The organism is Nostoc sp., from assembly GCF_036917455.1.
Lineage (GTDB): Bacteria > Cyanobacteriota > Cyanobacteriia > Cyanobacteriales > Nostocaceae > Nostoc.
This window is the reverse complement of record NZ_JBALDK010000138.1, coordinates 1-54,155: the sequence shown is the minus strand read 5'-3', so window position 1 is coordinate 54,155 and position 54,155 is coordinate 1. Positions and strand designations below refer to the sequence as shown.

The 54,155-nt window shown below is 41.2% G+C and carries 44 protein-coding genes and 2 pseudogenes; 25 read left to right on the top strand and 21 right to left on the bottom strand.

Annotated features, from left to right (window positions below; translation table 11 throughout):
* Positions 1-303 (bottom strand): hypothetical protein (locus V7K42_RS14245; protein ID WP_442938567.1); only part of this gene is annotated, 303 nt, incomplete at its 3' end.
* A gap of 286 nt (positions 304-589) precedes the next feature.
* Here V7K42_RS14245 and V7K42_RS14240 point away from each other — a divergent pair.
* Complete coding sequence (locus tag V7K42_RS14240; protein WP_334917152.1) at positions 590-1,765, top strand: AI-2E family transporter; 1,176 nt, start codon at positions 590-592, stop codon at positions 1,763-1,765.
* Positions 1,766-2,164: 399 nt separating this feature from the next.
* On the opposite strand, the gene V7K42_RS14235 is transcribed toward V7K42_RS14240, so the two are convergent.
* The 3 genes from V7K42_RS14235 to V7K42_RS14225 all read right to left on the bottom strand — a co-directional run bounded on the left by V7K42_RS14235 (position 2,165) and on the right by V7K42_RS14225 (position 7,387).
* Complete coding sequence (locus V7K42_RS14235; protein ID WP_334917150.1) at positions 2,165-3,676, bottom strand: beta strand repeat-containing protein; 1,512 nt, start codon at positions 3,674-3,676, stop codon at positions 2,165-2,167.
* Positions 3,677-4,025: 349 nt separating this feature from the next.
* Complete coding sequence (locus V7K42_RS14230) at positions 4,026-5,357, bottom strand: serpin family protein (RefSeq protein ID WP_334917148.1); 1,332 nt, start codon at positions 5,355-5,357, stop codon at positions 4,026-4,028.
* A gap of 434 nt (positions 5,358-5,791) precedes the next feature.
* Positions 5,792-7,387 carry a S8 family serine peptidase gene (locus V7K42_RS14225; protein WP_334917146.1) on the bottom strand — a complete coding sequence of 532 codons (1,596 nt, stop codon included), beginning with the start codon at positions 7,385-7,387 and terminating at the stop codon, positions 5,792-5,794.
* A gap of 185 nt (positions 7,388-7,572) precedes the next feature.
* On the opposite strand from V7K42_RS14225, the gene rpe reads away from it, so the two are divergent.
* The gene (gene rpe / locus V7K42_RS14220) at positions 7,573-8,280 is read left to right on the top strand and encodes a ribulose-phosphate 3-epimerase (RefSeq protein WP_094328670.1); all 708 of its coding nucleotides are present in this window, start codon (positions 7,573-7,575) and stop codon (positions 8,278-8,280) included.
* 786 nt (positions 8,281-9,066) lie between these two features.
* Here the strand turns inward: rpe and V7K42_RS14215 are convergent.
* Together V7K42_RS14215 and V7K42_RS14210 are read right to left on the bottom strand one after the other, a co-directional pair.
* Positions 9,067-9,489 carry a HetP family heterocyst commitment protein gene (locus tag V7K42_RS14215; protein WP_334917156.1) on the bottom strand — a complete coding sequence of 141 codons (423 nt, stop codon included), beginning with the start codon at positions 9,487-9,489 and terminating at the stop codon, positions 9,067-9,069.
* Between the two features lie 1,882 nt (positions 9,490-11,371).
* The gene (locus tag V7K42_RS14210) at positions 11,372-13,786 is read right to left on the bottom strand and encodes a GH116 family glycosyl hydrolase (protein ID WP_334917144.1); all 2,415 of its coding nucleotides are present in this window, start codon (positions 13,784-13,786) and stop codon (positions 11,372-11,374) included.
* A 184-nt stretch (positions 13,787-13,970) separates the two neighbouring features.
* On the opposite strand from V7K42_RS14210, the gene V7K42_RS14205 reads away from it, so the two are divergent.
* Together V7K42_RS14205 and V7K42_RS14200 are read left to right on the top strand one after the other, a co-directional pair.
* Complete coding sequence (locus V7K42_RS14205; protein WP_334917142.1) at positions 13,971-14,444, top strand: hypothetical protein; 474 nt, start codon at positions 13,971-13,973, stop codon at positions 14,442-14,444.
* 58 nt (positions 14,445-14,502) lie between these two features.
* A complete protein-coding gene (locus tag V7K42_RS14200) occupies positions 14,503-14,628 on the top strand; it encodes a hypothetical protein (RefSeq protein WP_334917140.1) in 126 nt (41 codons plus the stop codon).
* 132 nt (positions 14,629-14,760) lie between these two features.
* On the opposite strand, the gene V7K42_RS14195 is transcribed toward V7K42_RS14200, so the two are convergent.
* The gene (locus V7K42_RS14195; protein WP_334917138.1) at positions 14,761-15,096 is read right to left on the bottom strand and encodes a CU044_2847 family protein; all 336 of its coding nucleotides are present in this window, start codon (positions 15,094-15,096) and stop codon (positions 14,761-14,763) included.
* A gap of 69 nt (positions 15,097-15,165) precedes the next feature.
* Between V7K42_RS14195 and V7K42_RS14190 the strand changes: the two genes are divergently transcribed.
* Positions 15,166-19,359, top strand: coding sequence for an nSTAND1 domain-containing NTPase (locus V7K42_RS14190; RefSeq protein WP_334917136.1), 4,194 nt, complete (start codon positions 15,166-15,168; stop codon positions 19,357-19,359).
* A gap of 364 nt (positions 19,360-19,723) precedes the next feature.
* Here the strand turns inward: V7K42_RS14190 and V7K42_RS14185 are convergent, their stop codons facing one another.
* A complete protein-coding gene (locus V7K42_RS14185; RefSeq protein ID WP_334917134.1) occupies positions 19,724-19,972 on the bottom strand; it encodes a Txe/YoeB family addiction module toxin in 249 nt (82 codons plus the stop codon).
* A 53-nt stretch (positions 19,973-20,025) separates the two neighbouring features.
* Positions 20,026-20,271 (bottom strand): type II toxin-antitoxin system Phd/YefM family antitoxin, encoded by a 246-nt coding sequence (locus V7K42_RS14180; RefSeq protein ID WP_334917132.1) that lies wholly within the window; start codon positions 20,269-20,271, stop codon positions 20,026-20,028.
* A 332-nt stretch (positions 20,272-20,603) separates the two neighbouring features.
* Between V7K42_RS14180 and V7K42_RS14175 the strand changes: the two genes are divergently transcribed.
* The 3 genes from V7K42_RS14175 to V7K42_RS14165 all read left to right on the top strand — a co-directional run bounded on the left by V7K42_RS14175 (position 20,604) and on the right by V7K42_RS14165 (position 24,083).
* Positions 20,604-20,759, top strand: a complete 156-nt coding sequence (locus V7K42_RS14175) for a hypothetical protein (protein WP_334917130.1) — start codon at positions 20,604-20,606, stop codon at positions 20,757-20,759.
* A gap of 20 nt (positions 20,760-20,779) precedes the next feature.
* Positions 20,780-23,791, top strand: coding sequence for a UPF0182 family protein (locus V7K42_RS14170; RefSeq protein ID WP_334917128.1), 3,012 nt, complete (start codon positions 20,780-20,782; stop codon positions 23,789-23,791).
* 109 nt (positions 23,792-23,900) lie between these two features.
* A complete protein-coding gene (locus tag V7K42_RS14165) occupies positions 23,901-24,083 on the top strand; it encodes a hypothetical protein (protein WP_094328683.1) in 183 nt (60 codons plus the stop codon).
* Positions 24,084-24,140: 57 nt separating this feature from the next.
* On the opposite strand, the gene V7K42_RS14160 is transcribed toward V7K42_RS14165, so the two are convergent.
* The 7 genes and pseudogenes from V7K42_RS14160 to V7K42_RS14130 form a co-directional block, all read right to left on the bottom strand.
* Positions 24,141-24,437, bottom strand: coding sequence for a hypothetical protein (locus tag V7K42_RS14160; RefSeq protein ID WP_334917126.1), 297 nt, complete (start codon positions 24,435-24,437; stop codon positions 24,141-24,143).
* Positions 24,418-24,618 carry a hypothetical protein gene (locus tag V7K42_RS14155; protein ID WP_334917124.1) on the bottom strand — a complete coding sequence of 67 codons (201 nt, stop codon included), beginning with the start codon at positions 24,616-24,618 and terminating at the stop codon, positions 24,418-24,420. Before V7K42_RS14155 ends, V7K42_RS14160 begins: the two co-directional genes overlap by 20 nt.
* 103 nt (positions 24,619-24,721) lie before the next feature.
* The gene (locus tag V7K42_RS14150) at positions 24,722-25,024 is read right to left on the bottom strand and encodes a hypothetical protein (protein WP_094328685.1); all 303 of its coding nucleotides are present in this window, start codon (positions 25,022-25,024) and stop codon (positions 24,722-24,724) included.
* Positions 25,025-25,278: 254 nt separating this feature from the next.
* Positions 25,279-26,682 carry a glycoside hydrolase 100 family protein gene (locus V7K42_RS14145; protein ID WP_334917122.1) on the bottom strand — a complete coding sequence of 468 codons (1,404 nt, stop codon included), beginning with the start codon at positions 26,680-26,682 and terminating at the stop codon, positions 25,279-25,281.
* A 94-nt stretch (positions 26,683-26,776) separates the two neighbouring features.
* Positions 26,777-26,968, bottom strand: a pseudogene (locus V7K42_RS14140) (sugar dehydrogenase); the annotation flags it as partial.
* 535 nt (positions 26,969-27,503) lie between these two features.
* On the bottom strand, positions 27,504-27,662 hold the full coding sequence (locus V7K42_RS14135) for a YqaE/Pmp3 family membrane protein (RefSeq protein WP_334917120.1): 159 nt from the start codon (positions 27,660-27,662) through the stop codon (positions 27,504-27,506).
* A 141-nt stretch (positions 27,663-27,803) separates the two neighbouring features.
* Complete coding sequence (locus tag V7K42_RS14130; RefSeq protein WP_012410518.1) at positions 27,804-28,151, bottom strand: translation initiation factor; 348 nt, start codon at positions 28,149-28,151, stop codon at positions 27,804-27,806.
* 222 nt (positions 28,152-28,373) lie between these two features.
* On the opposite strand from V7K42_RS14130, the gene trpB reads away from it, so the two are divergent.
* The 6 genes from trpB (at position 28,374) to V7K42_RS14100 (ending at position 33,532) form a co-directional block, all read left to right on the top strand.
* A complete protein-coding gene (trpB, locus tag V7K42_RS14125) occupies positions 28,374-29,603 on the top strand; it encodes a tryptophan synthase subunit beta (RefSeq protein ID WP_334917118.1) in 1,230 nt (409 codons plus the stop codon).
* 34 nt (positions 29,604-29,637) lie between these two features.
* Complete coding sequence (locus V7K42_RS14120) at positions 29,638-30,786, top strand: class I SAM-dependent methyltransferase (protein ID WP_334917116.1); 1,149 nt, start codon at positions 29,638-29,640, stop codon at positions 30,784-30,786.
* 88 nt (positions 30,787-30,874) lie between these two features.
* Entirely contained in the window at positions 30,875-31,159 is a 285-nt protein-coding gene (locus V7K42_RS14115; RefSeq protein ID WP_334917114.1) for a hypothetical protein, read from the top strand.
* A gap of 231 nt (positions 31,160-31,390) precedes the next feature.
* Positions 31,391-31,918 (top strand): CAP domain-containing protein, encoded by a 528-nt coding sequence (locus V7K42_RS14110; RefSeq protein ID WP_334917112.1) that lies wholly within the window; start codon positions 31,391-31,393, stop codon positions 31,916-31,918.
* A 346-nt stretch (positions 31,919-32,264) separates the two neighbouring features.
* Complete coding sequence (locus V7K42_RS14105) at positions 32,265-32,813, top strand: CAP domain-containing protein (protein WP_334917110.1); 549 nt, start codon at positions 32,265-32,267, stop codon at positions 32,811-32,813.
* An 89-nt stretch (positions 32,814-32,902) separates the two neighbouring features.
* A complete protein-coding gene (locus V7K42_RS14100; RefSeq protein WP_334917108.1) occupies positions 32,903-33,532 on the top strand; it encodes a ribonuclease H-like domain-containing protein in 630 nt (209 codons plus the stop codon).
* A gap of 519 nt (positions 33,533-34,051) precedes the next feature.
* Here V7K42_RS14100 and V7K42_RS14095 read toward each other — a convergent pair.
* A pseudogene (locus V7K42_RS14095) lies at positions 34,052-34,498 on the bottom strand (rhodanese-like domain-containing protein); the annotation flags it as partial.
* Between the two features lie 1,146 nt (positions 34,499-35,644).
* On the opposite strand from V7K42_RS14095, the gene V7K42_RS14090 reads away from it, so the two are divergent.
* Positions 35,645-36,364: a response regulator transcription factor gene (locus V7K42_RS14090; protein ID WP_334917154.1), complete on the top strand. Its 720-nt coding sequence runs from the start codon at positions 35,645-35,647 to the stop codon at positions 36,362-36,364.
* Positions 36,365-36,482: 118 nt separating this feature from the next.
* Here the strand turns inward: V7K42_RS14090 and pdxA are convergent, their stop codons facing one another.
* Positions 36,483-37,589: a 4-hydroxythreonine-4-phosphate dehydrogenase PdxA gene (gene pdxA, locus V7K42_RS14085; RefSeq protein WP_334917106.1), complete on the bottom strand. Its 1,107-nt coding sequence runs from the start codon at positions 37,587-37,589 to the stop codon at positions 36,483-36,485.
* Positions 37,590-37,797: 208 nt separating this feature from the next.
* Here pdxA and petM point away from each other — a divergent pair, with 208 nt between their 5' ends.
* Positions 37,798-37,902, top strand: coding sequence for a cytochrome b6-f complex subunit PetM (petM, locus tag V7K42_RS14080; protein ID WP_094344256.1), 105 nt, complete (start codon positions 37,798-37,800; stop codon positions 37,900-37,902).
* A gap of 19 nt (positions 37,903-37,921) precedes the next feature.
* Here petM and V7K42_RS14075 read toward each other — a convergent pair whose 3' ends face one another.
* Complete coding sequence (locus tag V7K42_RS14075) at positions 37,922-38,116, bottom strand: hypothetical protein (RefSeq protein ID WP_334917104.1); 195 nt, start codon at positions 38,114-38,116, stop codon at positions 37,922-37,924.
* 54 nt (positions 38,117-38,170) lie between these two features.
* Here V7K42_RS14075 and V7K42_RS14070 point away from each other — a divergent pair, with 54 nt between their 5' ends.
* The 5 genes from V7K42_RS14070 to V7K42_RS14050 all read left to right on the top strand — a co-directional run bounded on the left by V7K42_RS14070 (position 38,171) and on the right by V7K42_RS14050 (position 42,714).
* Entirely contained in the window at positions 38,171-39,169 is a 999-nt protein-coding gene (locus V7K42_RS14070) for an SDR family oxidoreductase (RefSeq protein WP_334917102.1), read from the top strand.
* A 130-nt stretch (positions 39,170-39,299) separates the two neighbouring features.
* Positions 39,300-40,217 (top strand): NAD(+) kinase, encoded by a 918-nt coding sequence (locus tag V7K42_RS14065; RefSeq protein ID WP_334917100.1) that lies wholly within the window; start codon positions 39,300-39,302, stop codon positions 40,215-40,217.
* Between the two features lie 310 nt (positions 40,218-40,527).
* On the top strand, positions 40,528-41,214 hold the full coding sequence (gene nblR / locus V7K42_RS14060; RefSeq protein ID WP_094330901.1) for a response regulator transcription factor NblR: 687 nt from the start codon (positions 40,528-40,530) through the stop codon (positions 41,212-41,214).
* A 250-nt stretch (positions 41,215-41,464) separates the two neighbouring features.
* Positions 41,465-41,971, top strand: coding sequence for a DUF192 domain-containing protein (locus tag V7K42_RS14055; RefSeq protein ID WP_334917098.1), 507 nt, complete (start codon positions 41,465-41,467; stop codon positions 41,969-41,971).
* Between the two features lie 515 nt (positions 41,972-42,486).
* A complete protein-coding gene (locus V7K42_RS14050) occupies positions 42,487-42,714 on the top strand; it encodes a DUF2949 domain-containing protein (protein WP_334829759.1) in 228 nt (75 codons plus the stop codon).
* Between the two features lie 363 nt (positions 42,715-43,077).
* Here V7K42_RS14050 and V7K42_RS14045 read toward each other — a convergent pair whose 3' ends face one another.
* A complete protein-coding gene (locus V7K42_RS14045; RefSeq protein ID WP_334917096.1) occupies positions 43,078-44,232 on the bottom strand; it encodes a pyridoxal-phosphate-dependent aminotransferase family protein in 1,155 nt (384 codons plus the stop codon).
* A 1,077-nt stretch (positions 44,233-45,309) separates the two neighbouring features.
* Between V7K42_RS14045 and V7K42_RS14040 the strand changes: the two genes are divergently transcribed.
* The 4 genes from V7K42_RS14040 (at position 45,310) to V7K42_RS14025 (ending at position 49,614) form a co-directional block, all read left to right on the top strand.
* Complete coding sequence (locus V7K42_RS14040) at positions 45,310-46,035, top strand: TIGR04283 family arsenosugar biosynthesis glycosyltransferase (protein WP_334917094.1); 726 nt, start codon at positions 45,310-45,312, stop codon at positions 46,033-46,035.
* Between the two features lie 263 nt (positions 46,036-46,298).
* The gene (locus tag V7K42_RS14035; RefSeq protein ID WP_334917093.1) at positions 46,299-47,057 is read left to right on the top strand and encodes a TVP38/TMEM64 family protein; all 759 of its coding nucleotides are present in this window, start codon (positions 46,299-46,301) and stop codon (positions 47,055-47,057) included.
* Positions 47,026-47,799 carry a TVP38/TMEM64 family protein gene (locus V7K42_RS14030; RefSeq protein ID WP_334917091.1) on the top strand — a complete coding sequence of 258 codons (774 nt, stop codon included), beginning with the start codon at positions 47,026-47,028 and terminating at the stop codon, positions 47,797-47,799. Before V7K42_RS14035 ends, V7K42_RS14030 begins: the two co-directional genes overlap by 32 nt.
* Positions 47,800-48,063: 264 nt before the next feature.
* The gene (locus V7K42_RS14025) at positions 48,064-49,614 is read left to right on the top strand and encodes a mercuric reductase (RefSeq protein ID WP_334917089.1); all 1,551 of its coding nucleotides are present in this window, start codon (positions 48,064-48,066) and stop codon (positions 49,612-49,614) included.
* 46 nt (positions 49,615-49,660) lie between these two features.
* On the opposite strand, the gene V7K42_RS14020 is transcribed toward V7K42_RS14025, so the two are convergent.
* Positions 49,661-52,699: a PA14 domain-containing protein gene (locus V7K42_RS14020; protein ID WP_334917087.1), complete on the bottom strand. Its 3,039-nt coding sequence runs from the start codon at positions 52,697-52,699 to the stop codon at positions 49,661-49,663.
* Positions 52,700-54,155: the final 1,456 nt, after the last annotated feature.

The following is a 54,155-nucleotide window of genomic DNA, read 5'->3' as shown; positions in this document are numbered from 1 at the left end:
AGATTTGCCCTGTGTCAGGCGCAAAATCAACCAGATACTCACTAAAAAGTAACCCGATGTGAGAAAGCTATTCAGGATAAATAGACGTAGCGGAAAAAAATCTGAAGTTGCTGCTCCGGTACTTAATAATAAATATCCCAACAGCCAAGTAAATGCCAAAGTAATAGACAGGCGACTAATAGCAAGTTGTTCCCGACTACCCTGGCCACGATAAAGAGCCCACAAAGATGGAAAAAAGCCGATAATCGGAATCAAATATAAAAGCAACTGGGTTTTGGGGATTGGGGATTGGGGATTGGGGATTGGGGATTGGGTACTGGGTATTGGGGATTGGGGATTGGGAGGAGATAAAGGAGAGACTTCTTCAATCATTCTTCCTTGTTCCCCTTGTCCCCCTTGTTCCTGATCCCCAGTCCCCAGTCCCCAGTCCCCAGTCCCCAGTCCCAAGTCCCAAGTCCCCTTTGGTTCAAAATTCTCCATGCGTTTTAGTCTAACTCCTAAACTAGAAGGATGAATAAGACTCATATAGTTAGAGATAATAAGCTGTAAAGAAAGATTTAACTTAGTTCTATCCAGCAATCAGCTCAAAATGCAGACACGCAAGCTACTCGACTGGTGGCAAACATTCACACCAATAGCGCGAATCGGGGCGATCGCGTTATTCGTTCCGCTGCTAGTTCTAAATGGTTGGGCACTTTCGGTCTTTTTTAATTATTTCCATTCTCTCATAGTCATTTTAGTCGGAGCCTCAGTTTTAGCATTTCTGCTCAACTACCCTGTGAGTTGGCTGGAACATCATGGTGCTAAACGAGATCAAGTTGCCATCCTAGTATTTCTCCTGGCTTTATCGATTTTATTGGCGTTGGGTGTGACACTTTTTCCGTTGGCCCTTACCCAAGCTCAACAACTGGTGGCTCGTTTGCCAGAGTTGATCGACTCTGGACGCTCTCAGCTAATGATATTAAACCAAAAAGCTGAGACTTTTAATTTACCGATTAACCTTGATGCTCTGGTAGTGCAAATCAACGATCGCGTCAAGGGGCAATTACAAGCGATCGCTGGACAAGTTTTAAATCTGGCGGTAGTTACAGTCACCAGCCTGCTAGATATCCTCTTGACGATGGTTTTGACTTTCTACCTTTTACAGCATGGGAGTGAACTCTGGGAAAGTTTAGTGGAATGGCTACCTGCTAAATTTCGCGATCCTTTCTCGAAAACAGTCCGCATGAGCTTTCAAAATTTCTTTATCACCCAGTTGATTTTATCTACCTGCATGGCCTCAGCTCTCATTCCTACCTTTTTGTGGCTAAAAGTGCCATTTGGTCTGCTATTCGGCTTAACTATTGGTCTGATGGCTCTCGTGCCCTTTGGTGGTTCTGTAGGCATCGCCTTGACTACACTATTGGTAGCACTGCAAGATTTCTCAATGGGTGTGAGAGTGTTGATTGCAGCAGTAATTGTCCAGCAAATTCTCGAAAACTTAATTGCTCCCAGAATTTTAGGCAGTTTTACAGGTTTAAATCCAGTTTGGATTTTAATTTCAGTTTTAACAGGGGCAAGAATTGGCGGATTGTTGGGTGTAATTGTGGCAGTACCTACGGCTGTTGTCATTAAGACTGCCTTAAGTGCCTTGCGTCCTGATAGCCTAACCAGCGAGATTAACGACAGCACCACTGGGGAGATAACTGCACCCCTTGCAGCAAACGAGTCCCCGAAAGCTGACGCTAACAACACATTGAGTATTTCTGAAGCGACATTACCTTAAAATTAAATTTAAAATTCAAAATCAAAATATTTTGATTTTGAATTTTTTACCATGCCAATTTTAGATTTGAGATTACTTGCTAAAAGCCCTACCTACAAGTGACGTGAAACAAACTAAAATCATCAATCTCTTAGCTGACTTTTCACGGCATGTGTGTGGAAAAAACCATTTTGAGGGTTTTCCAAGCCCTTATTTTTCCGTTAGCTATTTTCATTAACTTAGAGCTATTGAGAATTCGCCTGTGGAAAAAGTCACGCTTTTTTGGGGCTTGAGGACTTCCCGTAAAAAGTCAGAATCTCTTAGTTGGTTATCTAGAGAAGCATTGTTAAGGAAGTTTCCGCAGTGAAGGATATACTTGTGTGGATAGGGCGTTAGTTGGTTGGAACAGGTAAGCGATCGCTAACCTTTCACAGATGAGCCTTTATTAATGAATTTACCTACAAGATTATCCACCCTGATAAACTTAGTTGAATCTTCTTCTGGGGTGTCGAAGTTACAAGCGATGGTGCTGTAGTCTAGTGTGCTAGTGCCGCTATAGGTAAAGTTATTGTAAATGCCGCCACCTTTACCAGACTCTTTTTTACCAGAACTGAGTTCAATCCCGAAAGCTCTATTGTGTTTGATAATGCTCTTGCTTACTATGAGGGCACCTTCATTGTAGATGCCAGCGCCAAAGTGTGCCTGATTGTTACTAAGGGTGCTATCACTCACGTTCAGAAAAATCTGAGAATCAACACCAGCAAGATATACATATATTCCTCCACCCTGTTCTTTAGCCGTGTTATCACTGATGATACTATGACTTACGGTGCCATCACTATATGCGTAAATGCCGCCGCCATCTTGTGCCGAATTGCCACTGATGATGCTATGACTTATTATGTCATTACCTTCTGTGTAGATGCCACCGCCGTTCTCACCCGCCGAATTACCACTGATGGTGCTGTAACTTATTGTACCTCCAGATGAAAAGATACCGCCGCCGTTCTCACCCGCCGAATTACCACTGATGGTGCTGTAACTTATTGTACCTCCAGATGAAAAGATACCGCCGCCGTTAGCAGGAACCGAATTATTAGTGATAGTGCTGTAACTAAGGGTTACATTTATTAAATAAAGACCGCCGCCAAAGTCTGCCGAATTACCACTGATAGTGCTGTGACTCACTATTCCATTTTCTAAATAAATACCACCACCAAATTCTCCCGAATTGTTCGTAATGGTGCTATTTATCACAAGTACGCTGTTAGAGTTGATACCATTTTTCAAAGGTTGGACAGAATAGATACCACCACCAGAGCTATCAAGTTCGTCACCTATTATATTACCAGTGATGTTGCTACCTTTCACTATGAGGCTGCCAGTGTTGTAAATACCACCACCATCGCTGTAGTAAGAGTAAGAATCACCAGCCGAGTTGTTACTAATAGTACTGTAGTTGACTGTAAGTCTGCCAGTGTTGTAAATACCACCACCCGCGCTGATAGTGTTTTCTTGTGTATCTAATACATTGTGGTATACAGTATTGCCAGTGATGATGCTGTTATTTAATGTTAGAGTACCTTCATTGGAAATACCACCACCCCCTGCCGTGCCATTATTGTAGCCATTATATGTATTGGTAACAGTCAGCCCGTTGATTACAGCAGTTACAGCAGTGGTAATATCAAAGACACGTGTAGCACTATTATCACTAATAGTTAGTAAGTTGGGATTTCTGCCTTGAATGATTGTGTCATCTGTGATACTTAGACCACTACCAGTCAGACTGATGGTATGAGCAAGTCCATCGTTAAACAGTCCACCAAAATTGATGATGTCTTTTCCTTTTAGGGCATTAGCATCTAGAATTTCCTGCCGCAGTGAACCAGCACCACTATTGTTGGTATTAGTAACGGTGAATGTAGCCATTATTACTACTCCGATTTTTTATTGAAGTGTATAAAAATTGTGTTCAAGTAGCATCTTGATAATACTATGACTTGTAACTATTTCTTCAACTTCAGAAGGAGTATTTAGGTATGAGTTTTTTAAATAGATCAACTATTACGACGAAGGCAGATTGCTCCTGAGTAAGCCAATGGTGAAGTATGCACGGTGGGATAGCTTGTGTGGATAGGTGAGGTGTTGGTTAATTTGAATGGGTAAGCGATCGCCTATGATAGAAAGAAATCGCTTCAGCAATGCAAGTTATGTCTTATGTCTCTAACAATCAAAGACTTAAAACAATTTTAATTACAAATTACGTTAAATTATTTGGTCATTGTGGCTCAATGATGGAACCCATAAATAAAATGTTTCCCGTCTGATTATCCCTAATGGCACAGAAGAAAGGACGGTCAACAATCATTCGGAATGGTTCTGGTTCCTCCCTCAAAGATGTTGCTACTATTCCCACAGAAGTAGCCGCAGACGCTTCAGTGCCTTCTTCATTCACTTCGACAAAAGTTTTATGCTTAACTTGGCTAATGGCAAAATTTTTACCCATACCAGAAAAATTGGCTTTGTTGCTGAAAGCCTCTTCCATGCCTAAACTTTTCAAAGCATCATTAAGTGTAACTTCGTAATCTGTTTTGAAGCGGGGTAGGCGGATAAACCCTTTTTGTTTGTTGAACTGAGTCATCCATTTTTCCCAGTTTTCAAAATTCAAGTTTTGATAGAAGGCTTTGAGATTAGAGTTCTGCTTGGGCAGGAAGATATAAAAACTGGTTTTTCCATCTTTACCATAAGGTAAACTAACTGCCTGAGATTCTTCGCTCTCATAATATTTATAGTCACCCTCTTGTGACATCATTGGGTATTGTTTTCGTCTGTTAGGTGTAATGTAAAAAGGGTGTTGAGCAGTTTTATTTTTGTCGAATTCGTTACTCCAATTACCTTTAAAATATATGGCATTAATCAAAAACAATACTTGATTAGGTTCAATTTTTTCGACGACTTTAGTGATTTTTCCCTTAGTATTTTCTTTTACCCAGTTATTTATAATGTTAGATGCGGCGGCATCTTTAAAGTTTAAATTGCTAATCTTAGCTTGATATAAATCCTGGGTTCTCTTAAGAAAATCTGGTGCAAAGCTAACATCTTGATTTGCCCAAAGCGAGTTAGCAATACTCAGTTGTACTTTCGGATCTGGATTTTCTAAAAGCTGCTTTAATACCGCCGCGTAAGAAGAATTAATTTCTGGTAGATTCATCCCCTGTAATTCCAGGGTTTTTGCCATTGCTTGTTGAGTCGAGCCGCTAGCGCCATTGTAGGTCATAGCAAGGGCGCTAGCGACACTCAAAGGTGAGATAAAAACATTCTTCTCACCCGTATCACCTTTCAGAACTTGTGAAAACAGCTTGAAGCCAAACTTATTGCTAGACTCAACTATTTTTGTATTAGTATTGACTGTTTTTTTTTGCAATGGAGTTTCTGGCTGGGGTAAACTAGACTGGGCGAGGGCAGTTTTGTTACTCTCTACTTGAGAACACCCTAATACACTGAATAGAACAACACTTGCAGCTGCTAGAGCATAACGTCTGCCTAGACTAACACCGTATCGTCTTTGCAGAAAATTTTCTTTCGCATCGCTAAACTTTTGTCGATTCATTCTGCTACCTCACTTGCCAAAGATTCCCGATCTGTGCTCATGGTTGACGCAGACACTGTGTCAATGATTAACTATTGCATCTGTTCCAATAGAAAAATGGGACTGTTACAGTTTTTGTAACAGCAAGTTAATAGCTTAGAGAAATGAAACACGACTTTTTCTATCTACTAATTCTTAATTAGAGCGGCTATGCAGAAGAATTATGAAAAACTTCGATTTTTAGGAATTTTTCTATTTATCAATAACAGTATTGTAGACTACCCAATCACAAAATAACCACCGCTATTGGTTTTTAAACATAAAATCACGTTTCTCAGTTCACGAAATACCAAACTTTTTTAGGGACGCACAGCTATGCGTCCCGATAGGAGAATATTGTTCAAATAGATAAAAACGCTGTAATGACACAAATACAAAGATTGAGCGCTCCTCTTCTAATTGATAGGTACACTCCACCAAGCTAAACTATAAGGCTGAGTTGCTTCATTGAGCTTTTGACGAAACTGAACGCGGATTTTGTAATTGCCTGTAGCAGCAACGGGGCAGAAAATATGTTCTACACTATCAATTTGGCTGATTGAAGAGCAAACAGCACCAGCATCTGAATTTTGAGCATCAGCTTTTACTAAGTATAGGTCGAGATTATTTAAGCCGCGATCGCGAAAATTTTCACCCACATCATATTGCTGGTTTTTATTTTTATCGTTGAGTTCCACCAATCGATCCCAACTCAAGGTAACAGCAACAAAACTCCCTGGCTTTAATGGTTTTGCTAACACATAGTCAACAGATGCTCCAACAGCGACTGTGCGATAATCCCAACCAATAGCTGGTACAGTTGCTGATGGCTGCCATTGACCAGCACTAAATTGCTCATAAGCGCGAAATGCGTTCAAATGACCCGCTCCCATTTGAGCATCCAAAGGAATCTTTGGATCTTTATAAGCATCAGAATCTAGCCAGTTTTGATTTTGTTTATCAATTAGCGTCCGGCTCATTCCTAACCGCAAGCCATCACCGCTATCTTGAATTTTGTCTGCTGAATTCAGCAATACAGCTTTCATTACTTGATGATGCCGAGAATCGATGCTCCAGTGGGGTTGTTTTGTTCGTATCTGTCGGTCAGCAAATTCCTGCAATAGAGCAACAGTAGCCGTAACTTGAGGCGCTGCAAAACTGCTACCTGTAACCTTGTTCAATTTGCCATCTGGATTGAGCAAAGGAATATTATTTCCTGGAGCAACTAAACTGATAGCACGACGGCCACCAAGATCGAATTCTCTTCCAGCAAGCCTTCCACTTACTCCTTGGTTAGCACCCGCCAGATTAGCCACATCTACTTTGTTAAAAACTCCCCCTCTGCTGGATGAAAAAGCCACGTTCATTCCGTTAAAATTATCTGTAGGAATGGGAATACCACCCTTACCTTGATTACCTGCGATCGCATACAAAACATCATGAACACGGCTAGACCAGTCAACACATAAAGTTAGCAAAGCATTGCCGTCTAAAACAGCCTCCGGTCTAGGATCGCGGCTCAAAGGTTCACCAAAGCTAAAGTTAATAGCACGGACATCACCACCATTTTGTAGCGCTATGTGCTGGGCCGATAAACACTCTTCTGGCTGACCCATATTTTTAGTGGAACCCACCGCAGACGAATACAGTCGCGCTCCTGGAGCAACTCCCGGCAAAGCTTTGTCTTGGCTTACCATCATACCAGCAACGTTGTAGGCGTGGGAATCAACACCAGTATTTGATTTAGCTGGCCCATTACGTAAGAATACTGCCGCTAATGATATGGCACGATTTTTAGACACTGCCTTATCCCACCCAAACATTCCCGGTCGGCCAATTTCCACTTGACCAATAGCAATTTTACGACCGATTAAATTATAAGGAGCTTGGTGTAGCTTTAGAGCATCAATGCCGTTAGTTCCCAGAGCAGATTCTAAAGCTGAAGCAATTACTGGCGCACTCAAACAAGAAGCACTTAATCCCCAAATTATCCAAGTTAGTTTTTTAGTCATTAGTTATTAGTCATTGGTCATTGGTGATGAAATTAGGGGAGAGGTTACAGGTAGCAGGTGATAGAGAATCTGTACCCTGTAACCTATTCCCTATCTTCCAAAAAAGACTGGGATCAAAGTTATGAGTCTTGCTCAATGTTTTGTTACAATGCGTACAGACGAGGACGCTTAAAAATCCACTAGCCATGACCCAAAACCTATCTCAAAAGCCCATTGTAATTTCTCCATCCATCCTATCAGCCGATTTTAGTCGTCTGGGTGACGAAATTCGTGCCGTAGATGCGGCCGGAGCAGATTGGATTCATGTTGATGTAATGGACGGTCGTTTTGTACCTAATATTACGATAGGCCCTCTGATTGTGGAGGCGATTCGTCCGGTTACAGCCAAGCCACTGGATGTCCACTTGATGATTGTGGAACCAGAAAAGTATGTAGAAGGATTTGCTAAGGCGGGTGCCGATATTATCTCCGTACACTGCGAACATAATGCTTCTCCACACCTACACCGTACTTTGGGGCAAATTAAAGAGCTTGGTAAGAAAGCTGGAGTTGTACTTAATCCTGGTAGCCCTCTAGAGCTAATTGAATACGTTCTAGATTTGTGCGATTTAGTACTGATTATGAGCGTCAACCCTGGTTTTGGTGGTCAAAGCTTTATCCCTGGTGTGTTACCAAAAATCCGCAAGCTGCGTCAAATGTGTGATGAACGCGGTCTTGACCCTTGGATTGAAGTGGATGGAGGATTGAAAGCAAATAATACTTGGCAAGTTTTGGAAGCGGGAGCTAATGCAGTTGTCGCTGGTTCAGCTGTATTTAACGCTAAGGATTATGCTGAGGCGATTACATCAATTCGCAACAGCAAGCGTCCTACCCCTGAATTAGCCAAGGTTTAATTCATTTTTAGATTAACCATTCTCTACAAAAAATAGGGTGGGCAAATTGCTCACCCTATTTTTATTTACACATAAAAAACTGGAAGCTATTCAAATTTTGAACTTCCAGTAGTTGTTATATAAATTGAAAATTTAGAAAGCAGAGATAATCCAGGTTGGGAGGACTAGGATTAGAATAGTTGAAAGAGAAGCGTATGACCTACTAGTTCCACCAGCCACGACAACGATTTCACCATAACTTTTCTGTTTCTGTTCCTGTTATTGGTGTTAAGCGTTTGCTTTATTAACTAAAGCAACACCAACCACAGGATAGAAAGTTCTATAAGCATTACTCACATCGTCTGCAGTCAATGAAAGCTGTGTAAAATTTGGATTGGGGAAATCCACCTGCCCAAATTCTCTTTGCTCAGACTTCCTCAGAAAAAGAACCACCAGTAGCAACGGTTGAATCTTTTGTCTTGGTATAGGAGTTATTTACTCCATGAAATACTGACTACTTTTGTAATCAGCTTGATTTATTTCATAGTCAGAACTAATCATTGATTTTATTTTTTAAATTTAACTTGTTTGCCGCCAATCACCTCTATTTATATTGAAGTTGTAGTTGTTATTAGTTTACCAATGTTGTAAGTATATATATTGCCATTTTGGCAGATTTTTGCAAAAAAAATATCAAATTAATCACTGTGGTCAAAAACCTACCATGCTATAAAGTTTAAACTCGCATGGTAGGCTCTCAGACACTTAATCAAGTCTAGAGCAGAATCTTTTGATTCCAAATTGTTTTTAATTGACTCCACAACGTTTCAAGGAAATATCTTGATTAACTTCTGGTTTTAATGACGATTTCCTTGATTGATTTTCGTTAATTGGCTGTCCCAATCTTTGGTCTAAACCACCACGAATTTCTGTTTTTTGCTTTCCAACTACTTCAAGATAAGCAGGTCTTGAATCATTAGCCTGTTTCAGCATTTTTAGATTTTCACTTTGCTGTTGTTTTATTCTGTTGGCTTGAGAGTTTTCTTTCAGTAATCGATTGTAGGTACGGTACGGAATATAATGGAGAGGATTATAACCAGCAAAACGTAGCATTAAAACACATGCCCAAGAGTATTTTCCAGCAATAATTGCTTCAACTACTTTATCAAATTGTTGAGCCTTCACGGTTGTATCTAAGTTACTACTAATACCAGCAATGTCTTGATTCATCATAGTGTTTAGTTATCTTGGATGAAGTAAACTAGTTATCTTTCTGCGATTATTGGCGTTTCAATTGAGGCTTACAAACTGTACTAACCTTTTTGCCGTTGTTGAATCGCTTTCAGGAAATTATCAGCAATTTGGCGGTGTTGGATGTTGACGTGAGATAAAAACCCATCAATCAACAGATGCGTACATAACTTTCGCAAACTTTGATTAGCTCCCACAGCTTTGAGCGGTAAAGATACAGGCTGAAACTTCTCTGCTGTTTGAGCTTTACCTTGGCGCAGTTAAGCAGGGTTTTAGTGATTTTGGCTGATAACTTCCCTAGTAAACTAGTTTTGGTAAGAGCTAGCTTGTAGTAGGGATACAAATTATATAGATTCATTGCTGAACTGTCCCCTTGGCTTGAGGTTTCGACTGCATTTGACCTGATGGTTCTTTTCTTGAACTAACCTTTAATTAAAAACTTGATTATTTTTAATTAAGTTTGTTGGCTGCTGAGTCCTAATTATCCAGATTCCCTCCGATGAATTGAGGAAATTTTGCTTAGAGCTTGTTAGTAAGTGAAAGGTAAAAATTTATCTTTTGTCTTCTCCTTTGACTGGTCAGACAAAAGTCTCAGCGTAGCTCTTGGTAGATGTAGTTTTGTCGTCTGAAACTTTATTGACTCCTAATTCAATAAATTTCCTCTGTTAAAACGCCTGTATTTCTTACTACTGCTTAATTAAGCAATTTCCGGCAATTTTTTATATTTTTTCGAATAGTGGAAAAAATTTATTTATCCTTGGGCTTTAACAATGTCATTCGTATATATACTATTTTTTGTCGTTAATGTCATCTACTAAATTAGTAGATTTCTAAGTTAAATTTACTGAATGTATTTAGATACGTACTTGTGTGTTGTGCAACTTTTAATTTTGTCCTCCTTTGCAAATTTATGAGGGGTCTTACCCCCCACACAATCTCAATTTAAACCCTTTATTATTGTCGAGTCCCTAAAAAATACTACCATTAACTATGATGTAAAACAACTTCTCAAAATAGTAAAAGCTAAATAAAAAAACGTTCCTAGTTAGATGATTGAACATATTTTTTTAATAAGTTCAATTAGATAATCATATTTGTTATCCTTATATTTCTTGACTTTCAAGAACTACAGCTTCAGCGTATCTAAATAAACTTGCTGTAAACTGCTTGTGAATATTTCATGATTATCAGCTAGTAACCATAGAGAGCCAAGTTTTGAAAAAACTTACTGGTTAAGGATAATATATAGATAACTATTTTTAATTATTATCAATTGAAGAAAGTAATAAATATATAATCGATGGTTATATATGTAAAATATTAGAAAATTTAGTAATAAAGATAAAGCCAATTAACATATAAAACTGTTAAATTCATTCGGCAATAACTTTAATGTGTCTTAATATTAAAAAAAATTATAAAGTTGAGACTAAGAATGTTGCGGCAGTTAGACTAAATACTAATAAAAACCGCCAATTGACATGAGTTAGCGATGAGTGCCTTGCTCAACAAGAATACCTCGGTCTAGAACAAAGATATAGTCGGCATAGAGTAGTCTGGAGTTCTCAATCCTTCAACTCTTACCATTACTGAAATTTTCCTTCGCTTCCGGAAACACTCGGAAAATAAAATCACCAATCTAGACTCTGCTTTCTCAGATTAAAGATAGGCTAAATTTTGCAACACTTCTGCATATATACAATACTATAGCGGTTCTCATTTGAATGTAATCTAGAGCAAAACCCCAGCCCCTTCCCTTGCAGGGAAGGAGAGTAAGATTTAAAGCATCTCTCCTTTTAAGAAAGAGGTTTAGAGAGTTAAAAGTGGATTACATCCAAATGAGAACCGTTTTGATAGCTAATCAATGAATAACTAAGTAAATTCCCCAGATTGCCATTGCCCGTAAGTAAGTGCTAGCACGGAAAGTACCAGTTGCGGTGATAGCTTCAGGGGTGCGAAATTGGAGACCATTGTTATAAATTTGCTGCACTACAGCTTGTGTTAACCTCAAGGCTTCATTCTTCATTCCCATTTGCACAAGAAAAGCCGCTAGCCCAAAGTTTATCCCTGTCCAAACTTCTAGGGGATGAGTAGCTTTAGGGTTTTCTGGTGAACCGTCAGGACGAACACCATTAGCAGCGCCAAACTCTGCATTGCAGAATTTCAAAAAGCACGCTTCATAAACTGTTTTCAGAGCAGAAAGGGCGCGATCGCTCGGTACAATATCTGGTAAGTCCAGGAGTCGGGCGTAAAATTGTCCGCACAATTGATCTGCCATTACCACATCAGAACCACTTTCACTATCAAGTTTGTAATATTGCCCATTCCAGAGTTTTTCTTGATAAATAGGAAGAGATTGTTGTAACCAACTTTCATAAGTGGATTTTTGCACCCTTAACTCCTCTGTGTTCTCTGCGCCTCTGCGGTTCGTTAACAAAACATCACTAATTGCGATCGCAGCCTCCAACGCCGCTAACCACAACCCACCACAATAGGCGCTGACACCTTGTAACCGCCAATCATCAAAGGTTTGATCGGGCGCACCAGAGTTTTCAGGAATTCCATCACCATCAAGGTCAAAGGTTTTCAGGTAGTCGAGGGTTTGAACGATCGCAGTCCAGCAATCTGCTAAGAATTCTACATCGTCAGCACCCGTGAGCAGAAAATCACGGTATACTTGCAAGACAAAATCACTACCCAAATCTTTCCACAAGTTGCAGTCTTGATAGCTGGTGTAATTGGTTTTCTGCCATACGTGTTCATTCGGTGCGCCTAAATCGTGGGGTGTTGCACCTGCAACTTTGCGAACTGCGATCGGACTTTCAGCCTTAATTGTCATGTAATAGCCGATTATTCGGGGTGTCTCATCACCTTGAGGAATCGCCCGTGCAAATGCCCGCATCACCGATTTTTCTAATTCTGGAAATAGCATCAGCAGTCCAAAAGACCCGTACAGCCTCACATCTAGACTTTCATACCAACGGTAATCTAGACACTCCAGCACTGCAAACTGACCGATGGGGTCAAGTTCTGATGCTGCACTCCAGAGAGTACCACCGCTAGTGAGGTCGTAAAGCTCATTAAATAGAGCCATTTTAAACCAGTCGGGCAAATCTTCCCGGTCGAGAATGGGTTGTTGCCAACTTTGAATTTGCGATCGCCAGGTTTGGTATTCTTGTAGTGCAGTGGATGCGATCGCCCAAGCATTTTTACCGCTTCGATCAAAAAAATCTGTATATCTGCGATAATAGTTGACTCCGGCGGCAAATTCTGTAATAGGTAAGTCCCAAGCGAGGACAAAGGGGATTTCGAGAGTTTCGCCTGGTTGGAGAGTAAAACGAAGTGCGATCGCAGCCCCTAACTGTTCACCTTCTGCTACTGGATTTGCATCTATATAATTGGGTAAAGAACCATCTTTTGCAAAGCTTTGCCACACCTCATCACCAGTACCATTAGGATTCCAGCGAGTATGTTGAAATACCTCCACTTGGGGATGCTTAAGTGTAGCAATACACCAAGTTCCATTACCTTCTTGCAAAGGTTCATCATTACCAATCCGACCTAAAAGACAGCCAAACTGTTCTGTATTTTCAACTATTTGGTTATAGTTACCTTGACTTTCGCCCCAGCGTGGTTGGTATTCGTAAACCGGACTACCATCATCGCGCACCCGCACTTCGGGAGATTTTAGGGCATTTGTAAACCAGCCCACCATATTTTGCCAAGTGAGCATGATACTGATGGTAATTGTTGCATCTGTGGGGTTGTGGGCATTCCAGAGGAATGTTGCCACAGGATAGCTAGTTTCTTGATAATTACCTGCCCAGACTGGGGAAAATTGCTCACAAGTCAACTGTGCTTGGAATACATTTTCGTACACAAACCAGCTACGTGGGTATAGCGCGTGATAGTTTCCTGTCCCCTCAGTGCGGGGAAGCGTCGGATACCACTGCCAAGCTTTGAGAGTACCATCATTGGGTGCTTGGGTAGATAAAGCGTAGGCTTGGGAAGATGTGCCATTGGATTCAAACACACTGAATTGACAAGCCGGAACGTTTTTGAAGGTATGCTCACCGCCGTCGATGTGCCACAGGTTAAAATCTCCTCGTGAAGAACGACCGATGCAACCTGCACCAAAGCCACCTAAAGGCATACCATGCCAAGGGCCATCATCGATATTACTTGCGTAGCGGACGGTATAAGGTTTGTCCCAGCCTAAGCCGATGGGACGGCTCCAAGTGCAAGAGGGAATTTTCGGAGAGAGTTGATTTGTCATCGCCTAATGTTACAGCGTGCAGTTACGTCAATGAAGACTAGCGCGATGTGCGATTTTTCTCAAGTAAAACGCGGTACGGCATAACATTAAACAATTTTGTATTAGATAAAAACTTTTTAGATAGCATTAAATGTTGTATATATGGGCACTCTAAATTTAAGAAACATACCGGAGATTAATATGTATGTCTAAAGCTCCAATTAGTGCAACACTAGGGCAATTAGAAAGAGATGCTGTATTGCAAGCGATCGCCACCATTAAAGAAAAGCTACCATTTTTGATTGATTTAAGTAACGAGGAGCGGAAAGCTTTGCCCAAGATGGGAGATAAAAGCCGCGCCTTTGTCAGCAAGGCATTAGAGGTAGCGACACAGAACCCCGAGTTTTTAGCGCGATCGTTTGACCTCGAAGAGATGCGGAAGGATGTACAGTTGTTTGAAGCGTTGTATCCAGTATTGCTGTCGCTGTCACAATTACAAGAATTGGTAGATGATACATTTCTGGCGGTGGGTAGTGAAGCCTATGCATCCGCCTTGCAGGTGTATACTTATGCCAAAGCTAGTGGACAAGGCGCTGGTTTAGAGACAGTAGTTGAGGAAATGGGGCAAAGGTTCGCCCGTAAATCTCGGAAATCCAAGCCTCAAGCAGCAGCGTTGTAGAAAATAGCTCGGCGATTGCACTTCAAAGGTGCAATATTGAAGCTAAGAACTCGAATGTTTGAGTAAATTACTCGGCGTTCCGAGTTCTGAACTCAAAGCTTCACCCTCAGAACATGGAATTTCGAGATTAGAACTCGATGCTTCCGGCTCAGAACACCAACGTCCGAGATCCAAAGGTAAATGATGGTAAAAAAAAGGCGAATCTTTTCCTTAAAATCCCCTCTTTATAAACCTAAAAAATAAAGCCACCAAAAATATTTTGCGTAGGGGCACGGCAATGCCGTGCCCAGATAATAAATATGTGTAATGCGTCGAGTTACGGCTTTTTCTTTGCCAAATTATACTTAACTTCTATTTCAAAATTACTCTCCGCCGACCCTTCAGTTAAAAACGGAATGCCAGTTTTACCACCCAGCTTGATACCAAATTTAACTGTTACTTCCTCAGCATCAGGTAAATTCTTGAATGCACCAACAGCTAACTTGGCATAATTACGAATCTTGTCCTGAAATTCGTGAATGTTCAGCGTGGGTAAAAGGTCACGGTATCCTGGTTCCTCTTCTTCTGGAACCTCAGAGGCGGTATTTGATTCTACGTAGATTTCGTACTCTTGATCGTCTTCTTTGATAATTAAACGTTGTATTTCTGTCACAATAACCTCAGTTACTATTTAAGTTATTCTTAGCAATATTACGTAAAAACGGATGCCAGGTGAGATTATATGGCTAGATATGCGCTGGTGTTGGGAATTGCTAAGTATGACAATTTCTCCAATCTACCAAAGGCTATCAATGATGCTGAACACATTGCCCAACTGCTGCGCGAACAAGGTAGATTTGATGTTCAGCCTTTACCTGGCAAGTTAATCGAGAGTGAGAATCGCTGGCAAATCGCACCCGATAAAAAATTAACTGGTAAAGAACTCGGACAAGCACTGAGAATATTTTTGTTAGAAAAGGCCAAAGGTGCAGAGGCATTGATTTATTTTGCCGGACATGGATTTGAAGCACCTAGCCTGACAGGTGAAGCAAAAGGGTATTTGGCAACATCAGATTGTCACAAAGATGGACAAAATGCGATCGCCTTTGATGACCTCAACACATTAATCGCTAAATCTCAACTCAGCAGTTTGGTAGTATTGCTGGATTGCTGCTATGCTGGCTCTTTATTAGAGAGAAGTTTTATCAAGTCTGGTTTCTCTGTTTTCAATAACAAACAAGACTACAGCTTAATTACAGCCTCTCGTGCCTTTGAAAGAGCGCGTGAAGATGCTGAAGGTGGGATTTTTACCAAAGCAATTCTCAAAGGACTTGCTGAAGATAAAGCTGATGAAGCTACGGGGGAAATTAATGTCAATGACTTGATGAGCTTCATTTCACGGGAACTCAAAGGAAGTGGACAAGAACCAATTTACATGGGTGGCGGTAGGTCAATTCCTTTGGTTTGGTATCCACCGAAGCATCCCGTAGCGCTTGCGGTGGTAAGTGAAGAATGTCCCTATCGAGGATTACAAGCTTTTGACAAAGAACACGCCAAGTTCTTTTTTGGTCGGCAAGAAGTAGTTAGCTTAATTCAACAAAAACTTGCTCAAGCTAATTTTATTCCCATCATTGGCGCTTCGGGGAGTGGTAAATCTTCCGTAGTGCGGGCAGGTTTGATTCCAGTGTTAGAAAAAAATGGTTGGCGAATCTTAGAACCAATTTTGCCTGGAATTGAACCCTTAGCAGAGTTAAAACGAGCCTTTACACAGTTATTTGAACGCACGGAAATTAGGGAAATCTCGGCTCTCATTGACACAGAAGGTTTATCTACCGTAATTTCTAGGCTAACTGGTTCGGAGCGTTGCTTGTTGGTGGTAGATCAATTTGAAGAAATTTTTACCCTTGGTTCTCAAGAAGAAGAAAGACAGCGATTTATTGAGTTGTTAACCCAAATTTCTGAAGGACAGTTAGCAGTTGTCACCACGATGCGAGCGGATTTTCTGGAATACTGTTTAAACTATAAATCGCTGACACAACTAATTCAGGATCAGGCTGTGTATATGCCGCCATTACTAGGGGCAGAATTAGAAGAAGCGATCGCATCCCCAGCGAGTTCACAAGGTTATAAGTTGCAAATGGGATTATTGGGAGCGATTCAGCAAGAAGTATTAGGACAAGAGAAAGGCTGCTTACCATTATTGCAGTTTGCTCTGACCGAACTTTGGGAACAGCGCGAGCAACAAACTCACCAGTTGACAGTGGCTAAGTTTAACGAACTTGGTGGGGTGATTGGGACGCTTAATCGTCATGCAGAAAAGCTATATGCAAATTTCACCAAACAGCAGCAACCTTGGGTTCAGCAAATTTTCTTAAAATTAGTGCGTACAGGGGCAGAAGACAAAGATACCCGACAGCGACAACCAAAACAGGAATTGTTAAGTCTTGCTGGTGACAACTCAGATGAGCAGCAAGTGATAAATCAAGTTATAGAAAAGCTGATTCTAGGACGCTTAATAGTAACTTACACAGAAGCCAGAGAAGAAGTTTGGATTGATTTAGCCCATGAAGCCTTAATTGAGGGTTGGCAGACGTTTGCCCAATGGCGACAACGAGACCGAGATTTGCGGCGGTTGAGTGATAGATTAGCAGATGCATTACGCGAGTGGTTGAACAAAAGGAAAAATGAAAAATACTTGATGCAGGGGGGATTATTGGCAGAGGTGCGGGAAAATTGGGAAAAATTAGAGTTTTTATCATCACCTGAAGCCAAAAATTTTTATCAATGCAGTGATGCTTATGAACAGCACCAGATTGCTACATTAGAAAAGGCACTCACTGAATCACGATTGCGAGAGAAAGCCGCGAGAGTAGAGAATTTATTGCTTTTCCAACCCCTAGATAGTTTAGTTTTGGCAATTCAAGCTATGGGTGAGAATCTGGAGAAACTACCTCAGCAGATTCTTGCACCAGTTCAAGAAAGTTTGAATCGAGTAACGAGTAGAGCAAGAGTCTCCATCCCCTTTCGTGGTCATGAGGGTAGTATCTCTTCTGTCGCCATCAGCGCCGATGGGCAGACGATTGTTAGTGGCGGTGATGACGGCACAGTGCGGTTGTGGAACCGTCAAGGTTTTCCCTTAGTTGAACCTTTGCGTGGTCATCAAGGTAAGGTCTATTGTGTCGCCATCAGTGCCGATGGGCAGACGATTGTCAGTGGGGGTAGTGACAGTACAATGCGGTTATGGAACCACCAAGGTCTTCCCTTAGTTGAACCATTCCGTAGTCATGATGTCGCTAAACACTTCCCTGGTGACGGGGTGATCATTTCTATCACCATAAGCGCCGATGGGCAGACGATTGTCAGTGGCGGTGCTGACGGCACAGTGCGGTTGTGGAACCGCCAAGGTCTTCCCTTAGCTGAACCATTCCGTGGTCATCAGCATATTGTCATGTCTGTCGCTATTAGTGGCGATGGGCAAACGATTGTCAGTGGCGGTGGTGACGGCACAGTGCGGTTGTGGAAACGCCAAGGTCTTCCCTTGGCTGAACCATTCCGTGGTCATGAGGGTAGTGTCAATTCTGTCGCCATCAGCGCCGATGGGCAGACGGTTGTCAGTAGTAATCATAACGAGGGCAAGGTGCGGTTGTGGAACCGCCAAGGTCTTCCCTTAGCTGAACCATTCCGTGATCATAAAAATTATGTCAATTCTGTAGCTATCAGCGCCGATGGGCAGACGATTGTCAGTGGTAGTCCTAATGGCACGGTGCAGTTGTGGAATCTTCAAGGTCTTCCCTTAACTGAACCACTGCATGATCAGGGTTGGGTCAATTCTGTCGCCATCAGCGCCGATGGGCAGACGATTATCAGTGGTGGTGGTGACGGTACAGTACGGTTGTGGAACCACCAAGGTCTTTCTTTAGCTGAACCTTTGCATGATCATCAGGGTAAAGTCAATTCTGTAGCCATCAGCGCCAATGGGCAGACGATTGTTAGTGGCGGTGATCAAGGCACAGTACGGTTGTGGAACCTACAAGGTCTTCCTTTGGTTCAACGATTGCGTGGTCATCAGGGTAAAGTCACTTCTGTAGCCATCAGCGCCGATGGACAGACGATTGTCAGTGGGGGTCATGACGGCACGATGCGGTTGTGGAACTGCCAAGGTCTTCACTCAGCTAAACCATCGCGTGGTCATGAAAATTATGTCAATTCTGTAGCCATCAGCGTTGATGGGCAGACAATTGTCAGTGGCGGTGATGACGGCAAGGTGTGGTTATGGAACAACTATCCAGGTCTTCCTCTAGCTAAACCATTGCATGGTCATAAAAATTACGTCAATTCTGTAGCTATCAGCGCCGATGAGCAGACGATTGTCAGTGGCGGTGATGACGGCAAGGTGTGGTTATGGAACCGCCAAGGTGTGACCTTAGCTGAACCATTGCGTGGTCATGAGGGTGTTGTCAATTCTGTCGCCATCAGCGTCGATGGGCAGATGATTGTTAGTGGCGGTGATGACGGCACGGTGCGGTTGTGGAACCGCCAAGGTGTGACCTTAGCTGAACCATTGCGTGGTCACGAGGGTGTTGTCAATTCTGTTGCCATCAGCGTCAATGGGCAGATGATTGTTAGTGGCGGTGATGACGGCACGGTGCGGTTGTGGAACCGCCAAGGTGTGACCTTAGCTGAACCATTGCGTGGTCATGAGGGTAGTGTCAATTCTGTCGCCATCAGCGCGGATGGGCAGACGATTGTCAGTGGCGGTGCTGACGGCACAGTGCGGTTGTGGCGTGGTGGTTGGCGTGCATGGTTGCAAGTCTGTTGCGACAGGTTGCGTTACCATCCCATCTTCACCAATCCGGAAACAGAGGAAGCAAAAGCCGCTTGCGAAGTCTGCCGTAAATATGTTTGGAGTAAAGAAGAAGTTAAAAGCGGGGATTAATGAGAAGAAAACAGGAGAAATAAACCTTTAATCTCCAATATTGAGGCTCAGAACTCCATTTTTTACCTTCAAAACAAAAACGTTCTTGTTCAAAACAAAAACGTTCCTGCTCAAAACGAAAACATTCTTGTTCAGAACTGCAACAACCGAGTTCCAAGGGTGAATGATGGTGAATGAAAGGCGATTATTTAAGAGTGAACCACAATTAATATCAAGTTCGGGTCAACCCTAAAAATAAATCTTGTCATCAACTACCTAAAACTTACTAGTACCGCTTGGCGGAAGTAAGCAGACCATTAAAACCTACAAAAATTCGGCGGACTGCAAGGCTTAAAAATGGTATGTGTATTTCCGCCGTGCTGTACTAGTAATGCGTCCACATCCGCATTATCTTGACTACTTGTTCGGATTCGATGACTTCATATACCAACCGATGCTGTATGTTTATCCTGCGAGAATACGCACCTGATAAATCACCAACTAGCTTTTCATAAGGTGGAGGATTTTGAAAGGGATTTTTTTTAAGAACTACAAACAACTCCTCGGCTTTTTCCTTTAAATTGCTAGAAGCTAACTTCTTGGCATCTTTTTGCGCTTGTTTTGTGTAAACCAACCTCTAACTCACTTCTTCAGAATTCGGAAGTGGCTCTTCATTACTGCACTGACTCACCAATCCAATTCCTCATCACATTCTGGGATCGGAGTTGCTAGTCCTTCTTTTATAGATTCTCGCATTCCAGGTATAGATAACAAGTAAAGAGTCTCCTGAATTGCAGACCAGTCTTTTTCCGCCAGCAGAATGGCATTACCGCGATCGCCCTGAATGATTACGGGTTTACCCTGCTCTGCAACTTGGTCTATCAGTTCTTGTAAATTCTTTTGAGCATCGTTGACGGGAAGCGAAGACATCATGCTTTTTTAGCTCACGATAACTTTACTTTAGTTTATCTACGAATTTATGCAAGTAAGGAGCGTGCGGATTAAATTATAGTGAGTGAAAAGCGATATCTAACGACAAACCCCTTTGAACACGAAATTTCATGCTCAGAACTGCAACAACCGAGATTCAAGGGTGAATGATGGTGAATCAAAGGCGTAGGCGTAGCCCGCACTTCGACAAGCTCAGTGACCATCAGAGACATCGCTTTGATGATCAAAAATGCGATCGCTTGGTATTTACAGCTATTTTCACGTAAATAGACCACGGGGTAAGGGCACAGCAATGCTGTGCCCCTACAACAGATGTGGTTCAAATACTTGAAATCTGCTGTAATGAAGGAGATCGTGAAATCTGGTACAGTGCGATCGCAGATCATCGGTTTGTTGTAGACGGAACCATCAAATCACGCCATACTGCTAACGGAGTTTTAAAACAAGCTGGACTTCCCAAAGCCTTTTAGGGGGGTAAAATTACATATCAATGTATTGGAAATGGGGCTTTAGACTATTAATTGTATTCTTCGGGCTGTGGCTACTCCTCGATCTAGGTTCCCGTTTGGGAGCAGAGATTTTTTGGTTTCAGGAAGTCGGCTACCTCCAAGTATTTCTGTTGAGAATAATGACTCGCGGTATTTTATGGGTAGTTGTCGCTGCGGTAACTGCTGCCTATTTACTGCTAAATCTGGGTTTAGCACAACGATTAAAATATTCCCCGTCTCTGAAGATTGAGGAAGTCAGGCGTGAAGAAGCAGAACTCAGCAGTGAATTAACAAATTTTCTCAGCCCTAATTATCCAAGACGTAACCAAACCCAAAGACTTCCGCGGCCAAGCTTTAAAAAATTGAGATTGCGGGGGTTATTACCTCTAACTCTAGTACTGAGTTTGTTGATTGGGTTGATGGTGGTTCACTATGGCCAAATTGCTCTTTTATACTGGCAGTCTCCAGTTAATCAGGGTATTTTACCTGTTCCTGCCCTGTTTAGACCAGAGACAATCTGGCAACTATTAAAGCAGATTGTCTCTCAAGTCTGGTATCTCGGCTTAATTGGGGGAGTAGCGATCGCAATCTTAATCTATCCCCAATTTTTATTAACTGCGATCGCAATTTTATTCAGTCCCATTTTTGCCTTCATCCTATTCCAACACTGGCCAAAGGTGCTGCAATATTTCCACCCCACCCTTTTCAACAGCACTGACCCTTTATTTGGTCGAGACATCAGCTTTTACATATTTTCTTTACCCGTTTGGGAACTGTTAGAACTTTGGCTGATGGGATTATGTTTGTATGGCTTCGTCGCCGTTACTCTCATTTATCTTTTGTCAGCAGACAGTTTGAGTCAGGGAATTTTCCCTGGTTTTTCGTCCCAGCAGCAGCGTCATTTATTTGGTATGGGTGGCTTGTTGATGCTGGTAGTAGCTCTGAGTTATTGGCAAAGTCGCTATGAACTTGTGTATTCTAGCCGTGGTGTCAGTTATGGTGCTAGTTATACAGATGTGACAACCCAGTTGCCAGCTTACACTTTTTTGGGCGTTGTGGCTGTGGCGATCGCCTTTTACCTACTTTGGCGAACGTTTTTCTGGAAACCTAAATCTCAGCATCGTTCCTTAGTATTTTATGGGTTGGGGATTTATCTAGTACTAGTTGTAGCCGCTGACGTTGTTCTACCTGCTGTGGTGGAATATTTAATTGTCCAACCTAATGAGTTGCAACGAGAGCAACCCTACATTCAGCGTACTATCGCCTTGACTCGCCAAGCATTTGATTTAGAAGCGATCGATGCCAAAGGCTTCAATCCTGAAGGAACACTGACTGAAGCTGATATTCAAAAGAATGACTTGACGATTCGGAATATTCGCCTTTGGGATCAGCGGCCACTCTTAGAAACTAACCGTCAACTGCAACAAATTCGGCCGTATTATCGGTTCCCCGATGCCGATATCGATCGATATACTCTAAAAACAGATGTAACTTCACGTCAACCATCAGAACCGAAGCTAGAAGCAATTGAACCAGCAGAACGGCGGCAAGTACTGATTGCTGCGCGAGAATTAGACTACAATGCTGTACCCCAGGAAGCTCAAACATGGGTTAACCGCCATTTAATTTATACCCACGGTTTCGGGTTTACTGTTAGCCCAGTTAATACAGTTGGGCCAGGTGGACTACCAGAATATTTTGTCAAAGATATTAGTGATAATAGTAGCGCTCTCACAACTTCCAGTAAAGCCATTCGTGAAAGCATTCCCATTGGGCAACCCCGAATTTATTATGGTGAAATAGCCAATACTTATGTCATGACTGGCACAAGAGTTAGAGAGTTAGACTACCCCAGTGGTAGTGACAATGTTTACAACTCTTACGATGGTCTGGGTGGCGTTAAAATCGGTTCAGCATGGCGACGCTGGTTATTTGCTATGCATTTGAAAGATTGGCAGATGGCGCTGACGCAAGACTTTTTACCAGAGACAAAATTGCTACTGCGGCGAAATGTCAAGCAAAGAATTCAAGCGATCGCACCTTTTTTGAAATTTGACAGCGATCCCTATTTAGTAGCTGCTGTTGCTAATCAAGATTTCCCTACTAATCCCAGTTATCTTTACTGGATTATTGATGCCTACACGACGAGCGATCGCTATCCTTACTCAGACACTGGTAACGATGGGATCAACTACATTCGCAATTCTGTCAAAATAGTGGTTGATGCCTACAACGGCAGTGTGAATTTTTATATTGCCGATTCCAGCGATCCGTTAATTGCCACTTGGTCAGCGATATTTCCCCAAATGTTTAAACCGCTCAGTACAATGCCTGTTAATCTCCGCAGTCATACCCGGTATCCGGTGGACTTTTTCAAAATTCAATCTAAGCGGTTGATGACCTACCACATGACCGATCCCCAGGTATTTTACAATCGAGAAGATCAGTGGCAGATTCCTAATGAAATCTATGGCAGTGAACCCCGTCCTGTAGAGCCGTACTATTTGATTACTAGTCTACCCACTGCACCTGTTGTTGGCGCAGTCTCTAGTAGAGAAGAGTTTATTTTGCTTCTGCCATATACTCCCAGACAACGGACTAATTTAATCGCTTGGTTAGCGGCGCGATCGGATGGCGATAATTACGGTAAGTTATTGTTATATACTTTTCCTAAAGAAAGGCTGGTCTACGGGCCAGAGCAAATAGAAGCGCGGATTAACCAAGACCCAGTAATCTCTCAGCAAATTTCCCTCTGGAATCGCCAGGGATCGAAAGCTATTCAAGGCAATCTATTAGTAATTCCTATTGAGCAATCGCTGCTGTATGTCGAGCCAATCTATTTAGAAGCTGCACAAAATAGCTTACCAACCTTGGTGCGAGTAGTAGTGGCTTACGAAAATCGAATTGTCATGGCCCAAACTTTAGAACAAGCATTGCAGGCAATTTTTAAACCAGAAGTTACACCAGCCCCTGCAATTATCCGTCCTTTTGAAGAAGTTGCTCCACCAGGTTAAAGGATTATAAAAAACCTAGTAGGCGACAGGGAGCGATTGCCATTAACAAAATTTATTACAACAGACATAGTTTAATAGTCCAACATAATGTAATAGATACTAAAAGTTAATGAACATGCTACAAAGTAACCAACTAGAGATCCGCCACATTAGTCCAAAAGTGAGGCAGTTGATTAAAATGTACGCCGATGTTAATAACTGTACGCAGTCTGAGATGCTGGAACGGATTATTTTGGAGTGGAACGCCCAACAAAGCGAGAGCGAAAGACCGCCAGGAGACGAAGATGAATAGCTTTCTGATACAATTTTTAGTCTAATTGTAGCGAAGGTCTCTTATTAATTTTGTTCTCTAGCTCAAGAAGAATTTTTCAGAGATTGGGTCTTTTTTGAGGGATTGCATAAAATCCCTCAAAGTCATCATACTGCCCGTTAAGGTGAACTTAGGAGTACCATTTGGAGAAACAATTCTCACTTCACCATCTTGGATCTGAATCTTATTTTTAATGTTATCCCATAGACTATCGAAGCTCTCATTATCTTTGCAACCATCTGCTTCAAGGAATCTTTGATGTATTTCTGTTTTTAATGCTAGTGCTTCTGCTGCTTGAGTCCGCGCCTCAAAGTGCTTAACTACATACATCTTCATAAGCACTTTTTCTGAGAGTTTTGTTCTCAGCCTGAACTTGCTCTAACTGAGTTTTTATAGCTTGCAATTGGGATGCTAAAGCGGCTGATTTCTGGTATTTAAGTTTTAAGGCTTGTTTTGCATTGGCTAACAAAGTTTTATAATCTAGCCGATCTCGATCTTGATTGTTTTCGGATTGCATTATTATCTCTAGATCGATAGATTTTAGATGAGAAGCTCTCGTCAGTTATATGACAAAACTGGCGAGAGCTTAGTAAATATTATGTAGGTTATCTAAGTATTAGTTATTTCACCAATAATGGTGATTCAGAGGTAGGATTCTCCTGGATACTACTCAAACAAGAACTAATATGCAATCGGATAGCTCGCTCATAAACACTAGTCTGTTGTGTGCGTACACCTACAGCCTGATATATTAAGTTAATGTCTGGAAATTCAGACCAATACATCAAAAAAATGTCTTTAGCTGGAGTAATAATTTCATAATTATTCTCTTGTCTTTTCTTTCTGAGCTTACAATTATTTAGTTGTAATTTTTGTCTGAATAGTTTTTCAAATTCTGGAATTAAATCTGAAGTAGTTTTCATGTGTTATACACGTTAAAACGTGTTAATTATGCAAAGACTATCTGGTGATATTACTAAGTATGACACTTCAGATACCTCTTACAATATAGTGTATCAGTTATCGAGTCTTTAAGAATTTGAGGTTAATTTTCTCTTTTTACCATTAGAGAAGAAGGGACTAGGGATTGGGGACTGGGGAAATAGTTAGCAGAGACACCTTAATAATTGCATTGCGAAATTATCTTTGGGGTAGAGTCTTATAGGGCATTAAGTACCTACAGGCTACAGCCTGGGCCTTCAAGACCCTCTGGAAAACAAATTAATTCTAAGTAATCTGGATTTTCCACGAACTTTTTAGCGGCTAGTAATCCGGCAATACTCCAAGTTTGATTGATTCTGGCTTCTTTGCCAATTAAACGACCATTGTTGCCATCGTAGTATTCCGGGAATTTGTCCTTAAATAAACGCTTTTCGGCGATCGCGATCGCCGCTTGAGCAAGTTCTGTTCGTCCGGTTTTCAATGCCGCAGCTGCAAATAACCACAGCAAAACTGGCCAGTTACCACCGTTGTGATAAGACCAAGCGCTGTTCTTAGAGTCACATCCTGTAACAATTCTCCACTCTAAACCTTCTAATGCAGGAAAGCAAATTTTAATCGGCATATAGCCGATCAAATCTTGCCAACGTTGGGCAAATAAATTCATGATGCTTTCAGATTCTTTGTCGCTGGCTAAGGAAGCTAAAATTGCCATTAGATTTCCCAGAGCAAAAAAGCGAAAATCTATCCGTCCCGGCCCTAGATTTCCCGCTAAATATCCTCCAGTTTCGGGCAACCACTCGGTTAACCAAGTGGGGATTGATTCTGAGTGGATATTGAATTTATTAACAATTTCTTTTCCAAATTCGTTACCTTTATAACGATATATTTCCCCCAATCGCTTTAAGTCTAGCCAATAATAGTTGCGGATATGATATTTCAAAGATCCCAATCGCCTATTGACTTTGCTAAGGTAAATATCGCCGTCTCCATCTGATAAAAGCAATTCACAAGCTGCCCTCAGTGATGCGTAGAACAAAGCTTGAATTTCTAGAGGATGTTCGTAGACTCCCATCCGACGGTCAATCATAAACGCGCCATCAGGAACTAACATGGTTGGGTACATGGAAAACCGATGTACTAGGCAAAGATCCAAAATTAGTTTAATTCCGGCTTGAAAATCTGGCTGACGCGCTAGAGATAAATCGCCTGTAGCCTTTTCATAAGCCCGTAGCAAGAGAATCCACCACATACAGGAATCTATTGGGGGAACACGAGCGATCGCTTGCTCACCAAAATCAGCAACCAAAAATTCCTCATTCCCATTAAAATGTACTTTGAAACTTGCAGGCATCAAACCCGCTCCTGCTTCAAAGCAATCCATTTGCTTTTCATGACTTTGTAATTTCAGTGTTTCTACTAAGAAGTTACGGACAATCTCTGCTTTACCGTACATCAGAAACACCAAGGCAGAAGGCACAAAATCGCGGAGAAAGCACTGGTCATAATTGAGTGCATCTACTTCTGGATCGTGGGCAGCTACAGTCCCAATGGGTTTTCCCTGGTAATAGATTATGGACTTTTCCAAAAATTCCCAGGCTTCTGCTTCCAGTTTACTGTTCGGATCGATCGCGCTATTCATGGGCGTTTAATTCCACTACATAATATGTATCGGCTTAATTGTGGAAAGTACGCCAGCCTTATCTCAAGCTGACCGGGTTTTCTAAAAGTCAGCATACAGAATTCATCTCAACAATGTCTGATTTTTGGGAGACATCTGCCTGAAGCAGTAGCGACTTCACACCCCAATTTTTGATATTTACGCAGGCTTTTTGCAATGTCACTTCTTCTGTGTCTACCGCAACTTCAGGGTTTTTGCGGTAATTTATGGCGATATTGCACCCTTGTTGAGCGAGTCTGATAGCGATCGCCTGACTTAAAGCGTTCTTTCCCTATAACTTTATCATATTTCCTCTCTAAGCTGCTTTTGCTTGAATTTGAACTCAGCTAAACAATTTGGGATTTTAGATTATTCTTTTCAATATATCTAGTGGAATTTGTCAAAGAATGAGAGCTAATTTGCTATTGACTGCTATAGAGATTAATACTTTATAGACATGATTTATAGTCCCTTTAAAAGCTTTATTGTCAGTAAAAAAATAGTTACTTCTTCTCTACAGGATGAAAGTAAAATCTTAGTGCAGATATCAAACTTATAAGCCTTGTTATAGAGGCAATCCAGGAATTGCCTCTGTCGAGATTGGTACACCCAACCATTGGTGTCAACTCAAGCCCCAGCGAATATAATTTGCGGCTATACAGGCAAAGTCCGCCTAGGCAGACTTACACGAAATTAAAGCTTTTTAACCCACAGATGTGGATTTTTTTGTGTAGACGCGGTTTCTAACCGCCCATTTCGCGTTAAGTCAACACCAATCACACCCAACCTACCGCTACAAAAAATTATTTCCTAACAATTATCCACACTGCATGAATAATTCCAGGAATGTAACCGAAAAGTGTCAAAACAATATTAATCCAAAAGTCCATACCAAAGCCTACTTGTAAAAAGACTCCCAAAGGCGGTACGAAAATGGCACACAAAATCCGAACTAAATCCATTTAAACCTCCTATTAATCTCAACTAAAATAGCTTGTTGAGGAAGTTATTCACCACTGTTCAAGCATATTTGTACTTTTCAAAGATAACATTCTCTCTCTCAATCGAGGTCACGTTTAAGATGCGGTAAACCGCACTCAAGATTAGCCACCGCTAATTTTGGCTTTATAACCTAGTTTGGTCAAAATCTCAACAATTTTCTGCTTGTGTTCGCCCTGAATTTCAATTTCGTTATCTTTAAGTGTTCCACCTGTCCCACACTGGGTTTTCAACTGCTTCACCAAATCTGCCAAAGTTTCCGGTTTAGCTTGAAAACCGCTAATCACTGTGACAGTTTTGCCTTTGCGTCCTTTGCGAGAAGCTTGTACTTTAAGATTTTGTTGTTGGGGAGGTAGTTCTGGAATTGGTCTTTCTGTAGCGGCAGAATTGTCATTGCCAAATTCGCGGTAAACAAAGCTTTTGTCAGAAGATTTAGAATTGGAAGAAGACATAATAATGTTTGTTAAGAAAAATTTCAAAGACAGTGGAAACTTCTACGCAACCATTCTGCTGGAATATCAATTTCTAGGCTAACATCACAGATCCATTGCGACGAGTTGGGAATTTGTCCCCAGTCCCCAGTCCCCAGTCCTTAGATATACCCCAGGTATACTCCAGATATGCTCCAGACTTTTCTATAATAATTAAGTCATTCCCGTCATCGAAAACAGCCCGTGACTACCACTCCCCTCTCTCCAAGTTCAACTGTTCAGGTTCCCGATGCGCTAGGTCGCTTTGGACGCTTCGGCGGTAAGTATGTACCTGAAACGCTGATGCCTGCGCTTGCTGAATTAGAAACAGCTTATCAGCAATACCGCAATGACCCTTGTTTTCAAGCAGAATTACAGCAGTTGTTACGGGATTATGTAGGACGTGCAACACCATTGTATTTCGCTGAACGCCTGACTACTCATTATGCCCGACCCGATCGCACCGGGCCACAAATTTATTTAAAGCGCGAAGATTTAAATCATACTGGTGCTCACAAAATCAATAATGCCCTTGGTCAGGTATTGTTGGCGAAACGCATGGGTAAGCAACGGATTATTGCCGAAACGGGTGCTGGACAACATGGAGTTGCTACAGCCACTGTTTGCGCTCGTTTTGGGCTGGAATGCGTAATTTATATGGGCGTTCATGATATGGAACGCCAATCTTTAAATGTGTTTAGAATGCGGTTGATGGGGGCAGAAGTGCGTCCGGTGGAAGCGGGAACGGGAACCCTGAAAGATGCCACTTCTGAAGCAATCCGCGATTGGGTAACAAATGTGGAAACAACTCACTACATCCTGGGTTCAGTAGCAGGGCCCCATCCTTACCCGATGATGGTACGTGATTTCCATGCAGTAATTGGTCAAGAAACTCGCGCCCAAGCAATGGAAAAGTGGGGCGCACTTCCTGATATTCTCTTGGCTTGTGTAGGTGGTGGTTCCAATGCGATGGGACTATTCTATGAGTTTATTAATGAGCCTTCTATCCGGTTCATTGGGATTGAGGCCGCCGGAGAAGGTGTTAATACCGAAAAACACGCAGCGACCTTGACAAAAGGACGAGTTGGTGTGTTGCACGGAGCAATGAGTTATCTATTACAAGATGAAGATGGGCAAATCATTGAGGCCCACTCAATTAGTGCGGGGTTAGATTATCCGGGTGTGGGGCCAGAACATAGCTATTTGAAAGACATTGGTCGCGCTGAATACTATAGTGTGACGGATGCAGAAGCTTTAGCAGCATTCCAGAGATTATCGAAATTGGAAGGGATTATCCCGGCATTGGAAACAGCCCATGCGATCGCCTATCTCGAAACCCTATGTCCTCAACTAAGCGGTAGTCCCCGAATTGTAATCAACTGTTCTGGACGCGGTGATAAAGATGTCCAAACGGTAGCTAAGTTATTAGATTAATCGTAAATTTACGTAAAACATTTGGGAGGAAGCAATGATGGCGCAACAATTCCAGCACGCTATGCTACCGCAACCCACTCACGATGAGTTGGCACGCCAAAACTTCATGCAAAGTCTGAAAATGCACATTTTCAAGAATATTTCTCCTGGAAATAAGGTAGTTTATGAAAAACTAGCCAAGCCGAAGTTTGAACAAAAACATCAGCGTCCTCCCCAAAATCGTCATGAAATTCGGGAAGCAATGCAGCATGAACCCTACTACCGATGGACTAGTGCCCTCAAGCGCATCAACCAGGAAATATTATGGGATGCTGTAAATACTAGTGTTGACAGACAACTGCCAGAGTTGATTGAGCGTGCCAAAGATCGGGTTGGTGAACTGGGTACTTTAACCCTCGACCCAAATTTTCAAATACCTAATCATCAAAAGGCTGTAGATATTCACTGTATGCCCGGAGGATATCACGGTGAATTTACTGCTGACGATCTAGCTGCTGGCGCAACTTACGATCGCGGCGTTTACGTTTATGGTCTGGGTTGGTTGGGGCCGCTTAATAATGATATGGGGCTATCTATAGTCCAAAACTACCTTCTACCAGAGTATCCCGACTTTCGACCGAGAAAAATTCTCGATATGGGATGTTCTATTGGTAATAGCACATTACCCTACGTAGATGCTTACCCAAATGCAGAAATTCATGCCATAGATGTAGGCGCACCCATGTTGCGTTATGCTCATGCAAGAGCCGAAGCCTTGGGCAAAGGGGTACACTTCTCGCAACAAAATGCCGAGCATACTAACTTCCCAGATGAATCATTTGACTTAGTAGTTTCTCACATTTTGCTGCATGAAATTCCCCCACCAGCCGTCCGTAAAGTTATGCAAGAATCTTATCGTCTACTGGCTCCTGGCGGCATGATGCTCCATCTGGAAGCACCCTTGTATCGTCACATGGATGTGTATACACAGTTCATTTTTGATTGGGAAACCGCTAATAACAACGAACCATTCTGGAGTGCTGTACGCGATCTGGATTTGGTGACGCTAGCGACTGAAGCGGGTTTTGCCGCAGATAAGACATTCGAGAAGTTTGTCCCTAATGGGGCATGGAAACCAAAAGTCAATAATGATGGCAACTCAGGTAGCCAAGGCAGTTGGTTTGTAGTCGCGGCAACGAAGTAAATACAATTCGTAATTTGTAATTGAGAAAGTCAGATTTTATCTGGGTTTCCCTGTTTTGTGTGTAGTCTTATTTTTGGAGAATTGGTATATGGTAAAAACAGCCAAGGGTAAACGACCTGTTTACTTAGAAAATCCGCAAACGGATAAATTGTTAGCGATCGTTATGGCTTTGACTGGTGAGGTGTCCGTGCTGCATGAGCGGCTAGACACCATTGAACGGTTGCTAGAGGTTAAAGATGTTTTATCGCCTACTGAGATTGAAGCTTACCAGCCGGATGCCAAGATAATTAAGGAGCGGGAACAGTGGCGTGCGGAATATATTGCACGGGTGTTGCGCGTGGTGCAGGAATTAGAACCTCTTAATCAAAGCTAGTTGCACAAAGGTTTTAGTGAAAAAATTATGCTATTTATATGAAACAATCATACTAATGGTAGAGGAAATTTTTTTATAAACAGCACAATCTTTTTGTAAGACTGTGAATTTAAACGTTTGCTGACAGTTTTTGCACATAAAACTGGCATAAAGAGAAGTATATAGACCTATAACCAATTTGTCAGATTGACACTACTTTGGTTAGATTGTCTGGAACTTTACTTTCAGCAAATGATTAAAACAACAATCTCCACTGTTATTTTAGGTACTATTGTTCTCAGTGGTGGAGCGATCGCTACTCCTGTGAAAAATCAAAATTTTCCACCAGTGTTATCAAACGTATCAAGGGATACTTTCAAAATGGCAGCATCTAGTATCAACACTGCTGCTCTAGAACAGTCGGTTTTCATCCAAATTAATAACTACAGAACTTCCCAAGGGCTACCAGCGCTGACTCGTAATGCTGCGATCGATAATCAAGCTAGGATTCACAGTCAGGATATGGCTAATGGGAAAGTTCCCTTTGGACATACAGGATTTTCAGATCGTGTTCAAGCAATTGGTATTTCTTACAGAGCAGCTGGTGAAAATGTCGCTTATAACCAAGGATATAGCGATCCTGCCACGATCGCTGTTCAAGGCTGGCTCAAAAGTCCAGGACATTTAGCCAATATTAAAGGCAATTATGACCAGACGGGGATTGGTGTTGCTGCTACCAGTACAGGCAAAGTTTACTTCACACAAATTTTCCTTCGCTGATAGGTTTAGCGAAATTTAGATTTTTTCTGAAATTCCTCAAACTTCAGTCTGTTGACAAAGCTTTTGTTAGATGTGGAAAAATGTAATTTCCGTGACACTTTTCTGTTGAATACTACATGATTTTTTTGTAATTCATGAAAATCTTAAATTCTCAGCAAAAATAACCGTGATTCTATGAAGTCTATCTATTGAAATATTGACAATTGGAAATGATTATTTGTACTTCCCGTAAGGGATGTAGCCAAATTGCCAAAATTCATCAACCCTTAATAGTATCGTGGTATATATCGTCGGAACAATAAGTTAGAGTAGAAGTCTTATATCTCTACACATAACGCAATTCTCCATGTTCCGACAAACTGCTTTTGGCATCGCTTTAAGTGCGCTTGTCTTTGCTAGTGGATTAACGACTGTTCCGATACCAAATTATCCTTCTACGAATACATCCACCCGTAATAAGCTGTTGTCGCTCTTTTCCAGTCAGGTTGCAATATCGACTCCTACTTTTAAAACTACTGAGTTAGAAAAATCAGTTTTTGAGCAAATTAATCGATATCGGGCTTCTAAAGGACTGCCAAAGTTGACCCTCAATGCAAATATTACTCGACAGGCAAGAATTCATAGTCAAAATATGGCTAAGGGTAAAACCCCATTTAGCCATCAGGGATTTGAAAAGCGAGTTAAAGCTGTCCCTCTTCGCTACAACAGTGCGGCGGAAAATGTTGCTTTCAACCGAGGATATAGCAACCCTGTGGAGGAAGCTGTGACTGGTTGGATCAATAGTCCTGGACATCTAAAGAATCTTAAAGGCAATTACAACCTCACGGGAATTGGCGTTGCTACTAATAATCAAGGCGAAGTCTACCTGACACAAATATTTTTTCGCACTAGGTAGATTTAATTTCTGATTTTTTTGGACAATGATAATGTAGTGTCTGACAAGACTTTTATTTGCTAGACACTGCTATTATTTTTGAACAATTCATGACATTACAAGATTTTCAGGTGAGCGATCGCGATCTCAGTGACGCAGCCCTTGGACAGTATTTAGAATCAACAGCGATCGCTGTTGATACAGAAACGATGGGATTATTACCGCAGCGCGATCGCTTGTGTCTCGTCCAACTGTGCAACCTAGAAGGGAAAGTCACTGCAATTCGTATAGCCAAAGGACAAGACAACGCCCCAAACTTAAAAAAACTCTTGGAAGCGGCGAATGTCGTAAAAGTATTTCACTTTGCGCGTTTTGACCTTGCGACTTTGCGAGCTAATTTAGGAATTCAGGTTAACCCTGCTTTTTGCACCAAAATTGCCAGTAAGTTAGCCCGTACTTACACAAATCGCCACGGACTTAAAGATGTAGTGCAAGAGTTAGAAAAAGTGGAACTCGATAAAAGCTCTCAAAGTTCTGATTGGGGTAATGCCACTAACTTATCTGAAGCTCAACTGAGTTATGCTGCCAATGATGTGCGCTATTTACTTAGCGTGCAACATAAATTAACAGAAATGCTCAAACGAGAGGAACGTTGGGAAATTGCTCAAGAATGTTTTAAATTTCTGCCAACAATAGTTTCTTTGGATTTATTGCAATTTAAAGATTTGTTTGAACATTGATCGATTAAATGGGCATTCAGAGCAAACGCATCTAAGGTACTCTTTGATCGCGAGCAAGATTAAGACCCAACGAAAAAATAACTGTTTCTGGCTTGATTTATTTTCCAAGGCTCAAAGCGATCGCTAAAATTTTTGTCAATAAGCAAGAATTAATGAGATTATTTTAAACCTATTGAGAATACATTAGTCTTATTGACATGATGCGGCTGCTCTGAATCGACATTGAGCAAAATAAAATAGTTGCTCTTTTGTGTTGGCGGTAGGCCACGGTTATCTCGTTCCCAGTGCTGAGTAAAGAAGTGAGATTCCCTACTCAGCATAATTTTCTAAGTTCTTGTTGGTCTAAGAGCCAACATTGGAATCATCTCTGTCTGTGGAATTTTTAGATTCTTTAATGCCTTCTTTGACGTTACTAGCTCCCTCTTGAATGCTTTCTTTAAGGTTACTAGCTCCCTCTTGAATACCTTCTTTGAGGTTACTAGCTCCTTTTTTAATGGCTTCTGTGGTGCTAGTGCCTCCCTTTTGCAGATTCTCTTGGTGATTTTTTAGCCGATCTACAACGTTGTAGTCATCTGCACCTGCGGGAGTTTTTGATTCAACAATACCTTCTGTTGGGCCACCGATCGATTTCCATGCCTCAAGACCACCTTTGAGTTGGGAGACATGCTGAAATCCATTAGAACGAAGTTGCTGTGCGGCTTGGGCAGTTTCTTCTTCGTTAGCACCGTAAACGTAGATATCACGACTTTGATCCAAAGAAGGTACTGCACGCTCTACCAATTCATCTATTGGCATGGGCATTGCTCCCATAATGTGACCTTGGTTGAAGGTGTTGCGATCGCGCACATCTAGGATTGTAAAAGCTGGTTCGCCCCATTCTAGACGAGACTTCAGGACATGAGCATCAGATTGTGCTTCTATTGGTTGTTGTGGAGGAATGATGCCGCCGACTAAATTGTTTACCATAACTTTTTCTTGTTGACGATATTAAAAGCAATCTAACGGACTCAACATATTTAATTGCTCTTTCTCTGGGATGAATATCCTCAAACTATTTCTTTAGATAGACTGGATAATTCAAATATTTTCTCCCATTTAATCCATTGCCAATATAGACAATATATAGTATATAGGAAAAAGATTTTTTCTTAACTTGATTAAATATATTTTGAAGTTACATTTTTGATATTTAATTATTGAAACACATTATAAAGATATGTAAAGTGATTAAATTTTCTACCTAATTAATCAAAAATATTCAGCCATTTTTCTAGGAATTACGTACCTTTTTTATATCTGCAATCGTTTACAATAATGTCTCTTCAATTTCTTGCCGTACTATTTCAGTTAAGCCAAGCCAGTAACCTTTTATCAAAATAACCCTAACTGTTGGCAAATTTGTACCAAACAAGAGCGGGAAACCGATTCACCTGCAAAAAATTTGGAACCTGGTTGACGTGTAAGACCTAAAGCTATTGCTAATTTATGCTGACTCCAATTTTTATCTGTTAAAGCTGTTTTTGCTGCTCTTATACCTTCTGATGATGCTCTCAGTCCTTGGCTTGTAATAGTCTCAGGCTGAAACTTGTAGTATAGTGTATGCTTAGAAGGGTAGCTACATGTAGATGCACGCTGAGTAAATTTTCGTAGTCCCTGTTCAGAAGGAGATACCCATTGCTTAAAGTCCGCTTGAGTAGGTAGAATTGAAAATCTAGATTGGCTTGTGGCTAGGTTTGTAAGCCTTTGTGAAGAACTAATTAGTCAGGGAATGCGTTGTTTTTCCAGATTTGTATCAACTGCTGTAGTATCTGGCTTCTGTCTAAAATATTTGTGGTTGGAGAAATGCTCTTCAATTACACTTACTCTTAAGTATAAAAGTCAAAAAATATACATTAAAAGAATCAAAATTATACACAAATCATACACAAACTATACATTTTATCGGCATTCCACTAGCTGAACTTTTCATAAACTTCATCGAAAATTAATTGTACACAAGTACTACAGTAGCGATCGGACTCAGCAGAGACGCGCGTGAATCCACTCTCAACAGAAACACGTAAAGCAAAACTGGCGCAACAGCGAATCGCCCAATCTACAATAGGCAGCATTATGGTTATGATTACCGCGACTACTCCCAAAATTATGATTGTTGATGACGATTTCGGTGTGAGAAATCTCGTTCATCGTTATTTGAGTCGAAAATATCAAATAGAGGCGGCAGCTGATGGTAAAACTGCCTTATCAATGTTTGAACAATTCAACCCAGCTTTAGTAATTCTGGATTGGAATTTGCCGGATGCTAACGGTTATAGCCTCTGCCAAGAAATGCAGAGTCGTACTAATGTTTTAGTACTGATACTGACTAGTAGAACTGATGAGGCTGATAAAATTAAAATCTTGAGTGCAGGGGCTGATGATTTCATGACTAAACCGTTTAGTCTTGCAGAAATAGAAGTGAGAGTAGAAGCTCTTTTGAGGCGGATACGCTACATCAACCCTTCACCAACACAACGAATTATTTTTAAGCATCTAGTAATTAATCCAGAGGGTCGGGAGGTAACACTTAACGATAAGCCTCTGGCTTTAACAGCGCTAGAATTTAATATCTTACATTTTTTGGCAAGTCATCCTAATCAAGCTTGGAGTCGCCCACAGTTAATCCAAAAAATCTGGGGTTGCGACTACATAGGAGATGGCCGGGTGGTTGATGTGCATATTGGTCAGCTTCGCAAGAAGATGGAAGTCGATCCTAGCGTACCAGAGTTTATTAAAACTGTACGCGGCTATGGTTATAAGTTTGAAGCTACCGACGAAAATACTAATTCCTGAGCTTTCCAATTTTAGGGGTAGTTTATAAAATGAGACAGAAATGGCTGGTAAAATTAAGATCCAAGGCAGGTTTGGTGATTAGGAACAGCTATTTATTCCTTTACGATAAGTTGTATTTCTAGACAGAATCATTCATCACATTCCTTTTAGCCAACTTTTGACTAACCAACTCAGCCGCTAAATGTATTGCTGCTTTCATACTCGTAGCATCAGCAATTCCCTTACCTGCAATATCAAACGCTGTTCCATGATCGGGTGAAGTCCGAACGAAAGGAAGACCTATGGAAGTATTAACTGCCCGATCGAACGCCATCAACTTCACAGGAATTAAACCTTGGTCGTGATAAAGTGCCAAATAAGCATCAGCAGGATTTTGTACTACAGAATTTCCATACCAAGCTTGACCAGGCTTAACCCACATTGTATCTGGTGGTATCGGGCCATTTAACTGTAATTGGGGTCGTTTTCGCCGCTCTTGCTCCAACCAGGGAATTAACCAATCTTGTTCTTCACGTCCAAGTTGTCCCTGTTCGCCACTATGGGGATTCAAACCTGCGATCGCAATTCTCCCATTTCTTATCCCAAAATCACTCTCCAAACACTCCACCAATAAATCCAGTTTTTGTGTCAACAACTGCGGTGTCAATGTATCCGCTACTTGATGTAGAGGTATATGTGTGGTGGCTAGTATTGTGCGGAGTGTCCAATTAGTATGGGGCGATCGCGCTACAAATAACATCCCAAAACAGTCAACACCTGATTTTTCTGCCAAAAGTTCCGTTTGCCCTGGATAATTATACCCTGCGGCTTTCCAAGCAGATTTTGCGATTGGCCCTGTGACTATCCCATCAAATTTACCAGCGAGTGTTTGAGCGATCGCATATTCCATATAGCCAAAACTAGCTGCACCACTAGCCGCATTACCTGTTCCTGGGATAATTTGACCTTTAATTTCCCTACCCACCTGCACATCAATCACTGACAACTCATCTGGATTTGCCAGAGGTGCTAAATTCTCAGTTAAATTTAATTTGTGATAAGTCTGTGTCAGCAAATCCCAGTTACCCACCACTGTAACGTCATATTTTTTACTAATTTCCGGTTCTGCTAAAGCTTTCAAAATCACCTCCGGCCCAATCCCAGCCGGATCTCCCAGCGTCAACGCCAAACGCGGGCGGTTATCTTGGCGAAAATTCACTAAATTACCTTGGTTATTTTGATACATATAATTTATTCATAATAATTATCATCAAGTTTTTCGGCATTTCCCCATCTTCTCCGCTCCCCAGTAGGGATTGCCCCCCAAACCAGTAGGGATTACTTGCTAAACTAGTTTAAAATTATTTACACAGGTCTAATCCTACAGCAACTCTTGAAAAGCTTCTGCTAGACCTAGTTTACACACACTAATTTGCATAAGGAGAATCACACCAATGGGCGGCGAAATTTTGAATGCAGCTCTATTGTCCTTCGGTTTAATCTTCGTGGGCTGGGGCTTAGGTGCTTTGTTACTGAAAATTCAAGGCACAGAAGAGTAATTGAGTGCTGAATTAGGAGTTAGAAGTTAGGAGTTCTTAATTCTCCCCATTTCCGACTCCCTTTTTCATTGAAAAGTTCTGTTCGTCCCAAGTCGGCATTCATACTTTTCGCTAACTGGGAAAAAAGCTCGTTCGGTAAACGGACAGCGATTTTCCCATGAATTTTTCCATAAAAAATGATTTTCTGAGAAAAGATGTAAACTTTTGTTTGCATAGGTTATTCTGATAACATTCTTTTCATAAAACATTAAAATTTATTACAAACCTCATGACATTATTAATCGTCGGTGCCACTGGCACCTTAGGAAGACAAGTGGCTCGTCGTGCAATCGATGAGGGATATAAAGTGCGCTGCCTCGTGCGGAGTAGCAAAAAAGCAGCTTTTCTTAAAGAATGGGGTGCAGAACTCGTACCAGGAAATTTACGTTACCCGGATACCTTAGCGGAAGCTTTAGTTGGTGTAACCCAAGTTATTGATGCCTCTACATCTCGCCCTACGGATTCACTGAGTATCAAACAAGTAGACTGGGAGGGCAAAGTAGCATTAATTCAAGCAGCAATTGCAGCAGGTGTAGAACGTTTTATCTTCTTTTCAATTTTGGATGCCGATAAATATCCAGAAGTACCGCTAATGGAAATTAAGCGATGTACAGAATTATTCTTAGCTGAATCAGGCTTAAATTATACCATCTTGCGGTTAGCTGGTTTTATGCAAGGGTTAATCGGTCAGTATGGGATTCCAATTTTGGAAGCACAGCCAGTTTGGGTTACAGGTAATTCTTCTCCCATCGCCTATATGGATACTCAAGACATTGCTAAGTTTGCAATCCGTGCATTGAGTGTGTCCGAAACGGAAAACCAAGCTTTTCCTGTAGTTGGTACTCGTGCATGGAGTGCAGAAGAAATTATCAACCTGTGCGAACGCTTATCTGGAAAAGATGCCAGGGTAACGCGGATGCCGATAAGCGTACTGCGTGCCGTGCGGGGCTTAATGCGGTCTTTTCAGTGGGGATGGAACGTAGCCGACAGGCTAGCGTTTACAGAAGTATTGGCTAGTGGTAAACAGCTAAATGCTTCAATGGATGAAGTATATACAGTTTTTGGTTTAGATCCACAACAAACCACAACCCTAGAAAGCTATTTACAAGAGTACTTCAGCCGAATTATGAAGAAGCTCAAAGAGGTAGACTACCAGAAAAATAAGAATAAAAAGCAGAAACCTAAAAAAACTCCTTTTAAACAGTCTTCAAAAGCCAATAGTCAATAGTCATTACAAAACAGACATTAGTCATGAAACTCTACATTCTGGATATTTGACTCTAGATTAATGACTACATGACCAAAAATGTGTAACGATTACATAATACAAAGCATCGCCTAAACTTGGATATTTGAGTGTGCCGAAAGCAGGCATTATCTACAATGACATTAAGCCGATAGCGGGTCGTGTCGCTATCGAGTTGAAAGACAAGCTAACCGCAGCCGGTTGGGATGTGTGTATCACATCAAGTATCGGTGGAATATTGGGCTACTCTAATCCAGATAGCCCTGTATGCCACACCCCCATTGACGGTCTAACGCCCCCTGGTTTTGACTCAGATATGGAATTTGCAGTGGTGTTAGGGGGAGACGGCACTGTTTTAGCAGCGTCTCGTCAGGTAGCCCCCTGTGGTATTCCACTATTAACAGTGAATACCGGTCACATGGGATTTTTGACAGAAACTTTCCTGAATCAATTGCCCCAAGCACTAGAACAGGCAATGACAGGTGAGTATGAAATTGAAGAACGAGCCATGCTCACCGTCAAAGTATTTCGGGGAGATGCAGTACTGTGGGAAGCCCTCTGCTTGAATGAAATGGTACTGCACCGAGAACCTTTGACCTCTATGTGCCATTTTGAAATTGCCATAGGTCGTCATGCACCAGTAGATATTGCGGCGGATGGTGTGATTGTTTCTACCCCTACTGGTTCTACAGCTTACTCATTGAGTGCTGGTGGCCCAGTTGTGACTCCTGGCGTACCTGTTTTACAGCTAGTACCTATTTGCCCACATTCTTTAGCTTCTAGAGCATTAGTATTTCCAGATACTGAATCGGTCAACATTTACCCAGTTAACATTCCTCGGCTGGTGATGGTGGTAGATGGTAATGGAGGGTGCTATGTCTTTCCAGAAGATAGAGTATATATGGAGCGATCGCAATATACTGTCCGATTTATTCGCCTGCAACCCCCTGAGTTTTTCCGAATTTTGCGAGAAAAATTAGGTTGGGGTTTGCCACATATCGCCAAACCAACTTCGGTAGAATTGCCGTAGTTATTGGGAATGGGGAATTGGGCATTGGGCATTGTTAAAGAGACAACTGACCAAACAGAAAATTATTTCTCCATTCCCCGTTTGCTAATTTCCTGCCAGAATCACTGGTGTACGGATAGGTATTTGGAGTGAGTTATTAAGATTGCATCGAAGAATCGATGGCTGACACCTGAACGTGCTAAAACATCCTTAACAGCATGTCAAATCAGGGTTGATCCATCACTAAAAACTCGTAATTGCACTTTATAACTGATGTAAAGATTTTCTCTGGAATATCTTTACAATCTCAAATCCAATATCCCAAATTGTTATGACAGTTGCTCTAAGTCCCTGTGTTTTGGTGATTGAAACCGATGAGAGCCTAGCAAATCAGCTTTCTTGCGATTTGCAAGAAGCTGGCTATGAATCAATTTTGGCTCATGATGCTACCAGTGGTTTGCAATACTGTCGCGATCGCCAACCTGCTTTAATTGTTTTAGATCGGATGCTAGCAGGAGAATCAGGACTCTCATTGTGTAAAAATCTGAGAAGCACTGGTATGCGATCGCCTGTGTTGGTTTTAATGGCAAGAGATACCGTTGACGATCGTGTAGCTTGTCTAGAAGCCGGAGCGGATGATTACATCCTCAAGCCTTACCGCTCAGAAGACTTTTTAAAGTTAATTCGCCTCTACTTAAAACCTGATGTGGATACCACGGAGCAATTACGCTTTGGGGATCTAATTTTAGACATCGCAACTCGCCGTGCTATCCACGGGGGACGGGCAATTGACTTGACAATGAAGGAATTTGAACTATTAAAATTCTTAATGGAACATCCCCGTGAGGTATTAACTCGCGAACAAATTTTAGAAAATGTTTGGGGTTATGACTTTCTGGGTGAATCGAATGTCATTGAAGTGTACATCCGCTACTTGCGCCTCAAAATTGAAGATGAAGGTCAAAAGCGGCTTATTCAGACAGTGCGCGGCGTAGGTTACGTTTTAAGAGAATCCTAGTACAGAAGTTTACCTACTTTTGACAATTTGCTCAAGTGCATTGTCTAGTTATAGAACTTACGTAAAACTACAGGCGGTAGGGTCAATTCATGAATTGCTCCTACCTAATAAGGGTTTTGACTATTATTTGCGTAAGTCCTGGTTAATTAAGGCTAAAAAAGGCTGTGTATTACCGGACAAATAAAAGCCGTGGGTTTTATAGCTTAAATTCTGTAAAATTGAAATCTAAATCACAAAATCAAAAAGAATTATGACTCGTTGGCTAGGTTTACTCTCGATGTTGCTGAGTGTTTTGTTGATGGGTTGTTCTGTACCAACAACAGCTAAACCTCCAACCCCTACGCCTGCTTCTCAAACTCCAGCACCAGAGAGTTTAGGCCAAAAACTACCAATTTCTGCTAAAGCCATTGTTCCTAATGGAACAATTATTCAGCTAGAAGTGGCGAAGACACCACAACAGCAAGAGATGGGGTTGATGTATCGACCAGCTTTACCAGATAACCAAGGGATGCTGTTTACTTTCTCTTCTCCACAATCAATTAGTTTCTGGATGAAGAATGTACCTGTAGCCTTGGATATGGTATTTTTACGGGACGGTGTAGTTAAATACATTCAGGCTGCTGCACCCCCTTGTGCAAGTGAGCGTTGTCCTACCTATGGCTCCAATACACCAATCGATAAGGTAATTGAACTTCGCTCTGGAAGAGCTGCCGAATTGAAGTTGAAAGTAGGCGATACTATCAAAATTCAGTATTGAGACTTAGCTGTATTGTATTGCGGTGATAAAGATTTGGATGATTGCTCTGTTCAGAGCCTATACTACCGAAGTATGTGTTTTTTTTGTAAAAAATGTCACGTGTTGTAGCAAGAAAGTCATCTGTAACGCTACTATTTAAAAACTGTGGTAATGATGTAAAATTCTACTGTCTCCAAGCTGAAATCGCACTCTTAAAGTTTGGTTGCAAAAATATTCCCTTGGGCGCAAGTGTAAATAGTCGCCAATAAGAGAGTATAGGCTATGGAATCTTTATTACTACATGTGTCATTAAATAAAGCACAAAAGCAAACAAGATGGAGCCAATTTAATTTAGTAAAAATGCTGCTTGAGAATCGAGCAGATGATTTGTACGAAAAGTTCTATTTCTCAGACTTTCTATAATAAGCCTGGTTTAAAGGCAAATTTCAAAAACTGTGCTGGGGTGTATAGCCGATAACGGCAAAGTGACAGATAAAATACTGGCTACTAGCTACCAAGCAATGGTGAACTCATATATGACAATACATTCGGTACAAGGAGGTGAGATCGAAATGTCACCATCGAAATATTCTCGACTGATTAATTTTTTGCAAGAAGATTTGGCAATTTCCACAGCATCGCTGGCGGTTGCACTACGCCATCGGGAGCAAGACCCAGGCCCTTTGGCAATGATTCTTTGGCAGTATGGTTTGATTACTCTAGAGCAGTTAGAACAAATTTATGATTGGCTGGAGACGGCATAGATGATGCCAATTTTGGATTTTAGATTTTGGATTTTGGATTTTGGATTAAAAGTCTCTAGCAAACGGTTATTACTGGAATCTCAAGCCTTAATAGTATCTATTATGCAAATTTGGGATTATACTAAGTTGCCAAAGTTAGTATTATCTGGTGTAAAAGGAGCTGTGTGACTATCTCCGAAGCAAATAATATTATCTAGGGCAACTTGGTATAATTTAAGAAAACTAAAGCATGTCACATCAACTCTAATCTATACAAAGATTGATATATAAGTTTATTAACTCTGACGGTTTATACTCATTTATATACAAATAAAAAGAGCAAGTTAAATTATTAACTCGCTCTTTTTATTTAGTTCGGATTAATTAGGACTGACTAAACACTTTAACTGCTGCTGCTATACCAGAACCAGGCGTAAAGTCTTCGTAGCCAAGTTCTGTGAGGGTAACTTCTAAGGATGCGATACAGCTAAGGATATCGCGATCGCTCACAAAGCCCAAGTGACCAATACGGAAAATCTTATTACTCAAATGGTCTTGACCACCTGCTAGGGCAATATCAAAGCGTTTTTTCATCAATGACCGAATCTTATCAGATTCAATTCCCTGTGGTGCTACAGCTGTAATTGCTGGACTAGCAGAACTATCTGCTGCGAACAGGGGTAAATTCAACCCTTGAATGGCGGCGCGGGTAGCATTTTTTAGCCGTTCGTGTCGAGCAAATATTGACTCCAAGCCTTCCTCTTTCATAATTCGTAACGTGGTGTGCAGCGCTACGATCAAGTTTACTGGGGGAGTAAATGGAGTTGTATTTTTGGCTGTGGCTTTGCGATATTTGCCTAAATCCAAATAATATTTCGGTAGCTTCGCAGTTTTGTAAGCTTCCCAAGATTTGGGACTGACAGAGACAAAACCCAATCCCGGCGGAATCATATAACCTTTTTGAGAACCGGAGGCGACTATATCCAAACCCCAAGCATCCACGGGGAGATTGAACGCACCCAAGCTAGTCACAGCATCAACGATAATTAAAGCTTCACCGTGTTCTTTGACGTGGCGGTTGATGGTTTCTAAATCATTCAACACACCCGTTGAGGTTTCACTGTGAGTAATAATTACAGCTTTAATTTCCTTTTGGGTATCTGCTTGGAGTTTTTCGGCAAATACTGCGGGGTCTAATGGTTTTCCCCATTCCACCTTAACTTCTTCTACATTCAAACCGTAGGCCTGGCCAACTTCTACCCAACGTTCGCCAAATTTACCATTAGAGCCAACTAAAATGCGATCGCCTGGAGAGAGAAAATTAATTATTCCAGCTTCTACAGCACCCGTACCACTGACATTTAATGTCAGCACATCACTTTGAGTTTGATGCAACCACTTGAGGTTTTCTGTCACCTCTGCCAATATGTTGCTAAATTCACTGGTACGGTGTCCAATCGGATGCTTGGCTAATGCCAGTAAGGCAGCTTCTGGCACCGGGGTTGGGCCTGGAATCATTAGCATCAGCTTATCGTTCATGTGTCTATCCTAAAAGTCAAATAAAAGTCAAAATTGTGGGAAGTTGGTTTATTCTGGTAGCGAATTCTAGATATTTACCTACAAATTACACTCAGATGACCATCAGTCTTGTTGTATATTTTCCAAATTCATAGGAAAAGTATCGTGGGAGTTAATCATCGGTCAGCTTGACCTTTGCAATTTATACGAGACTCCAACTTAGATAAAACCTCTGTTCTAGGCAATCTTACCATACACTTAGACACCAGGCTAAGACCTTGGTTGTAAGTGAGTGCCGATTGGAGACTAGCGGGAATCGTCGGTGAAAAAGCTATGTTTTGCTTCAACGAAGGAAGTAACCGCCTACACTATGCGGAAGAGTTGGATGTCGCCGTTTGTGAAGATATAAAAGATACCAAACATAAACTTTTCAATCTGCTTTCGTGGAGGATTGATTCTTGAATTGCGATTCTCTAAGGAATACCTCTATCTATTGAGGAGTTGATGATTTATTTCCGTCTAAATCGCTTTTATATCAATATCCAAGCCATTTATAGCTTACTGAATGATGATTTTTAACTGATAATTTACCCTTCATTTGCCACCAAATTTGAGATATCTATGCTACTAATTGCTGTACATTTTGAAATCGTACCCAGTGGTAGATGATAGCTAATCAACTATCCGTTTTTATACTACACTTAGAAACTTGCTACATTTGTGCTTAGTTTTATTAGTTACTATTCATGGTGAGTCGTTTTTAACTAGTGTTCAGTTTATAAACTGTCACTCACCAGATCCCTTGTTTTCTCGTAAAAGAGATATTCTTAGTTAGTGCAAGGAGTGATACCATTTCACCAGATGTTTGTCACAAGTTATCCCCGCAATGCTCCCCGTTCAGGGGGTGTTGTAGATTTCAAATGTTGCATCAAACGAGTGAGTTGGTATAAGCTTTTACGGAGAAGCGCTTGAGTGAGCAAAACTCTCAAGCGCTTTTTCGTGTATAAATTAGAAGATGGCACTATTATTTACATTGAAGCCACAAAGAAGGGTAGAGTCTTTATTTTCTAACCAACTGGAAAAGAAAACTCAGCAATCATGAGTCAGAATATTGATGCTGCCAAAATTTCTATTATCATTGCGGCTATTAATGAAGCGAGGAATATTAAAGAAACAATTGCTACTACTCAAAGTCGTCTAAATATAGAAGTCATTTTAGTAGATGGTGGCTCTCAAGATGATACTGTAGCGATCGCTCAGTCATTAGGTGTCAAAGTTATCTCATCATCTCCCGGTCGTGCTGTGCAAATGAACGCGGGTGCTGTAGCGTCTGTCGGTGAGATTCTGCTATTTCTCCATGCAGATACCCGTTTACCGACTGGGTTTGATGAGATGATTTGCACAGCGCTACAACAGCCTGGGACTGTAGCTGGTGCATTTAATTTGCGGATTGATGCCCCACTTTTGAGTTTAAGGTGGGTGGAGTTGGGTGTAAAGTGGCGATCGCATTTTTGCCAAATGCCCTACGGCGACCAAGCAATTTTTTTAACTAAGGAATCATTTCAGCAAATTGGTGGTTTTCCTGAATTGCCTATCATGGAAGATTTTGAACTCATCCGTCGGTTAAAACGCATCGGACGCATTGTAATTATCCCTACACCAGTTCTTACTTCAGCGCGTAGATGGTTGCAAAAGGGAGTATTCAAAACTACACTACTTAATCAATTAGTCATTATTGCTTATCTACTCGGCGTTTCACCTGAGCGAATTCGTAGCTGGTATCGCCGAGAAAAATTTAAGGGAATTAAACTGTTTCTCATGTAGGTAGTATATCTTAGAGGCATTGGATTGGAGGTGTAGGTTTTAAACTTGAGCTTCAGAAGGTCAACGTCGAGCCTCAGAAGGTCAACGTCGAGCCTCAGAAGGTCAACGTCGAGCCTCAGAAGGTCAACATTGAGCTTCAGAAGGTCAACGTCGAGCTTCAGAAGGTCAACATTGAGCCTCAGAAGGTCAACATTGAGCTTCAGAAGGTCAACATTGAGCTTCAGAAGGTCAACATTGAGCCTCAGAAGGTCAAATTTATAAAAATGAAGAAGCGTTTATTAGCTTCCAAACTTAAACTGCTACTCCTAAGTTGCCTAATTCTCACTCTAATAATTGTCGCTAAACAGTTGAACATTCAGGGACTTCTACAGACCTCAGTCATTTGGGTTGAGAGTCTTGGGATTTTAGGGCCTATCGCTTACATAGTCATTTACAACTTAGCAACATTACTGTTTATACCAGGTTCCCTCTTAACGCTCCAAAGTGGTTTTCTGTTTGGAGTATTTTGGGGGTCAATATATGTGCTAATTGCTGCAATGCTTGGAGCAACCTTGGCTTTTATCGTTGGCCGCTACCTTTCGCGAGATTGGGTTTCTCGACAAATGGACAAACATCCTAAATTTAAAGCGATTGATTTAGCAGTTGCTAAAGAAGGATGGAAAATTGTCTTGCTAACTCGTCTCTCTCCCGTTTTTCCTTTCAATTTATTGAATTACGCTTTTGGAGTAACACAAGTTTCTCTGAAAGACTATATATTAGGTTCCTTTGGTATTATTCCCGGTACTGTAATGTACGTTTATATTGGTTCTTTAGCTGGTAATCTTGCCATGATTAACACGACTCATCAACCAAATACTCTAGAAACTCAAGTTTGGCAATGGGTAATGCGAGTAGTTGGGTTAATTGCTACTGTTGCCGTAACTGTATATATCACAAAAGTTGCTCAAAAAGCATTAGCTCAAAGTGTAGCAATCCAAGAAATAACAATTCATGACAAAACTAACAATCATTCAGATATTTAAAAGTATTGATTTTAAACACTTGCAAAAATTTTTTAGTCTAAGTACATTAATATTATTGATATTGGTAAGCGCTTTTTTATTAAATACAGACTCGGCTTCTGCACAAGAATCTCTAAATCCAAATTCTTTTAATCCCCAAGCTATTTTACGCGAAGCCTTACAGTGGATTGATAGCTTGGGTGCGTTGGGAGCTATAGCTTTTATTGCCATTTATATTATCGCTACCGTCGCTTTTTTCCCAGGTTCTATTCTCACATTGGGAGCAGGTGTAATTTTTGGTGCAATTTGGGGTTCTCTCTACGTATTTATCGGTGCGACCCTTGGCGCTACTGCTGCTTTCCTTGTGGGACGTTATTTAGCAAGGGGCTGGGTCGCTGGTAAAATTGCAGATAACAAAAAATTTGCCGCCATTGACCAAGCAGTTGGTGGAGAAGGATTAAAAATTGTCCTGTTAACGCGACTCTCACCCATATTTCCTTTCAATTTATTAAATTATACCTTTGGCATCACGGGAGTATCACTTAAAGATTACTTCATCGGCTCTATAGGGATGATTCCCGGAACTATTATGTACGTTTATATAGGTTCCCTTGCAGGTAATCTAGCCATGATTGGTACTGAAGCTCAACCTAGCAACCCAACTTTACAATGGGTAATTCGGATTTTGGGTTTAATTGCGACAGTCGCCGTTACAGTTTATGTCACCCGAATTGCACGCAAAGCTTTAGAAGAGGAATTGTAGGACAGCATAATTGTGCTACCCCACTGTGGTCTGTTCAACAGCAAATTGCTGTAAATTATCGATTGTTAAAAGGTTTATACAGGAAAGCTTCAATCGAATCTGTCAATTCCCAAACGGACAAAATAATTCAAAGGCTGTATTCCTTATTAAACAAGCATAAAAAATAAAAGACTGAGCCGCCTTAATTTATCGGGATTCCTAATTTTGAATTCCCCAAAAGGCAGTTGACTTTAGTATTTACAATTCTTAGAAGAGGTTTAACTAATGACCAATTCAGATTTAGAGAGAGTCACGGTTCGCCCAACGGATGAGTATAACCAAAAGTTAGTGTCTTACGTCCATCCGCCAAATTGGGTTAATCCTCAACCGGCAGATATTTACGATTTGGTAGTAATTGGGGCTGGTACGGCCGGATTAGTGGTAGCTGCGGGGGCTGCGGGTTTGGATTTGGGTTTAAAAGTGGCGTTAATAGAAAAGCATCTCATGGGTGGAGATTGCTTAAATGTTGGTTGCGTACCATCTAAAACTATTATTCGGTCTGCCCGCGTCGTTGGCGAAATCTGGGATGCTAAAGAATTGGGAGTTAATATTCCCCAACATAATATTGATGTTGATTTTCCCAAAGTCATGGCCAGGATGCGGCGGGTAAGGGCTGATATTAGTCATAATGACTCGGCGGAGCGGTTTCAAAAGTTAGGTGTCGATGTCTTTTTAGGTAGCGGTCGATTTGCAAGTAAAAATACCGTGGAAGTTGGCGACCAAACCCTCCGGTTTAAAAAAGCTGTAATTGCTACTGGCGCAAGAGCCGCACAACTGTCGATTCCGGGAATTGAAAAGGCGGGTTATCTAACTAATGAGACGGTTTTTTCCCTAATTCAACGACCGGAACGTTTGGCGGTGATTGGTGGCGGCCCCATTGGTTGCGAATTAGCGCAAGCTTTCCGGCGCTTGGGTTCTGAGGTGGTACTTTTCCATAGCGGTTCTCATCTGTTGAATAAAGAAGACGCTGAAGCTGCTGAAATTCTGCAAAAGGTTTTAATTAGCGAAGGAATTCGCGTGGTTTTGAATTCCAAATTAGAAGAAGTGGTAACTGTTACTCAGGGGAAACGGCTTTACTTTTCCTCCAATGGTCATCGAGATTCGGTGACAGTAGATGAAATTTTAGTCGGTGCAGGGCGATCGCCAAATGTGGAAGGTTTAAATTTAGAATCAGTGGGGGTGAAATACGACAAGCGCCAAGGTGTAAAGGTAAATGATTACCTCCAGACGACCAATCCCAAAATTTATGCGGCTGGCGATATCTGCATGAACTGGAAATTTACCCATGCTGCTGATGCGGCGGCGCGGATTGTAATTAAAAATACGCTGTTTTCTCCCTTTGGTTTAGGGCGCTCGAAACTCAGTAATCTAGTGATGCCGTGGGTAACTTATACCGATCCAGAGATTGCCCACGTAGGCATCTACGAACACGAGGCGCAGAAATTAGGTATTGAAGTGACGACAATCAAGATACCTTTTAATAGTGTAGACCGAGCGATCGCAGATGGTGAAGAATCAGGATTTCTCAAAATCCACCATAAAAAGGGGTCTGATGAAATTATCGGTGCAACTATTGTCGCCAGTCATGCGGGTGAAACGATCTCAGAAATAACTACAGCAATGGTGAATAAAATCGGCTTGAGTAAATTAAGCAGTGTGATTCATCCTTATCCCACTCAAGCCGAAGCTATAAAAAAGGCGGCTGATGCTTATCGCCGCACACTCTTAACATCAAATACCAAAAAACTATTGGGATTTCTGACAAAGTTATCTTGAGCAAAATCAGCGAATAGTTACATAACTATTCGCTGATATGTCATCTCTAAACAAATCGGAAGCGATCGATCTCGCCTGTGACGAAGTTTGAAAAATACAGATTACCATCTTGTCCAGTGGTAATTTGTGTAAATACTCCTTGGTCTGCCGTCAGGGTCGCAAACCGATTAACTGAGACAACTTTGCCGCTACTATCGAATTTCAAAGCATCGATAGTTCCTTGACTGAAATCACCAACGAATAAAGATCCTTGATAGATTGAGGGGAAAGTACTACCTGTGTAAAAGTCACCCACAATAATCGAATTGGAAGAAAAATGCTTGTAGGTGTAAGCTGGCGCTGTAACTGCTTTGCCACTATTATAAAAATCTTGCGCCGCATCTAGGACAGCATATTTTGGTTGTTTCAGACTGACAATATTGCCATTGGCATCAAGACCACCTTCATAGAATGGCCAGCCAAAGTTTTGTCCTGGTTTTCCGATATTCACCTCTTCGTAAGTACTGAAGCCAACATCACCAATATAGGGGGTATTAGTGTTCTTATCAATTGTGAACCGGAAGGGGTTACGCAGACCAAAGTCATAGACCTTGGAACGATTGCTATTGGGATCGCCATTGTAGAAAGGATTACTTGATAAACCTTGACCTGTAATCGCATCAATATGCAAAAGCTTACCGGACAGATTATCGATATCCTGGACGCGAATTGCTCGCGGATCTATGCCATTGTAAGAAGTGCCATCTCCGAAGCTAACAAACAGAGAACCATCAGTACCAAACTTTACAGTACCAACTGAGTGAGAGGCGCTATCGTTGGCGACAAAATTCTGGATATTTTGGACTTTATCAAGATTATTGAGATAATCTTGCAAGCTGGTGAACATCTTACCAGTATCTTTGTTGATAATTCCTGATGGTGCGTAGCCAAGTGTGACATCTGTGCTGTCTCCATCTGGGTGGCTGATATTATCCCAAGTGCCATTTGTGCCTATCAGCACAACTTCGCTGCCAGCAATGGCAGTAGTGTAATTAGTGTTGGGATCGGCTGTGACGCGAGTTAGCCTTCCAGTCCGATTCGCTCTCTTGTCGCGATCGTCCAATGTGGTATTGGGGTTGTTCTTAGGGTTTTTTGGATCGGTTTCTGGTGGATCGTAACTATACAACAGGTAAACGTAGTTGTTACCGTTTGGATTTTTGCCAAAATCTGGGTGTACGGCAATGCTTAACAAACCGCGATCGTTAACATCACTTACCTCGTCAGAAATATCGATAAATGGTGTTGCTAATAAACTGCCGTTTTTCATTATTCGCACTACCCCATCTTTCTGGGCAATGAACATGGTATTACCGTCAGATGTCCAGTCAAAAGCTGTGGGTTGAGTCAAACCAGAAGCTACCGAATCTATAGCAAACTTACCAGAGTCATCATCAAGAATAGTGATAGTTGTCTGTTGATTAGTTAGTTGGACTCCAACTGCGTTACTAAACTTCAAAGTAAATGCTTCATTTGATTCCGCAACATTGTCATTAATTATAGGGATAACAATTGTGTTGCTGACTTGTCCTGCTGCAAAAGACAAGGTTCCAGATACAGTCTGGTAGTCAGATCCCGCTTTCGCAGTTCCATCCATAGTTACGTAGTTCACACTAGCAGCTCCGATAGCGTTACCGCGTGTAGCTGTAACCGTAGCAGTACCATCACCCTCATTAACTACTGGCTGACTGAAATCGATGCCAGAGCGATCGTTATCTTGAATCGTAATTTGGAGAGTTCTTTGGAGTCCTAGTGCTGCCCCATCTGGCTGCTCAATAACAAAATTAAACGTTTCATCTGCTTCTATTAAAGAATCGTCATTGATGGGAATAGCTACCTGTCTGCTGCTTTGTCCTGGTGCAAAAATAACTGTTCCACCGCTTTCAGTGCCTTCACTTCCGTAGTCAACTCCTGCTGTGGCAGTCCCAGAGAAGGTGGCATACTTAATTGAAGATGTGCCACTTAGATCACCTGTCCTCAGTAATGTGATGATGGCATTACCAGCACCTTCGTTTACAGTCGTGGAAGCCGATCCTAATGTGATGGTGGTTGGAGATTCCGGCGAATACAGTTGAGATTGAGGAATGATTTGCTTTGTCTGAGAATTGCTTGACCAAGATAGTTGCGAAACGGCACTATATTGATTGTCGTAGTATTCGAGTTTGATATCATACTTCTGACCTGCAACTAATGCGATCGAGCCACTGTATTCTGTGGCAGATTGATCGACAAACTTATTGATGAGTAGTTGATTATTTACCCACAGTCGCACACCATCATCACTAGTGGTATAGAAGTTGTAAGTCTCGTTGTACTTGGCTTGCACCTGACCTGTCCAACGGGCTGAGAAGGTATCGACACCGATAGACGGATCTGGAGAACCAGCGCCCCAGTTAAAGTTTACCGTCGGATCTGTGCGAGTTACCTTCAGGTTGGTAAAGTCGGCGTTGTCGTAATACTGGGCTTGTAGTCCGTTGCCATTACCAGGTGCGTTGAGATTACTATACAGTTGTGACTGAGGAATGATTTGCTTTGTCTGAGAATTGCTTGACCAAGACAGCTGGGAAACAGCACTGTATTGATTTTCGTAGTATTCGAGTTTAATATCGTACTTTTGACCAGCAACTAGTGCGATCGAGCCACTTGATTCTGTGGCAGATTGATCGACAAACTTATTGATGATTTGCTGACCATTCACTGACAGTCGTACACCATCATCAGCAGTGGTGTAAAAGTTGTAAGTCTCGCTATACTTGGCTTCTACTTGACCTGTCCAACGGGCTGAGAAGGTATCTGCACCTATGGAAGGATCTGGAGAACCCCCGCCCCAGTTAAAGTTTACCGTCGGATCTATGCGAGTTACCTTCAGGTTTGTAAAGTCGATATTATCGTAGTACTCTGCTTTCAGTCCATTTCCCTGAGAGAGCGCAGTGGCGCTAGCCCGAGCAATACTGGATTGTGTTGGATCGATGGTTTGTAGAGCTGATGGAGTAACTGTTGAACTTGCAGCTACTGACAACGGTTGATTAAGAACCTGTGAATCACTCATTGAGATATATGCCTCACAATAGTACTAAAACTAATTCCACAATCAATGCTTGTAGATTAGTTTTATGTTGAATGGTTTCAAAAAAATGCAGAATGATTTGAACTTAAACATATTGATAAGCGGAGCCTTATTTGCCTATTAATATATTTATTAATTTCAACACTATTTCCCTCAGTTGCTAATACAAATTATTTATATTTATGCTCCTTTACTGCCTATTTGTATCAATGCAAATAAAACAATATGAGGCTATATACGTTGCTATATCTTCTTTAAAAGCATGTATATAGAAAAACACTTATGAGCAAGAAGCGCTAGAGACTACTTTAAGGGCATATTAGTCCTTATGAATCTTTATCTTCTTTCAAGAAATTTCTGAATTTTTGATGTATGTAAATTCCGTTTGGTGAATTTAAAAAATCATAAATTACCTCTCTTGAGAGCTTCTAATCTCACCTTTGTGCTAATGCATAAAGTTGAGGCAAAGGAATACCCGATTACAGAATATACATACTTAAGTAATAAAAAGCGTAATTTGACATATCTATTTTTACGTATTGTTCTATGATTAATCAATTACACATTTGACACCAGAACACCGTGTTATGTCTATCTTTTTTGTGGAACTTTGTTTAAATATTCACATTGCTCTATCCTTTTTTAAAGGAAGATCAAAGTTTTGATGATTTTTAAATAAAAATTACCAACACACTGGATGATCTCATGTTTTTTGGTTGCATAGTTATTAATTACATGAAAATTCTATAAAGAAAAGTTTTAATATTTAAAGATTTGAAAAAGTGTTATTTATCTATGCTTGATATTGACTATCAATTTATATATTTGCTAAGTAGATCGGCGCAATTAAAGCTAACTGGGAAAAACTGTCATTTATCCTTTGTCGTCAGTCATTAATCAGGTTTTAAGCATGTTTATCTTTCTTAACATAAGTTGATTTATTCCCGCCAAGTTACTTACGATAAGCACTAGCTAGGTTATTTGATGAATTACTGGCCATAAATCGTCAATCATCCCTTAAAACAACGGAGTTCAGCAGAATGCCAAGCTATAACCCTAATATTGGGTTATTAAGCTGATACTGTTGGGCGAATCATGACGCTAGAGTTAATTTCCTTGAAAGAAAACTTTACAGTATCTCAAATCCTAGAGCGAATTCACAATTTAGCTAATCCCAGTGAGATAATTTATTATCTTTATGTCACTGATGCGGAGAGGCATTTAATAGGGATTGATATGGTTGCAGGAGTTAGTCTACATCCCAGCCTGAGTAAAATATTGGCGAAATTATGACCCGTAATATGGTGTTTATCCACACTTATATAGACTAAGAAGAAGTTGCAAGATGAAGCCAAAGATATGATTTTCTGGCTGTATCTGTGGTAGATATAAAATAGGTATAGTAAGTATTATTACTATTAATGATGTAATTTATATT

Coding starts and splice junctions, on each gene's coding strand:
- V7K42_RS14240 (WP_334917152.1), top strand. CDS start 590: ATGCAGACACGCAAGCTACTCGACTGGTGGCAAACATTCACACCAATA.
- V7K42_RS14235 (WP_334917150.1), bottom strand. CDS start 3,676: ATGGCTACATTCACCGTTACTAATACCAACAATAGTGGTGCTGGTTCA.
- V7K42_RS14230 (WP_334917148.1), bottom strand. CDS start 5,357: ATGAATCGACAAAAGTTTAGCGATGCGAAAGAAAATTTTCTGCAAAGA.
- V7K42_RS14225 (WP_334917146.1), bottom strand. CDS start 7,387: ATGACTAAAAAACTAACTTGGATAATTTGGGGATTAAGTGCTTCTTGT.
- rpe (WP_094328670.1), top strand. CDS start 7,573: ATGACCCAAAACCTATCTCAAAAGCCCATTGTAATTTCTCCATCCATC.
- V7K42_RS14215 (WP_334917156.1), bottom strand. CDS start 9,489: ATGAATCAAGACATTGCTGGTATTAGTAGTAACTTAGATACAACCGTG.
- V7K42_RS14210 (WP_334917144.1), bottom strand. CDS start 13,786: ATGACAAATCAACTCTCTCCGAAAATTCCCTCTTGCACTTGGAGCCGT.
- V7K42_RS14205 (WP_334917142.1), top strand. CDS start 13,971: ATGTCTAAAGCTCCAATTAGTGCAACACTAGGGCAATTAGAAAGAGAT.
- V7K42_RS14190 (WP_334917136.1), top strand. CDS start 15,166: ATGGCTAGATATGCGCTGGTGTTGGGAATTGCTAAGTATGACAATTTC.
- V7K42_RS14180 (WP_334917132.1), bottom strand. CDS start 20,271: ATGATGTCTTCGCTTCCCGTCAACGATGCTCAAAAGAATTTACAAGAA.
- V7K42_RS14170 (WP_334917128.1), top strand. CDS start 20,780: ATGTATTGGAAATGGGGCTTTAGACTATTAATTGTATTCTTCGGGCTG.
- V7K42_RS14165 (WP_094328683.1), top strand. CDS start 23,901: ATGAACATGCTACAAAGTAACCAACTAGAGATCCGCCACATTAGTCCA.
- V7K42_RS14160 (WP_334917126.1), bottom strand. CDS start 24,437: ATGAAGATGTATGTAGTTAAGCACTTTGAGGCGCGGACTCAAGCAGCA.
- V7K42_RS14155 (WP_334917124.1), bottom strand. CDS start 24,618: ATGCAATCCGAAAACAATCAAGATCGAGATCGGCTAGATTATAAAACT.
- V7K42_RS14150 (WP_094328685.1), bottom strand. CDS start 25,024: ATGAAAACTACTTCAGATTTAATTCCAGAATTTGAAAAACTATTCAGA.
- V7K42_RS14145 (WP_334917122.1), bottom strand. CDS start 26,682: ATGAATAGCGCGATCGATCCGAACAGTAAACTGGAAGCAGAAGCCTGG.
- V7K42_RS14135 (WP_334917120.1), bottom strand. CDS start 27,662: ATGGATTTAGTTCGGATTTTGTGTGCCATTTTCGTACCGCCTTTGGGA.
- V7K42_RS14130 (WP_012410518.1), bottom strand. CDS start 28,151: ATGTCTTCTTCCAATTCTAAATCTTCTGACAAAAGCTTTGTTTACCGC.
- V7K42_RS14120 (WP_334917116.1), top strand. CDS start 29,638: ATGATGGCGCAACAATTCCAGCACGCTATGCTACCGCAACCCACTCAC.
- V7K42_RS14115 (WP_334917114.1), top strand. CDS start 30,875: ATGGTAAAAACAGCCAAGGGTAAACGACCTGTTTACTTAGAAAATCCG.
- V7K42_RS14110 (WP_334917112.1), top strand. CDS start 31,391: ATGATTAAAACAACAATCTCCACTGTTATTTTAGGTACTATTGTTCTC.
- V7K42_RS14105 (WP_334917110.1), top strand. CDS start 32,265: ATGTTCCGACAAACTGCTTTTGGCATCGCTTTAAGTGCGCTTGTCTTT.
- V7K42_RS14100 (WP_334917108.1), top strand. CDS start 32,903: ATGACATTACAAGATTTTCAGGTGAGCGATCGCGATCTCAGTGACGCA.
- V7K42_RS14090 (WP_334917154.1), top strand. CDS start 35,645: ATGGTTATGATTACCGCGACTACTCCCAAAATTATGATTGTTGATGAC.
- pdxA (WP_334917106.1), bottom strand. CDS start 37,589: ATGTATCAAAATAACCAAGGTAATTTAGTGAATTTTCGCCAAGATAAC.
- petM (WP_094344256.1), top strand. CDS start 37,798: ATGGGCGGCGAAATTTTGAATGCAGCTCTATTGTCCTTCGGTTTAATC.
- V7K42_RS14075 (WP_334917104.1), bottom strand. CDS start 38,116: ATGCAAACAAAAGTTTACATCTTTTCTCAGAAAATCATTTTTTATGGA.
- V7K42_RS14070 (WP_334917102.1), top strand. CDS start 38,171: ATGACATTATTAATCGTCGGTGCCACTGGCACCTTAGGAAGACAAGTG.
- nblR (WP_094330901.1), top strand. CDS start 40,528: ATGACAGTTGCTCTAAGTCCCTGTGTTTTGGTGATTGAAACCGATGAG.
- V7K42_RS14055 (WP_334917098.1), top strand. CDS start 41,465: ATGACTCGTTGGCTAGGTTTACTCTCGATGTTGCTGAGTGTTTTGTTG.
- V7K42_RS14050 (WP_334829759.1), top strand. CDS start 42,487: ATGACAATACATTCGGTACAAGGAGGTGAGATCGAAATGTCACCATCG.
- V7K42_RS14045 (WP_334917096.1), bottom strand. CDS start 44,232: ATGAACGATAAGCTGATGCTAATGATTCCAGGCCCAACCCCGGTGCCA.
- V7K42_RS14040 (WP_334917094.1), top strand. CDS start 45,310: ATGAGTCAGAATATTGATGCTGCCAAAATTTCTATTATCATTGCGGCT.
- V7K42_RS14035 (WP_334917093.1), top strand. CDS start 46,299: ATGAAGAAGCGTTTATTAGCTTCCAAACTTAAACTGCTACTCCTAAGT.
- V7K42_RS14030 (WP_334917091.1), top strand. CDS start 47,026: ATGACAAAACTAACAATCATTCAGATATTTAAAAGTATTGATTTTAAA.
- V7K42_RS14025 (WP_334917089.1), top strand. CDS start 48,064: ATGACCAATTCAGATTTAGAGAGAGTCACGGTTCGCCCAACGGATGAG.
- V7K42_RS14020 (WP_334917087.1), bottom strand. CDS start 52,699: ATGAGTGATTCACAGGTTCTTAATCAACCGTTGTCAGTAGCTGCAAGT.